At 70.0% G+C, this 56,934-nt stretch carries 48 protein-coding genes and 1 pseudogene (2 of these 49 running past the window's edge); 20 read left to right on the plus strand and 29 right to left on the minus strand.

Annotated elements, in window-relative coordinates; genetic code table 11:
* Positions 1–975, plus strand: partial view of a lipocalin-like domain-containing protein gene (locus GTZ93_RS22045; RefSeq protein WP_139920694.1) — the 3' portion only. Its footprint begins 225 nt before the window's first position; 975 of the gene's 1,200 nt are visible here — the last part of the coding sequence; the start codon falls outside the window, past its left edge; it ends in the stop codon at positions 973–975.
* Between the two features lies 1 nt (position 976).
* Here GTZ93_RS22045 and GTZ93_RS22050 read toward each other — a convergent pair whose 3' ends face one another.
* Positions 977–1,390, minus strand: coding sequence for a DUF6194 family protein (locus GTZ93_RS22050; protein ID WP_139920696.1), 414 nt, complete (start codon positions 1,388–1,390; stop codon positions 977–979).
* A gap of 156 nt (positions 1,391–1,546) precedes the next feature.
* Between GTZ93_RS22050 and GTZ93_RS22055 the strand changes: the two are divergent.
* A pseudogene (locus GTZ93_RS22055) lies at positions 1,547–1,924 on the plus strand (DUF3574 domain-containing protein).
* Here GTZ93_RS22055 and GTZ93_RS22060 read toward each other — a convergent pair.
* Positions 1,921–2,814: an NmrA/HSCARG family protein gene (locus tag GTZ93_RS22060; protein ID WP_139920699.1), complete on the minus strand. Its 894-nt coding sequence runs from the start codon at positions 2,812–2,814 to the stop codon at positions 1,921–1,923. The pseudogene GTZ93_RS22055 and the gene GTZ93_RS22060 overlap by 4 nt on opposite strands.
* A gap of 77 nt (positions 2,815–2,891) precedes the next feature.
* Between GTZ93_RS22060 and GTZ93_RS22065 the strand changes: the two genes are divergently transcribed.
* From GTZ93_RS22065 to GTZ93_RS22095, 7 genes are all read left to right on the plus strand, one after another.
* The gene (locus GTZ93_RS22065) at positions 2,892–3,503 is read left to right on the plus strand and encodes a TetR/AcrR family transcriptional regulator (protein WP_139920701.1); all 612 of its coding nucleotides are present in this window, start codon (positions 2,892–2,894) and stop codon (positions 3,501–3,503) included.
* Positions 3,504–3,525: 22 nt separating this feature from the next.
* Positions 3,526–4,509, plus strand: coding sequence for an SDR family NAD(P)-dependent oxidoreductase (locus GTZ93_RS22070; protein WP_139920703.1), 984 nt, complete (start codon positions 3,526–3,528; stop codon positions 4,507–4,509).
* Between the two features lie 516 nt (positions 4,510–5,025).
* Positions 5,026–5,262 carry a hypothetical protein gene (locus GTZ93_RS22075; protein ID WP_139923807.1) on the plus strand — a complete coding sequence of 79 codons (237 nt, stop codon included), beginning with the start codon at positions 5,026–5,028 and terminating at the stop codon, positions 5,260–5,262.
* Between the two features lie 213 nt (positions 5,263–5,475).
* Positions 5,476–6,960, plus strand: a complete 1,485-nt coding sequence (gene glpK, locus GTZ93_RS22080; protein WP_139923808.1) for a glycerol kinase GlpK — start codon at positions 5,476–5,478, stop codon at positions 6,958–6,960.
* Between the two features lie 75 nt (positions 6,961–7,035).
* Positions 7,036–7,347, plus strand: coding sequence for a 4a-hydroxytetrahydrobiopterin dehydratase (locus GTZ93_RS22085; RefSeq protein ID WP_120575636.1), 312 nt, complete (start codon positions 7,036–7,038; stop codon positions 7,345–7,347).
* An 8-nt stretch (positions 7,348–7,355) separates the two neighbouring features.
* Positions 7,356–8,600, plus strand: coding sequence for a hypothetical protein (locus tag GTZ93_RS22090; protein WP_257979557.1), 1,245 nt, complete (start codon positions 7,356–7,358; stop codon positions 8,598–8,600).
* A gap of 447 nt (positions 8,601–9,047) precedes the next feature.
* Positions 9,048–10,358, plus strand: a complete 1,311-nt coding sequence (locus GTZ93_RS22095; RefSeq protein WP_161662968.1) for a hypothetical protein — start codon at positions 9,048–9,050, stop codon at positions 10,356–10,358.
* 4 nt (positions 10,359–10,362) lie between these two features.
* Here the strand turns inward: GTZ93_RS22095 and GTZ93_RS22100 are convergent, their stop codons facing one another.
* The gene (locus GTZ93_RS22100) at positions 10,363–11,841 is read right to left on the minus strand and encodes an ammonia-forming cytochrome c nitrite reductase subunit c552 (RefSeq protein ID WP_139922134.1); all 1,479 of its coding nucleotides are present in this window, start codon (positions 11,839–11,841) and stop codon (positions 10,363–10,365) included.
* A complete protein-coding gene (gene nrfH / locus GTZ93_RS22105) occupies positions 11,838–12,356 on the minus strand; it encodes a cytochrome c nitrite reductase small subunit (protein ID WP_233596754.1) in 519 nt (172 codons plus the stop codon). The genes GTZ93_RS22100 and nrfH overlap by 4 nt, the downstream gene beginning before the upstream one ends.
* A 142-nt stretch (positions 12,357–12,498) precedes the next feature.
* On the opposite strand from nrfH, the gene GTZ93_RS22110 reads away from it, so the two are divergent.
* The 3 genes from GTZ93_RS22110 to GTZ93_RS22120 are packed head-to-tail and all read left to right on the plus strand — an operon-like array spanning position 12,499 to position 15,340.
* Positions 12,499–12,819, plus strand: coding sequence for a hypothetical protein (locus GTZ93_RS22110; protein WP_161662969.1), 321 nt, complete (start codon positions 12,499–12,501; stop codon positions 12,817–12,819).
* Between the two features lie 2 nt (positions 12,820–12,821).
* A complete protein-coding gene (locus GTZ93_RS22115) occupies positions 12,822–14,333 on the plus strand; it encodes an FAD-binding protein (protein ID WP_161662970.1) in 1,512 nt (503 codons plus the stop codon).
* Positions 14,330–15,340, plus strand: a complete 1,011-nt coding sequence (locus GTZ93_RS22120) for a hypothetical protein (protein ID WP_139922132.1) — start codon at positions 14,330–14,332, stop codon at positions 15,338–15,340. Before GTZ93_RS22115 ends, GTZ93_RS22120 begins: the two co-directional genes overlap by 4 nt.
* Positions 15,341–15,399: 59 nt before the next feature.
* Here GTZ93_RS22120 and GTZ93_RS22125 read toward each other — a convergent pair whose 3' ends face one another.
* The 8 genes from GTZ93_RS22125 to GTZ93_RS22160 all read right to left on the minus strand — a co-directional run bounded on the left by GTZ93_RS22125 (position 15,400) and on the right by GTZ93_RS22160 (position 24,323).
* Entirely contained in the window at positions 15,400–16,800 is a 1,401-nt protein-coding gene (locus GTZ93_RS22125) for a family 2B encapsulin nanocompartment shell protein (protein ID WP_139922131.1), read from the minus strand.
* A gap of 33 nt (positions 16,801–16,833) precedes the next feature.
* The gene (locus GTZ93_RS22130; protein WP_139922130.1) at positions 16,834–18,231 is read right to left on the minus strand and encodes a family 2B encapsulin nanocompartment shell protein; all 1,398 of its coding nucleotides are present in this window, start codon (positions 18,229–18,231) and stop codon (positions 16,834–16,836) included.
* A gap of 53 nt (positions 18,232–18,284) precedes the next feature.
* Complete coding sequence (locus tag GTZ93_RS22135) at positions 18,285–20,543, minus strand: family 2 encapsulin nanocompartment cargo protein terpene cyclase (RefSeq protein ID WP_161662971.1); 2,259 nt, start codon at positions 20,541–20,543, stop codon at positions 18,285–18,287.
* A 188-nt stretch (positions 20,544–20,731) separates the two neighbouring features.
* Positions 20,732–21,130 (minus strand): cell envelope biogenesis protein TolA, encoded by a 399-nt coding sequence (locus GTZ93_RS22140; protein WP_139921409.1) that lies wholly within the window; start codon positions 21,128–21,130, stop codon positions 20,732–20,734.
* A 140-nt stretch (positions 21,131–21,270) separates the two neighbouring features.
* Positions 21,271–22,359, minus strand: a complete 1,089-nt coding sequence (gene dapE / locus GTZ93_RS22145; RefSeq protein WP_139921407.1) for a succinyl-diaminopimelate desuccinylase — start codon at positions 22,357–22,359, stop codon at positions 21,271–21,273.
* Between the two features lie 45 nt (positions 22,360–22,404).
* Positions 22,405–23,037: a cupin domain-containing protein gene (locus tag GTZ93_RS22150; RefSeq protein WP_139921405.1), complete on the minus strand. Its 633-nt coding sequence runs from the start codon at positions 23,035–23,037 to the stop codon at positions 22,405–22,407.
* 83 nt (positions 23,038–23,120) lie between these two features.
* On the minus strand, positions 23,121–23,948 hold the full coding sequence (locus tag GTZ93_RS22155) for a 2,3,4,5-tetrahydropyridine-2,6-dicarboxylate N-succinyltransferase (protein ID WP_120575649.1): 828 nt from the start codon (positions 23,946–23,948) through the stop codon (positions 23,121–23,123).
* A gap of 63 nt (positions 23,949–24,011) precedes the next feature.
* Positions 24,012–24,323 carry a hypothetical protein gene (locus GTZ93_RS22160; RefSeq protein ID WP_121754087.1) on the minus strand — a complete coding sequence of 104 codons (312 nt, stop codon included), beginning with the start codon at positions 24,321–24,323 and terminating at the stop codon, positions 24,012–24,014.
* Between the two features lie 197 nt (positions 24,324–24,520).
* Here GTZ93_RS22160 and GTZ93_RS22165 point away from each other — a divergent pair, with 197 nt between their 5' ends.
* The 3 genes from GTZ93_RS22165 to GTZ93_RS22175 all read left to right on the plus strand — a co-directional run bounded on the left by GTZ93_RS22165 (position 24,521) and on the right by GTZ93_RS22175 (position 28,046).
* Positions 24,521–25,990, plus strand: a complete 1,470-nt coding sequence (locus GTZ93_RS22165) for a pyridoxal phosphate-dependent decarboxylase family protein (protein WP_139921403.1) — start codon at positions 24,521–24,523, stop codon at positions 25,988–25,990.
* A 56-nt stretch (positions 25,991–26,046) separates the two neighbouring features.
* The gene (locus GTZ93_RS22170) at positions 26,047–26,766 is read left to right on the plus strand and encodes a glycosyltransferase family 2 protein (protein WP_120575652.1); all 720 of its coding nucleotides are present in this window, start codon (positions 26,047–26,049) and stop codon (positions 26,764–26,766) included.
* A 245-nt stretch (positions 26,767–27,011) separates the two neighbouring features.
* Positions 27,012–28,046 carry a rod shape-determining protein gene (locus tag GTZ93_RS22175; RefSeq protein WP_014400170.1) on the plus strand — a complete coding sequence of 345 codons (1,035 nt, stop codon included), beginning with the start codon at positions 27,012–27,014 and terminating at the stop codon, positions 28,044–28,046.
* A 68-nt stretch (positions 28,047–28,114) separates the two neighbouring features.
* Here GTZ93_RS22175 and GTZ93_RS22180 read toward each other — a convergent pair whose 3' ends face one another.
* Positions 28,115–30,466, minus strand: coding sequence for a hypothetical protein (locus GTZ93_RS22180; RefSeq protein ID WP_139921401.1), 2,352 nt, complete (start codon positions 30,464–30,466; stop codon positions 28,115–28,117).
* Between the two features lie 656 nt (positions 30,467–31,122).
* Here GTZ93_RS22180 and GTZ93_RS22185 point away from each other — a divergent pair.
* Together GTZ93_RS22185 and GTZ93_RS22190 are read left to right on the plus strand one after the other, a co-directional pair.
* A complete protein-coding gene (locus GTZ93_RS22185) occupies positions 31,123–31,332 on the plus strand; it encodes a hypothetical protein (protein WP_120575654.1) in 210 nt (69 codons plus the stop codon).
* Between the two features lie 48 nt (positions 31,333–31,380).
* Positions 31,381–31,575 (plus strand): hypothetical protein, encoded by a 195-nt coding sequence (locus GTZ93_RS22190; protein WP_139921400.1) that lies wholly within the window; start codon positions 31,381–31,383, stop codon positions 31,573–31,575.
* A gap of 39 nt (positions 31,576–31,614) precedes the next feature.
* Here GTZ93_RS22190 and GTZ93_RS42340 read toward each other — a convergent pair whose 3' ends face one another.
* The 10 genes from GTZ93_RS42340 to GTZ93_RS22240 all read right to left on the minus strand — a co-directional run bounded on the left by GTZ93_RS42340 (position 31,615) and on the right by GTZ93_RS22240 (position 44,464).
* Positions 31,615–32,433 (minus strand): c-type cytochrome, encoded by an 819-nt coding sequence (locus tag GTZ93_RS42340; protein ID WP_186820058.1) that lies wholly within the window; start codon positions 32,431–32,433, stop codon positions 31,615–31,617.
* Positions 32,434–32,456: 23 nt separating this feature from the next.
* On the minus strand, positions 32,457–33,575 hold the full coding sequence (locus GTZ93_RS22200) for a metallophosphoesterase family protein (protein ID WP_120575656.1): 1,119 nt from the start codon (positions 33,573–33,575) through the stop codon (positions 32,457–32,459).
* A gap of 12 nt (positions 33,576–33,587) precedes the next feature.
* Entirely contained in the window at positions 33,588–34,898 is a 1,311-nt protein-coding gene (locus GTZ93_RS22205; RefSeq protein WP_139922261.1) for a cytochrome-c peroxidase, read from the minus strand.
* A 92-nt stretch (positions 34,899–34,990) separates the two neighbouring features.
* Positions 34,991–36,895 carry a cation:proton antiporter gene (locus tag GTZ93_RS22210; protein ID WP_161662972.1) on the minus strand — a complete coding sequence of 635 codons (1,905 nt, stop codon included), beginning with the start codon at positions 36,893–36,895 and terminating at the stop codon, positions 34,991–34,993.
* A 124-nt stretch (positions 36,896–37,019) separates the two neighbouring features.
* Entirely contained in the window at positions 37,020–39,023 is a 2,004-nt protein-coding gene (locus GTZ93_RS22215; protein WP_139922257.1) for a PAS domain-containing hybrid sensor histidine kinase/response regulator, read from the minus strand.
* Positions 39,024–39,032: 9 nt separating this feature from the next.
* A complete protein-coding gene (locus GTZ93_RS22220) occupies positions 39,033–39,827 on the minus strand; it encodes an alpha/beta fold hydrolase (protein ID WP_139922256.1) in 795 nt (264 codons plus the stop codon).
* Between the two features lie 164 nt (positions 39,828–39,991).
* A complete protein-coding gene (locus tag GTZ93_RS22225) occupies positions 39,992–41,368 on the minus strand; it encodes a bifunctional lysylphosphatidylglycerol flippase/synthetase MprF (protein ID WP_257979460.1) in 1,377 nt (458 codons plus the stop codon).
* Positions 41,369–41,629: 261 nt separating this feature from the next.
* On the minus strand, positions 41,630–42,403 hold the full coding sequence (locus GTZ93_RS22230) for a biosynthetic peptidoglycan transglycosylase (protein ID WP_186820059.1): 774 nt from the start codon (positions 42,401–42,403) through the stop codon (positions 41,630–41,632).
* A gap of 130 nt (positions 42,404–42,533) precedes the next feature.
* Complete coding sequence (locus GTZ93_RS22235) at positions 42,534–43,244, minus strand: C40 family peptidase (RefSeq protein WP_139924166.1); 711 nt, start codon at positions 43,242–43,244, stop codon at positions 42,534–42,536.
* Positions 43,245–43,375: 131 nt separating this feature from the next.
* Entirely contained in the window at positions 43,376–44,464 is a 1,089-nt protein-coding gene (locus tag GTZ93_RS22240; protein ID WP_161662974.1) for a hypothetical protein, read from the minus strand.
* Between the two features lie 137 nt (positions 44,465–44,601).
* Between GTZ93_RS22240 and GTZ93_RS22245 the strand changes: the two genes are divergently transcribed.
* The 3 genes from GTZ93_RS22245 to GTZ93_RS22255 all read left to right on the plus strand — a co-directional run bounded on the left by GTZ93_RS22245 (position 44,602) and on the right by GTZ93_RS22255 (position 49,817).
* Positions 44,602–45,165, plus strand: a complete 564-nt coding sequence (locus GTZ93_RS22245; protein WP_139916773.1) for a hypothetical protein — start codon at positions 44,602–44,604, stop codon at positions 45,163–45,165.
* 12 nt (positions 45,166–45,177) lie between these two features.
* Complete coding sequence (locus tag GTZ93_RS22250) at positions 45,178–47,733, plus strand: M1 family metallopeptidase (protein WP_139916774.1); 2,556 nt, start codon at positions 45,178–45,180, stop codon at positions 47,731–47,733.
* A 731-nt stretch (positions 47,734–48,464) separates the two neighbouring features.
* Complete coding sequence (locus GTZ93_RS22255; protein WP_139916779.1) at positions 48,465–49,817, plus strand: DUF6986 family protein; 1,353 nt, start codon at positions 48,465–48,467, stop codon at positions 49,815–49,817.
* On the opposite strand, the gene GTZ93_RS22260 is transcribed toward GTZ93_RS22255, so the two are convergent.
* The 6 genes from GTZ93_RS22260 to GTZ93_RS22285 all read right to left on the minus strand — a co-directional run.
* Positions 49,809–50,798 (minus strand): hypothetical protein, encoded by a 990-nt coding sequence (locus tag GTZ93_RS22260; protein ID WP_161662975.1) that lies wholly within the window; start codon positions 50,796–50,798, stop codon positions 49,809–49,811. The two genes, GTZ93_RS22255 and GTZ93_RS22260, sit on opposite strands and share 9 nt — an antisense overlap.
* A 163-nt stretch (positions 50,799–50,961) precedes the next feature.
* Entirely contained in the window at positions 50,962–52,350 is a 1,389-nt protein-coding gene (locus GTZ93_RS22265; RefSeq protein ID WP_139916781.1) for a tail fiber domain-containing protein, read from the minus strand.
* 99 nt (positions 52,351–52,449) lie between these two features.
* Entirely contained in the window at positions 52,450–53,523 is a 1,074-nt protein-coding gene (locus GTZ93_RS22270) for a DUF2804 domain-containing protein (RefSeq protein WP_120578491.1), read from the minus strand.
* Positions 53,524–53,617: 94 nt separating this feature from the next.
* Positions 53,618–54,790 carry an ABC transporter permease gene (locus GTZ93_RS22275; protein WP_120598125.1) on the minus strand — a complete coding sequence of 391 codons (1,173 nt, stop codon included), beginning with the start codon at positions 54,788–54,790 and terminating at the stop codon, positions 53,618–53,620.
* Positions 54,787–55,521: an ABC transporter ATP-binding protein gene (locus GTZ93_RS22280; RefSeq protein WP_120578489.1), complete on the minus strand. Its 735-nt coding sequence runs from the start codon at positions 55,519–55,521 to the stop codon at positions 54,787–54,789. The genes GTZ93_RS22275 and GTZ93_RS22280 overlap by 4 nt, the downstream gene beginning before the upstream one ends.
* A gap of 13 nt (positions 55,522–55,534) precedes the next feature.
* Positions 55,535–56,934: the 3' portion of an alpha/beta hydrolase gene (locus tag GTZ93_RS22285; protein WP_257979070.1), read on the minus strand. Its footprint extends 133 nt past the window's final position; 1,400 of the gene's 1,533 nt are visible here — the last part of the coding sequence; its start codon lies beyond the right edge, outside the window — the gene reads right to left on this strand; its stop codon occupies positions 55,535–55,537.

Consider the following 56,934-nt stretch of genomic DNA (forward strand, 5'->3'; position numbering starts at 1 on the left):
ACCGAGTGGTGGTACTGGACAGGAAATCTAGAGACGCAGGACGGGCGCGCCTTCGGCTACCAGTTCACGCTGTTCCGCAGCGCGCTGTCGCCAGAGCAGCCGCGGCGCGAGTCCAGCTGGGGCACGCGGCAGGTGTTCATGGGGCACTTCACGTTGACGGACGTGAGCGCCGGGAAGTTCCACGTCACCGAGCGCTTCAGCCGCGCGGCGCAGGGACTGGCGGGCGCGGACGGTGCGCCCTTCCATGTCTGGCTTCAGGACTGGGACGTGCGCAGCGAAGGCGCGAGCGGCACGTGGCCCATGCACCTGCGCGCGCAGGGCGACGGGGTGACGCTGGAGCTGATGCTGGACGAGGGCAAGCCGCCGGTGCTCCAGGGTGACAAGGGCTTGAGCCAGAAGGGCGCGGAGCGGGGCAACGCGTCCTACTACTACTCGATGCCGCGCATGCCTTCGCGGGGCACGGTGTCGGTGGATGGGCAGACGGTGCAGGTGAAGGGCGAGAGCTGGATGGACCGCGAGTGGAGCACCAGCGCGCTGAGCGGCGACCAGGTGGGCTGGGACTGGTTCGCGCTCCAACTCTCCGACGGCAGCGAGCTGATGCTCTACCAGCTGCGCAAGAAGGACGGTTCGAAGGACGCCTTCAGCGCGGGCACGTATGTCCCCGCGACAGGTGAAGCCGTGCATCTGAGCGCCGATGACATGCAATTGGAGCCCCGGGGCACCTGGAAGAGCCCGCGCGGCGGCGAGTACCCGGCGGGCTGGCGCGTCCAGGTTCCCAAGGTGTCGCTGGAGCTGACCGTGACGCCGAAGCTGCCGGATCAGGAGCTGCCGGTGCTGGTGCGCTACTGGGAGGGCGCGGTGACCGTGGACGGCACGCGCGAGGGCCAGCCCGTGCAGGGGCGCGGCTACCTGGAGATGACGGGCTACGCGGACGTGCCCCGGAGCGACGAGACCGTGCGCAGCCGCACGCCGTGACTCAGCCCCGGGCGGCCCGATTCACCTGGATGGAGTGGGCTTCCTTCAGGTACGGGCGCAGCAGCCGGAGTGTTTCGTGGCTGGGGTTGAGCACGCTCAGCCAGAACATCCGCGAATAGGCCGGGTGCGGCAGGAGCACGTCCAGGTCCGTGTAGTCCACGTTCGGGTCGAGCTGCGGGAACAGCTTCTGGAAGCTCTCCTTGCTCAAGCCCAGGTTCAGCCGGAACACCTCATCGCGGTCCAGCTCCGAGTGATGGTCGAACTCGGTGTCCCGCGTGACGATGGTCGCGAAGGGGTGCTTCCGCTCGTCCCCCGCGAAGAAGAAGAGGTCCGGCGTGGAGGTGTCCATGTGCACGTCCTTGAACGCATCCTGGATGTACTCCGCCAGCGCTTCCAGGCTGATGGCTCCTGTCATGGCGCACTCCTCCGAGTCGTACCGGAGTCGCTCTATCACGCATGGAAACAGCCGGTCATGCTCCCCTCCCACTTTCCCGGAGTGACCCGCGATGCATCTTCCAGGGATGACCGCCGTCTCCTCACGGCTGTTGTTGGGCTGAGCCTCGTGTTCGGGATGGGTGCCGCAGCGTGTGGCGGGCACGACGATGACGGCCTGAACTGCAAGGTGGGCGATCCGCGGTACCAAACGGACCTGTACTTCGGCCGGAACCGGGTGGGCAACGAGCCCGTCAGTGAGGCCGAGTTCCAGGCCTTCGTGGATACGGTCGTCACGCCCCGCTTCCAGGATGGGCTCACCGTGTACGACGCCAACGGGCAGTACCGGTTGGAGTCCGGCGAACTGATTCACGCGTAGACCAAGGTCATCGTGCTGCTGCACGATGGCAGCGCGGCACTCTCGGCGGACATCGAGACCATCCGGGAGGAGTACAAGAGCCAGTTCGACCAGGAGTCGGTGCTGCGCATCGACTCCCTGCCCTGCGTCGCGTTCTAGGCCGCGAAGCGCTCCCGGATCGCCGCGGCGCCCCCGCGCTCCAGCCACGCATCGAACGTGAGCAGTCCCGGCGCCAGCCGCCGCAGCGCCGGGATGTCCGCGCTCTCGAACACAAAACCATCCTCGAACAGCTTCACGAGCTTGCGCAGCATCGGGCTCGCCGCAAGCATCTCTGGCGGAAACCGTGAGTAGGAGATGGACGTCCCGGTGGCCCGGCCGATCTTCTCCGCGAGTGCACTGCCGGTGAGCGAGTCTCCCGCCATCTCCAGCGTGGTCCCCACGTACGTGCGTGGATCCGCGAACACGCGTGCGGTCAGTACGCCGATGTCCTCCCCCGCGATGAACTGCATGGGCTGCTCCGGCTGGATGAAGAACTGGAGCGCCCCCCGTGTCAGGCCGAAGTCCGGCACCAGCAGCAGCTCCATGAAGGTCCCCGGCCGCACGATGGTCGCGCGAAGGCCACTGGCCCGGACGTGCTCCTCGATGCGCCACTTGGTCTCGAAGTGGTCCACACCCGTGCCGGGACGCAGCCCCAGCACCGACGTGTAGACGAAGTGCTCTACGCCCGCCGCCTTCGCCGCGTCCGCGATGGATGTGCCGAAGCGGACCTCGTCGTCGTCCGTGACGCCGTAGCTCGCCTGTGCCGAGCTGGGCTGGATGCTGAAGACGCCGTACGCCCCCGCGACCGCACGGTCGAGCGACGCGCGGTCCCCCATGTCCCCACGCACCAACTCCACGCCCGCCGCTTCAAGCTCGCGGGCCTTCGCGCTCGCCGGATCCCGCACGAACGCGCGGACCCGCCAGCCGTCCTTAAGCAAGGCCCGCGCCGTCGCGCCTCCCTGCTGCCCTGTCGCTCCCAGCACCAATACGGTTTCGCGCTTCGTCGCCATCAGGTCCTGCCTTTCCCTTGCTAAGCGGAGGATTGCTCCGGTTAAATGCGGAGCTATCCTCCGTTTTTCAAGTGGCAATGACAAAGCAGCCGAAGAACCCGCAGGAGGACGTGACGGGCGGAGCCTTGCGCGCGGATGCGCGGCGCAATCGGGAGCGGCTGCTCGTGGCGGCGCATGCCGTGTTCTCCGAGCGCGGCGCGGACGCGTCGCTCAACGACGTGGCGAAGCGGGCGGGGGTGGGCATCGGCACGCTCTACCGTCACTTCGAGTCGCGGGAGGCGCTGCTCGCCGCGACGTGCGACGAACAACTGCTGACGCTCGCGAAGAAGAGCCTCGAACGCTCGGAGGCACTGCCCCCTCTCGAAGCCCTGCGCCTCTTCCTGGCGGAGCTCGTGCACTGCGCGGGGATGTACAAGGGGCTCGCGGCGTCGCTGGGGATCGTCCTCAAGAACCACACCCAGGGCTGTGACGCGACGACGGCCGAGGGCGAGCGCCTGCTGAAGGCCGCCCAGCACGCGGGCGAGGTGCGAAGCGACATCCTCCTGGATGACGTGGTGTGCATGGCGATGGCCATCTCCCTCGCCGCCGCGGAGGACGCCTCGGATTCCAAGCGCATCCACCGCCTCACCGGGATGTTCTTCGACGGGCTGCGCTCCCGCCCCGGGCCCCGCGGAGCACGGCACCGGTAACTCCGGCTAGATTGCCGACCCCATGAACGTCCTCGTCACCGGGGCCACTGGCCTCATCGGCAACGCCATTGCCCATCGGCTCGTGAAGCAGGGCGCCTCCGTCCGCGCGCTCGTGCGGGACCCGGCCCGCGCCGCGAAGCTGCTCCCATCCTCCGTGCAGCTCGTCCCGGGTGACGTCACGTCACCGGGCACCCTGCCCGCCGCGTTGCATGACGTGGAGCTCGTCTTCCACGCCGCGGGCATGCCGGAGCAGTGGCATCGGGACGACTCCATCTTCGACCGCGTGAACCGCCAGGGCAGCGTGAACGTCCTGTCCGCCGCTCATGCCGCGAAGGTGCGACGCGTGGTCTACACGTCCACCATGGATGTCTTCGCCGCGCCCCGGGGCGGCGAGCTGACCGAAGCCCACATCGATCCGCACCCCAAGCCCACCGTCTACGAGCGCTCCAAGCAGGACGCCGAGCGCGCCGTGGAGGCCATCCGCCAGCAGGGGCTGGACGTCGTCTTCGTCAACCCGGCCGCCGTCTACGGCCCCAGCCCGGTGCACGTGGGGCTCAACTCCTTCTTCATCCAGTTGCTCAACAAGAAGGCCCCGCTGCTCCCGCCGGGCGGCATGTCCGTGGTCCACGTGGACGGCTGCACCGACGTGCACCTCGCCGCCGCCGAGCGCGGCGTCAACGGTGAGCGCTACCTCGTCGCCGACCAGTACGCGAGCAACGCGGACCTCGCGCTCGCCATCCACCAGGCCGCCGGGGCCGGCAAGCCGCCCGCCGTCGCGCCCGTCTTCCTGATGGAGGCCCTGGCCCGCGTGTCCGCGCCGCTCGCGCGCGTGTTTCCCTTCACGCCGCTCGTCGCGCCTGGACAGCTGTCCTTCATGCGCTGGGAGGCTCGCGTGAACGCGGCCAAGGCGCAGCGGGAGCTGGCCTTCCGCCCCACCCCGCTCGCGGATGGCGTGGCCCGCACCGTGACCTTCCTGCGCGACCAGGGACTCATCCCTCGCGCCTGAAAGAACATGGGGGGCCGTCCCACAGGGATGACGGACCCCCACGCAGTGGGTGACTGCCTACCGCCGGACTACTCCTTCGCCGGCTCCGACATCCCGAGGGTCTTCCTCGGTCCGAGCACCTCGCATGTCCTGCGCATCCAGCGCGTTGACTGTGATTGAGGCCGGGGCGCCGGAGGTGCGCCCTCTTGGACCGCAATCTGGAAACGCCTCCCAGGGCAGGGAACCGGGTGGGCCACGCCTTACCCGGCCGAGGCTTCCGTTCGTGGACCAGGCAGGCAGTGCTCCCTTCGTCCAATGACATGCATCCGGATCCACCGCGTTCCCGTACCCGCCCCGGCCGTCCCCCAGCCCGCCCGCCTGCCCTCCGGCCCGGGACACGGGCTTTCACGGGCCCTGTTCGACACGGGGTGTCGTCACACGGTGTGAGACCCACCTTTCAACGCACGCACGTCCTTCACGGGTCCGACCCCCGTCGAGGCCGCTCGGGCCGCGTATCCCTCACCACGGAGTGACACCATGGCATTGCTATCCAAGCTGCTGGGCGCGCTGGGCGCGTCACAACGGAGCGTCTTCAGGGGCAGTGGCTGGAACCGCGGACGCAGCGCCTATGGCCGCCGTCCCATCGGCTATGGATACCGGGGACGCAGGTCCTCCGGCGCGGGCGGCTCGCTGGGCCGGATGATTCTCGCGGGTCTGGGCGCCTACGGCCTGCGCCGCTTCTTCAACAACCGCTCGCGGGCCACGGGTTACTGAGAGCGGGCCGCCGCGCGCGGTAGCGCCGGGAAGTACCGTGGACTTCCCCCGGCAAGGCGCACCGTCACGGCACCCCCACGCAGGCACGGGAGCGTTCCACGGACATCTCCCGGTGCCTGACATCCCGCACGCTCCGTCGGTGCGGGCGCCTTCTCTTGGAGTAGGGTCCCTTTCCGTGTCCGGCCATTGGCCGACGAAAGAGGCTCCGCACGCATGGCGAAGGCGAAATACGTCCTGGCGCTGGACCAGGGCACCACGGGGACCCACGTCTCCATCCTCGATACCCGGTTGCAGGTGGTGGGCCGCTCCTACAAGGAACTGCCCCAGCACTTCCCCAAGCCGTCGTGGGTGGAGCACGACCTGATCGACATCTGGAACACCAGCGAGTGGTGCATCGCCCGCGCGCTCAAGGACGCCGGCCTCACCGGCCGCGACATCGCCGTGGTGGGCATCACCAACCAGCGGGAGACCACGGGCCTGTGGGACCGCGAGACCTCCGAGCCCCTGGCCCGCGCCATCGTCTGGCAGGACCGCCGCACCGCGGACATCTGTCAGAAGCTCAAGGCCCAGGGTGTCGAGCCCCGCGTGCGGGAAGTCACCGGCTTGGTACTGGACCCCTACTTCTCCGGCACCAAGCTCACCTGGCTCTTCCAGCACCTCAAGGGCGCCAAGAAGCGCGCCGAGCGCGGCGACGTGTGCTTCGGCACCATCGACTCGTGGCTCGTCCACAAGCTCACCGGCGGCGTCGCCCACGTCACGGACGTGTCCAACGCCAGCCGCACGCTGCTCATGGACCTGCGCACGCTCAACTGGGATGACGAGCTGTGCTCGCTCTTGGGCGTGCCGCGCGCGTGCCTGCCGGAAATCCGAGGCAACGCGGAGGTGTACGGCACCACTCGCGGCATGCGCAGCCTGCCGGACGGCGTGCTCGTCGCGGGCATGGCGGGAGACCAGCAGGCGGCCCTCTTCGGGCAGGCGTGCTTCGACCCCGGCGAATCCAAGTGCACCTACGGCACCGGCGCCTTCCTGCTCATGAACACCGGCACCCAGCCGGTGCGCTCCACCGCGGGGCTGCTCACCACCGTGGCGTGGAAGATGGGCAACACCACGAACTACGCGCTGGAGGGCAGCTCCTTCATCGCGGGCGCCGCCGTGCAGTGGCTGCGCGACGGCCTCAAGGTCATCAAGAAGGCCCCGGACGTGGAGGCGCTGGCCGCCAGCGTGAAGGACTCCGGCGACGTCGTCTTCGTCCCGGCGCTCGCGGGCCTGGGCGCGCCGCACTGGCGCCCGGAGGCGCGCGGCCTGTTCGCCGGCATCGACCGCTCCACCACCGTGGCGCACCTGGCGCGCGCGACGCTGGAGGGCGTGGCCCTCCAAATCCACGACCTGGCGGAGGCCATGCGCCGCGACAGCGGGCGGGACATCCCCGTCTTCAAGGCGGACGGCGGCGCCGCTGCCAACAACCTGCTCATGCAGTACCAGGCGGACCTCTTGGGCGTCCCGGTGGTCCGCCCGCGCAACCTGGAGACCACGGCCCTGGGCGCGGCCTTCCTGGGCGGCCTGGGCGCGGGCGTGTGGACCAGCCCGGACGCCATCCGCCGCGCGTGGAAGGCGGACCGGACCTTCAAGCCGAAGATGAAGCCGGAGGTGCGCGCGCGCCACCTGGAAAAGTGGAAGCAGGCGGTTTCGCGCGCGTGAAATGAGACAAAGGAGCCCGGCGCATTGAACGCGCCGGGGCTTCCATCGGGCGGGGGAGCGGGTAGAACGGCCGCCATGGCCTACGACCGCACGTTGCTCACCCCGGATGCGCTCCAGACCTTCCTCGCCCAGCACCCCGCCTGGAAGCACGAGGGCGGGATGATCCGCCGCACCTACGAAGCGCCCTCGTTCCTGGAGGGCATCGCCTTCGTGGAGCGCGTGGCGAAGGCCGCGGAGGCCGCGGACCACCACCCGGACATCGACATCCGGTGGTGCAAGGTGACGCTGGCGCTGGTGACGCACGACGCGGGCGGCCTCACGTCCCGCGACTCCGCCCTGGCGGCGGAGGCGGACCGCCTCTTCAGCGAAGGGGCCGCTGTCCGGTGATTCACGGCGTGCGTAGCACCCTGGCGGCCCTGGCGTGCGCGGTGTCCCTCGCCGCGCTCCCAGCCCTGGCCCAGGACGACGCTCCCACGGAGCCCCGTCCGGAACGTCTGTATTTCAACTCCGGCGCGCTGCTGGGGTCGGCGCGCGTGGTGGGCCTGGGCGGCGCCTACGTGGGCATCGCCGAGGGCGCCGCGGGCGTGTCCAGCAACCTGGCCGCCCTGGCCCAGCGCAGCGCGTCGCTGGAGCGCGATTGGGACCTGGGCGTCACCCTGTCCTGGCTGGACCTGCCCTTCACCGGCACCAAGCGCCGGGACGTGGACAACGACGGCCTGGCCGACGAAACCGTGGACAGCCGCCAGCTGCTGGGCGCGCTGCTGCTGCAATACAAGCGCTTCGGCATCGGCTTCCTCTGGCGCAACAGCCGCACGGGCTACTGCCTCACCCTGGGCTGCCGGGGCGAGGGCGAGAAGCTGCGCGTCTCCCTCACCCAATCCACGCTCGCGGGCTCCATCGCCTTTGGCCAGGACGACTTCATCCTGTCCCTGGGCATCTTCTCCGCGCAGGCCAGCTTCAGCGAGATGGGCGACCAGTCCTGGCGCTACGGCGACACCGGCGTGGCGGTGGACATGCTCTTCCGTCCGCACGGGCGGCCCTACCGCATTGGCGTGGCGGTGCGCCCGGAGGTAGTGGCGGGCTGGCGCCGCGACGACGGCCAGAGCCCCTTCATCGCGGGCCGTCAGGTCTACGCGGCCGTGGTGTCGCCCGCGGTGCTGTCCCTGGGCGCCAGCTGGCGGCTGGGCGAGGGCGCGCACCGCTACAACCGGCTGTCCCCCGCCGCCCGGCGTCAGCTCCAGGTGGACGGGGACGCGCTGCCGGTGCCGGAGGAGGAGCCTCGCGACGCGCTGGCCGGCCGGTGGCTCATCACCGCGCAGGTGGACCTCATCTCCAGCGTGAGCAACGCGGTGGCGTCGCGCTCGCTCGCCATCACCACGGAGCCGCAGCCCGTGGGCGAAACCCCCACCTTCCAGCCGCGCCTGGGCGCTGAATGGGACACCTTCCCGGGCCTGTTGCGTCTGCGCGCGGGCACATGGCTGGAGCCGTCCCCCTTCCGGGACCGGAACCCCCGGCCGCACCTCACCGGCGGCTTCGAGCTGTTCGTGCTGCGCTACTGGGAGGACTGGTCCATCACCGCGTCGTTCGACCTGGCGAGCCGCTACTCCAACTGGGGCATCTCCATCGGCTTCTGGCGGTAGTGTCTGGCTTTGCGCCTGCGTGGGTAACGCGAGGACCTTCGTGGGTGCTCGCGTCGCCCATCCACGGCGTCGCGAACCCCACCCACGCGATACATCCGCCGTCCGGCAGCGGGCGGCCGAGCAACCTTCCGTGCCGTATTTGCCGGTGTGGGATGGCATGCGAACCCTGCCGTACACGGAGGGGATTCCATGTATCTGGGGCGGGGGTGGCGCCGGACTGTCGTTGGAGCGACGGTGCTGGGTTTCGCGTTTGGCGGAGGGTGGGGGTGCGGAGGCGGGGCTGAAAAGCCTGATCCGGACAACTGCCAGGATTCGAAGTTGGGGTGCCCACCCGAGGAGCAGCCTTCGATACCGGGCGAGCTTCCACCTCCGGGGAGCGGCACGCAGACGCCGCCGGGCAATCAGACCCCACAGACACCACCGCCTCCGGTCCAGGGGCCGGAGACCGTGCCGCCCGCATCCGGGGCCACGCTGTGGTTCGCGAAGGAGGGCGCCGCGCAGGACGACCTGGCGCTGGACCTGGCGGTGGACGCCACGGGCGACTTCTTCACCGCCGCCGTGCACGGCTACGACGACATGGACGCGCGCACGCCCACGGATGATGCCGTGGAGCTGGTCCTCACGCGGCGCTCCGGCGCGGGGCAGACGCTGTGGACGCACGCGTACGACGTGCGCGTGGACTCCACGCCCGAAACACTGCGCGCCGACGTGCACGTCCGTGTGGCGGCGGACGGCACTGGCGGCATGCTCCTGGCCGGCAACATCCAGGGCACGGTGGACCTGGGCACGGGCAAGCTCAGCGACGGAGCCATCGTCGCCAGGCTGTCCGCGGACGGCGCGACGCTCTGGGCGCACCGGGTGCCCGGCGAGCTGACGGTGAAGGACGTGGCGGCGGACGCGCAGGGCCGGCTGTACGTGGCCTATACCGCGCCCGGCTCGGTGGACCTGGGCAACGAGGTGAAGGGGGCCTCGGCCGGCGTGGCGGTGTTCACGGTGGACGGCACCGCGGAGCGCGCCTTCGCCGTGGGCAGCGCGGAGTCCGAGGGCGCGGGCGCCGAGCCCCTGTCCCTGTCCCCCGGCGCGGACGGCAGCGTGGCGGTGGCGGGGCGCTACACGGGCACCGTTCGCTTCGGCACCAACGCCACGCAGGGCTCCGGCTCAGGCAGCCCGTTCGTGGCGCTGTACGGGCAAGACGGCGCGCTCGGCTGGGCGAAGGTGCGGCCTGGCGTGAAGGGGAGCGTCCGAGACGTGAGCCGCGACGCCGCTGGTGACGTGGTGGCGGGCGGCGACTTCCAGGGCAGCTTCTCCTGGGCGGGCGCGGCGCTGAAGGGCGCGGCCAGCCCCAGCCCCTTCGTGGTGGTGACGGGCGCGGACGGCACCGAGCGCTGGGCGCGCGACCTGGGCGTGGATGCGTCCGTGCAGGGCGTGGCCATCCACTCCACCGGCGAGGTGCTGGTGGTGGGCTACACGTACTCGTGGCTGGAGAACGGCGCCACGGGCCCGGACGGCCTGGGGTCCGCGCAGCTCTTCACCCAGCGCTTCGACCCCACGGGACAACCGCTGGCCTCGCGCCTCTTCCTGGGCACCGCGCCGGAAGCGCGCGGCGAGCTGTACGGCGTGGAGGCGGTGCCAGCGGTGACGTTGATGCCGGACGGCGACGCGGTGCTGTTCGGCTACACAGACCGCGTCACCGACTTCGGCGTGGACAAGTTCAAGCCCACGCGCGGCGACGTCTTCCTGGTGCGCGTGAAGTACTGACCGCCTACCGCGAGCCCTGCGGAGCGCTCCCAGTTCCAGTGGCTGGGGGCGCTCCCGCGGGCCGCTGATCCGGGGCGGTGGAGGCGCCTCCGCCAGGCCGCAGCGCGTTCTGGCCCAGGCGTGAGAAGTTGATGGAGTTGCTCAGGATGCGCACCGCCTCCTGGTCCGCGTGGAAGCCCATGGAGTTCTCCGCCTCCACGAAGTCCAGGTAGAACTGGGCGCGCTTCTGCAGGTCGCGCGCCTTGGCCAGTGACTCGTCGGGCACTCCCGCTTTCCGTGCGCTCTCAAGGTCGTGGATGAGGTCCACCAGCGCGTCCATGGCGATGTTGCGCGTCTGGAAGGTGCGCGTCTGGATGGTCTCCGCCCGGTTGAGCAACTCCGCCTCGCTCCACTTGTGGCACGTCTGACAGGCGCGGTTGATGTTGAGCAGCGGGCTGCGCACGTGGTGGTCGCTGATCTTCATCGCCCCCTCGCGCTGGTAGGGCATGTGGCAGTCCGCGCACGCCACGCCGCTCTTCGCGTGGATGCCCTGGTTGTACATCTCGAACTCAGGGTGCTGCGCCTTGAGGACCTTCGCGCCGGTGAGGGCGTGGGTCCAGTCGACGTGCCCGTCCTCGTCGTAGTAGGCCATGATCTGGTCGATGTTGATGCCCTTGGCCCAGGGGTACGTGAGGCGCTTCTCCTTGCCCTTGAAGTAGTACTCGACGTGGCACTGCCCGCACACGTACGTGCGCATCTCCTGGCGGGTGGCGTCCTCATTCACCTTGAAGCCGGGCACGCCCTGGCTGGCCTTGAGCGCGGCGATGCCCTCGATGAAGCCGGGGCGCGTGACGCGCAGCTGCATGGTGGAGGGGTCGTGGCAGTCGATGCAGGACACCGGGTGCTCCACGAGCTTGCGAGCCTCGGCGAAGGGCATCTGGTTCATCTTTTCAAAGCCCTTGATGAGGTCCCCGTCCCCCAGCTTCTTGTAGGGCACGTACACGCTGCCGTGGCAGTGGATGCAGGTGCCCGGCTGCTGCGTCACCTGCTGCCGCTGGGTGAAGACCTGGTCCTCCAGCATGTGCGCGTGGCCGCGCTCCTCGCGGAAGTCGGTGGCGAAGGCGTAGCCGCTCCACATGGTGACCAGGCGGGGGTCCTCCTCCAGCCGGCTCTGCGCCACCACCGAGCGAGGATCCGCCTGGGTGGGCGTGCGCGCCACCGCCTCGCTCCCGCCGTAGCGGGTGCGCTTCTGGTCCACCGTGCGCTTGTAGCCGTCGTACTGCAGCGGGAAGTTCTTCCCCCACACGGCGGGGTCCGTGATGGTGTCGTCGAGCTCCACCACCCGGTAGAAGGGGTTCCTCGCCTCCTGCTTGCGCTCCATGATGTTGACCAGCAGGGCGGTGACGCCCGCCGAGGCCAGCGCCGCCGCCACCGCGACCGCCACCACGAGTTTGGTGCCGCTGAACCGCCGGCGCTTCTCCGGAGCCTTCTCGGGCTCGGTCATCGTGCATTCTCCTTACGGATGAGCTCGGGGTTCCCCGACCCTTCGGGGTGGCCCACGGAGTTGTGGCAGGTGAGGCACTGGAGCTGCTCGCCGGGGGCCACCTGCCCGTGGCCCGTGGGGGGCGTCTCGATGGCCTCCACGATGGAGGCATGGCACTTGCGGCACGCGTTCTCCGTCACCACGCGGTTGCCCGGACGCAGGCGGATGGGGTCCGGGAAGGTGCCGGTGGTGAAGTAGAAGGAGTGCCAGAAGCCGTTGCTCGCCTTCGTGTAGTACTTGGGCAGAAAGCCCGCGGGCGTGTGGCAGTCGTTGCAGGTGGCCACCGCGTGATGGCTGCTCTTGCGCCAGCCGTCGTACTGCTCGTTCATGATGTGGCAGTTGGCACAGGCGGCAGGGTCGTCCCGCAGGTAGGACGAACCCTTCGCGTACGCGAAGGTGAAGCCGCCGAGACCGACCGCCACACCCATGGCAATCCCGAGGATCACGGCCAGTACGGTGCGGGATGCGAAGAGCACGTGGGCCACCCTACATAAATCGCCCATCGGTGGGGGAAACACTTCAACAGCGTGACGGTGGCGCGTGCGCGTGAAGTGTCCGACAGACGTCCACGACCGCTGACCGCATGGTCCCACCCCTCCGGCAGGCCCATGCTCGAGCATGTCCAAGCGTGCGGCGGCGTTGCTGTGTCTGGGGCTGAGCTCGGCCTGCGCGCACTACCGTGTCCAGGCGCCCGGAGCTGCCGGGGCCAGCGCCACCGAACCGCAAGGCGAGGTCCTCTGGTCCCTGGGCTGGGGGCTCGTCCAGGAGCGGCCCCGGGTGGACAACTGCCAGGGCCAGGCGCTCGCGGAGGTCACCCAGAGCACCAACGTGGGCTTCGCGCTCATCGGCGTGCTGACGCTCGGCCTCGCGATGCCGCAGCGGGTGGAGTGGCGCTGCGCCAAGGCCCAGCCCACGCCCGGCGACCTCGGGGTGCGGTAGCCATGCCTCCCGTCATCCACGAGAGCAGCCAGAAGCGCTGGCAGAACTGGCACCAGAGCTACACCCAGAAGCTGGAGCTGCTGGTGGACGTCTGGAACGCGGATGCCTCCCAGTCCACGGTGCCGGGCTACCTCGACACCACCGTGGGCCTGCAGGGCCTCATCCAGCGCGCGCTCACCGAGCGCCTGGAGATCCGCGGCCTGGGGGGCGGCTGGTCCTTCTCCAAGGCGCCCGCCACCAGCGGCATCCTCGTCAACACCCGGCCGCTGAACTACCTCTTCCCCGCGCCCCGCACCCATCCCGACCATCCGGGCCGGAGGGAGGACCTCCTCTTCGCGCAGAGCGGTGTCTCCGTCGCGGAGCTGAACCACTTCCTGAAGAAGGTCGGCAAGTCCCTGACCACCTCGGGCGCCAGCAATGGGCAGACCATCGCCGGGGCCATCGGAACGGGCACGCATGGATCCAGCCTGGAGACCGGCGCCATGCAGGACTTCGTGGTGGGCCTGCACATCGTCGGCTCACCGGACCGCCACGTCTGGTTGGAGCGAGCCAGCGCGCCGGTCATCCACGACGAGATTCCGCAGAAGCTTGGCGCGGAGCTCATCCGGGACGACGCCCTCTTCAACGCCGCCCTGGTGGGCCTGGGCGGCTTCGGACTCGTGCACGGCGTCCTGATGGAGGTGGTGGACCTCTACTACCTCCAGGCGTACCGCCAGCGGATGCCGCTCACCGAGGGACTCTGGCGCGCGTTCGACCAGCTCGACTTCTCCGGCATCACGCTGCCGGGGCCGCAGGGGCTCAAACCCTATCATTTCACGGCGGTCATCAATCCCAATGACATGGACCGGGGCGTCTTCGTCACGGTGATGTACAAGCATGCGCGGTGTCCGGAAGGCTCGAACCCGCCCAGCCCCGGCAGCAAGCTGACACAGGGGGACAGCGCGCTCGAAATCGTCGGCGTGCTGACGGACATGGTCTCGGAGCTGACCATCCCCCTGCTGTCGCGGTTGATGGATCGCTTCTACACGGAATACGAAAACGTCTGCGGGACGCACGGCGAGCTGTTCACCGACACGACCACCCGGGGGAAGGCCTGGGGCAGCGCGGTGGGTGTTCCGCTCGGCCGGGTGCGCGAGACGGTGGAGCTGGCCCTCGCCATCAATCGCACCCACGCGTTCCCCGGGCTGTTCGGGGTGCGCTACGCCCTGCCCTCCAAAGCCACGCTGGCGTTCACCCAGCACGCGCCCATGACGTGCATCCTCGACATCGACGGGGCGTCGTCCACCCGCACGAAGTCCTACAACCGTCGCGTCTGGCAGCAGCTCGCCGAGTCCTCCATCCCCCACACGTACCACTGGGGCAAGCTCCACGAACTGGATGGCCCGGCGGTGCGCGGCCTGTACGGCGAGGCGCGCGTCAACGCCTGGCTCGAAGCGCGCCGGGCCCTGCTTCCCACGCCAGAGCTGCGCGCGGCCTTCGCCAATGACTATCTCCGCGGACTGGAACTTGAGTGAATAGGCTCGCCAGCCTGTCGATGGTGGGCGCCCTGCTCGCCCCGGGCGCGGCGAGCGCGCGAGACAGCGATAACATCAACCTCTACCGCTACGTGCTCGACGTGGACGTGCCGGAGTCCCCGGCCCTGGTCGCGATGGAGGAGGCGCCCCTGCGCGTGCTGCTCGGCGCGGCGCCCAAGCCGGTGATGGCCACGGCCCTGGCGTCGGCCTCGCCGGAAGCGTTCCGCCCGGGGCTCAGCCTGGACGTCGCGCCCTACTTCCTCTTCGGCGGTGGCATCCGGAGTCTGGCCGGTTACCGCTCGAACTCGGTGGCGGGCCGGCTGATGCGGGTGCTGACGAAGACAACGGTGTCCGCGGCCATGATTCCAGACCTGAACGGGGCGGGCGCATGGCGCGTGGGCCTTGGGCTCAGGACGACGGTCCATGATCCACACGACCCCGTGCTCAACTCCACCCTGCCCGAACAGGTCGCGGAGGAACTGGAGCGCCACGGCGTGCCGCGGCCCGCGGACTCGGACGAGGACGTGTCCGAACGGGGCGTGGACCTGTCCGCCATCTTCGACCAGGCCGAAAGACAGATGCGTTCCCGGAGCGGAGACATCCAGATCTCCGCGGGCTGGGGCGTCTCCGCCCGCACGGAAGGCGGCGTGCTCACGGGCGACGGGCTCCGGGACACGAGGCACACGTTCTGGCTGACCGGCCAGGCCTCGCTCGGCCGGCGCTTCGACGCGCTCGCGACGATGCAGGCGCTGGACCTGTTCCGGGACGGAAGGGCGCTACGAACCGGGCTGGGCGTGCAGAGGAAGACCTCCGTGGCCGACTTCCGCGCGGAGCTGGCCTTCGACGGCACCGACAATCGCTTCCACCCGGGCGCCGCCATCGACGTGAAGCTGCCCGGCTGCACCAGCGCCCTCGCCTCGCTCACCACGGCGCCCGGCGCGGCCACGGACGAAACCGTGCTCCGGTGCCAGCTCCAGCTGCGTTGGTACTTCGCCCGGTGCCGCTAAAGACAACGGGCCCGGCGCTGACGCACCGGGCCCGTTCATGTTTCACAGCGGAGAATGCTTCAGCCGCCGAGCGCCACGTTCTCCAGCACGCCCAGCGCGTCCGGGACGAGCACGGCGGCGGAGTAGTAGGTGCTCACCAGGTAGTTCGTCATGGCCTGGTCGTTGACGGCCATGCGCTTCACGGTGAGGCTCGGCTCCACCTCGTCGGGGATGCCCGCGTTGTGCAGGCCCACCACGCCCTGGTCGTCCTGACCGATGCGCATGGCGAGGATGGAGGTGGTGTTCTCCCGGCTGATGGGCAGCTTGTCGCACGGGAGGATGGGCACCCCGCGCCACGCCTGGAACTTCGCCCCGCCCACGTCCACGACCGTCGGGTACAGGCCGCGCTTGTTGCACTCCCGGCCGAACGCCGCGATGGCACGCGGGTGGGCCAGGAAGTAGCGCGTCTTGCGGCGGCGCGACACCAGCTCATCCATGTCGTCCGGCGTCGGCGGACCCGAGCGGGTGTTGATGCGCTGCTTGAGGTCGGCGTTGTGCAGCAGGCCGAACTCCGGGTTGTTGATGAGCTCCCACTCCTTGCGCTCCTTCAGCGCCTCGATGGTCAACCGCAGCTGCTCCGCGGTCTGGTTCATCGGGTCGTTGAAGATGTCCGACACGCGGGTGTGCACGCGCAGGATGGTCTGCGCCACGCTCAGCTCGTACTCGCGCGGCTTCAGCTCGTAGTCCACGAAGGTGCCGGGCAGCACGGGCTCGCCGTGGTGACCGGCGGCCAGCGCGATGGCGGACTGGCCCGCCTTGTCCTGGGGCTTCTTGAGGTTCGCCTGGTAGCGCGCCACGTGCGCCTTGAGCGCCGGGGACTGGTTGATGAGGGACTCGAACACATCCTGCGGCAGCGCCATCACCGTGCAGGCCGTGACGGCCTTGACGGTGAAGGGCCACACGTCGTTCGACTCCACCACCGCCTGGTCACCGAAGTGGTCGCCGTCCGCCAACGTGTCCAGCACGACGGGGTCGCCGTACTTGCCGGCCTTCAGCTTCTGCGCCTTGCCGTGGGCGATGAGCATCACGTGCTCGGCGGACTTGCCCGCCTCCACGATGTTCTCCCCGGCCTTGTAATGCTTCTGGGTGAAGCGGCCGGCCAGGGTGCGGATGAGCAGGTCATCCACGTCCTGGAAGCCCCGCATCAGCGGCAGCTTGAGCAGCTCCTGGGGGATGATCTCCACCTTGGCGCCGATGTTGCTGAAGTTCAGCCGGTCATCGCCCACGGTGTACGTCAGCCGCCGGTTCACGCGGTACGTGCCGCCGGACACCTGCACCCAGGGCAGGATGTTCAGCAGGTAGCGGGGCGAGATGCCCTGCATCACCGGCTGCGTCTTGGTCGTCGTCGCGAGCTGGCGCGCACCCGCCGTGCTGAGGCTGGTGCCCTCGTGCGCCGCTACGTCCTTCTGTGAAGTCGTCATGGAAGAACCTTCCCGTGATGGACGGACGAGGAACTACGAGCGGCCCAGCTCCACGCTCTCCAGGATGCCCAGCGCGTCCGGCGTCAGCACCGCCGCGGAGAAGTACGCCGTCACCAGGTAGTTCATGATGGCCTTCTCGTTGATGCCCATGAACCGGACGTTCAGGCTGGGCTCGATCTCATCCGGGATGCCCGCTTGGTGCAGGCCGACGACGCCCTGGTTCTTCTCACCCGCGCGCATCAGCATGATGGACGTGGTGCGCGACTCGCTGATGGGCAGCTTGTTGCAGGACACGATGGGGATGCCGCGCCACGCGGGCACCATGGTCCCGTTCATGTCGGTGCTGGTGGGGTAGATGCCGCGCTTGTTGCACTCCTGCCCGAACGCGGCGATGGCGCGCGGGTGGGCCAGGAAGAACGACGGCTCCTTCCACACCGTGGCCAGCAGCTCGTCCATGTCGTCCGGCGTCGGCGCGCCGGAGCGGGTGTGGATGCGCTGCTTCAGGTCCGCGTTGTGCAGCAGGCCGAACTCACGGTTGTTGATGAGCTCGTGCTCCTTGCGCTCCTTCAGCGCCTCCACGGTCAGACGCAGCTGCTGCTGGGTCTGGTTCATGGGGTCGTTGAAGAGGTCCGCGACGCGCGTGTGGATCTGCAGCACGGTCTGCGCGATGGCCAGCTCGTACTCGCGCGGGTGCGTCTCGTAGTCCACGAAGGTGCCGGGGAGCACGGGCTCGCCGTGGTGGCCGGCGGCCAGCTCGATGGCCTTCTGGCCGGACGTGTCCTGCTTCTTCTTGGAGCGCGCCTTGAAGTTGTCGATGTGCTTCTGCAGCGACGGAACCTGCGCCACGACCGCCTCGAAGGCGGACTGCTGCAGGACCAGCGCGATGACCGGCGTCACGGCCTTGGCCGTGAACTGCCAGTAGTCCTGCGACTCCAGCAGCGCCTGGTAGCTGTAGTGGTCGCCGTCCGCCAGCGTCTCCAGCACCAGCGGCTCGCCGTACTTGCCGGTGCCAATGCGGTTCACCTTGCCGTGGGCGATGAGGACGATGGAGTCCGCTTCCTTGCCGGCCTCGGTGATGACCTCACCGGCCTTGTACTCCTTCTGCTCGAAGCGGTTGGCCAGCGCGGCGAGCGCGTCCACGTCCTCGTAGCCGCGCAGCAGGGGCAGCTCGCCCAGCTCCTGCGGAATCACCTGCACCTTGGCGCCGGTGCTGGTGAAGGTGACGCGGCCGTCACCCACCGCGTAGGTCATGCGGCGGTTGACGCGGTACGTACCGCCGGACACCTGCACCCACGGCAGCAGCTTGAGCAGCGTCCGCGAGGAGATGCCCTGCATCTGCGGCTCGGACTTGGTCGTCGTCGCCAGCTGACGCGCCGCCTGCGTCCCGAGGCTCTGGTTGTTGTCGTCGAACTTCTTGATGTCGTTGGACATGGATCACCCTTTTCCAGGTTGAAGAATCAAAAGGCTTCGGACTGCGGTTGAGCTCAAGGCTTGCCGGTGCGGAACAGCTCGGCGATGCGCATCGCGGACTTGCCCAGACCGGAGACGTTCCCGGTCTTGAACTTGGGCGCTGCGTCGTGGGTCAGCTCGGTCTCCGTGTAGCGGGTCACCTCCGCGTGCCACCGGGGGATGCCCGCCATCCACTGCTGGAGCTGCTCCACGTACTTGTTCAGCTTCTCCTGCGCCTTCGCATCCAGGTTGAAGGTGCGGATGACCACCGGCAGCTCCTTGGCCACCAGGTGCTCGAACTGCTTCATGCGCGCGGTCATCAGCTGATTGACCGTGAGGACAGCGGTGTCCTTGTCCACGCCCAGGAACTTCTGGACCACGAGCACGCAGTTGTTGAGCTCGCCCTCGAACTCGATCTCCTTTTGATAGGAGAAGAGGTCGTTGACGAAGCAGGCGTAGTCCGCGGCGGAGTTCTCCAGCCCGCGCAGCGTGCGGGTGTTGAAGACGTCCTCCGGCACCGCGTCGCCCTTGGAGAGGCGCGACAGGCTCATGGTGAGGTCCGAGCCGAACGTCTTGCGGCGCATCTCCACGTAGTCCACGGGGTCCGGCACGCGGTTGACGATCTGGTTGTTCAGCTCCCACACCCAGCTGTCCGTCATGTCCTGGATGGCCTTGCGGAACAGCGTGCGGCCGCGCGCCGACAGCGGGCCGGCGGTGCGCTTCCACAGGTCCACCAGGCCCAGCTCCACCGGGTTGGTGGGCACCGCGGCGTTGGCGGCCTCCACGTCATCCGGCATGAACTGGCCCAACCGCGCGGTGAACATCTTCGCGCCCGCCATGTCCCGCGTGTTCGCGTAGAGCATGGGGAAGTAGTCGTCCGCGTAGGTGCCCCAGACGAGCCAGCACGCCGTCAGGTCCAGCTGCTCCGGGGTCGCGTCCGGGTGGATGTACGCGCCGCAGAGGGCCACGTCCGCCGCGTCGAACTTGTGGTCGTCCCAGACGTAGAACCCCACGACGGGGACCACCTCCAGCATGCCCACCCGCCGCGCCCACTCCTTGGAGTGCTTGCGCGCGCGGTCCAGGTGCGGGCTCAAGTACGTGCTGTACGGCATGTAGAACTTCGGCAGCTTCGTGGGGCCCACGTGCTGGCGGGGCACGTGGCTCAGGGAGCGGGAGCGGGGCCCCAGTCCCAGCCCGCCGGGCGTCAGCGGAATCCGCAGCGCGGAGGTGCCCAGACCGGAGGGCACGGGGATGGACAGCGCCGGCCGCTCCTCCGAGTGCTGGTTCATGTAGCGGTTGGAGCGCATGTGCCACTCGTGGCCGCCGGACTGCCAGTCCTGGAGTCCGCGCAGGTACGTGAGCACCTGCGCTTGCTCCACCGGGTTGAGCCCGTACTCCGCGAACAGCCACGGCAGCTCCGTGGCGAACGTGGTCTCGAACTGCTGGAGCCGCGACGTCAGCAGGTCGTTGACCAGGTCCGCCGCGCGCTGCGTGTCACAATCGAGGAACTTCTCCACCACCAGCACGCCGTTGGAGAGCTCGCCCTCCTCCAGTTCGCGCTCGTAGGAGAACAGGTCGTTGCGCAGGTGCACCGCGTCCGAGAACGTGTCCTTGAACACGCGCATCGGCCGGCTTCGCACGACGCGGTCCGGAATCTCCGCGGAGACGGCGTGCTCCACCAGGTCGGACGACCAGGGCGCGCCGCCCACCTTGCGGCGCATCTCGATGTACTCGATGGGGTTGGAGATGCGCGCCTCGCTGATGTTCTCGATTTCCCACATCGATTCATCGAGCAGGTGCTTGGTGTTCTCGAAGAAGCGCTTGCGCCACTCCATGGACATGGACGGCACGGTGCGCTGCCACAGGTCCCAGAGGGCGCGCTCCACCGGGTTGACCGGCTCCGGCGGCGGGGACATGTCCAGCGGCATGAACAGCGGCAGACGGTCCAGGTAGGCCTGCCCACCCGCCACGTCGCGCGAGTACTTGAAGACCTCCAGGAAGTGGTCGTCGAAGTAGAAGACCCAGACGTACCAGTCCGTGATGAGGTCCAGCTCCGGGCTCGGCGCCTCCGGGTGCGTGTACGCACAGAGCAGCGCGTAGTCCATGCCGTCGAAGCGGCGCTCGGACCAGACCTCGCGGTCCGTGCCATCCCGCGGCGGTCCCAGGATGCCCATCTGGTACGACCACGCCTTGGTGTGCGCGCGGGCCGCTTCCAGGTTCGGGTTCAGCCGCGCCGGCCACGGCACGTAGAACTCCGGCAACTGGAATGGCTGCTTCTGCTTCCCCTTGGACATCTCCACCCCTCGTTGGACCCCAGGCGACTAGTACTGTCGTTCAGTGTCCAACTCCACGCCTATCAGACTCTGCCGGGAAACTGGATTAATCCGGCGAATAAGAGGGCGTGGGGATGGGAGATGACCCGCCCCCAGGTCACTGGCGGGAACCCGGTGATGGGGAGTGTTTCCGCCAGCGACGGGGGCTGTTAGCGGCGCGTGGAGCGGCGCGACGGGCTCTTGCGAGCCGTCGTCTTGCGCGCGGACTTGCCACGGGCGGACGTCTTGCGTGCGGTGCGTCCGGCGGCGGCGCGACGGGCCGGAGCCTTGCGGGCGCCGCGCTTCGCGGTGGCCTTCTTCGTCGTACCGCGCTTCGCCGTGCCGCGCTTCGCGGTGGCCTTCTTCGCGGTGCGCTTGCCCGCGGCCTTCTTCGCGGTGGTGCGCTTGGAGGTCGCCTTCTTCGCGGCCCCCGTGCGGCGGGACGACGCCTTGCGGGCGCCGGAGGAACGGCGGCGCGACGTCCTGGCGGGCGTCGCCTCACCGACCGGCAGGATCGTGTTGGACGACGGGGTCTCGTTCGGGTCCTGCATGTTCGACTCGGCGTGCATCAACAACCTCCAGGGATGACGACCCTGCAAGGGTAAGCGCAACCGCCGGAGTTGCATCCATGCCCCCTGCGCAGATGCACGCCAGCTGACGAATGCGCGAGGCCGAGAATCCGGCCTCGGAGCGCACGACGCGCGGACCGCTACGCCGCGCCCTTCAGGAACGCGGCCAGCTTCTCGTACGCCACGGCCAGCGGAGGGATGGGCGCGCTCTCGTGGAGCTGGTGCGCCTGCGCCGTCTCACCCGGTCCGAAGTTCACCGCGTCCACGCCCCACTCACCGAAGCGGGCCACGTCCGTCCACGCCTGCTTCGACGCGGCGGGCAGCCCCGTGAGCGACATCAACTGTTTGAACAGCGGGTTGCCCGCGGCCACCGGCCCGCTGGGGGACGCGTCCGTGAACTCCACCTCCGCGCGGCCCGCCACCAGCGCCAGCACGTCCTCCTTCGCTTGCGCCACGCTCTTGCCCGGCGCGAAGCGGTAGTTGAGGTTCAGCTCGAACGCCTCCGGCACCACGTTGCGCGCCCGGCCGCCCTTGGCCAGCGTGGCGCTCATGACTTCATAGAAGGGGAAGCCCGCGACGTTGACCTCCACGCGCTCGCGGCCCAAGAGCTCCGTGAGCAGCGGCCCCGCCTTGTGGATGGCGTTCTCCCCCTGCCACGGCCGGGCGGAGTGCGCGCTGCGCCCCGTGAAGCGGACGGTCACCTGCATGCTGCCGACGCAGCCCACCTGCACCACGCCGTCCGTTGGCTCCATGGCGATACCGAACTTCACGCGGGAGAGGTCCGGCCGCTTCGCGTACAGCGGGATGAGGCCGCTCTCCGCGTAGGCGCCCTCCTCGCGCTCGTACAGGAGGAAGGCCACGTTGACGGGCAGCGCGTCGCGCTGGAGGTCCTCCGCCAGCGCCATCATCACCGCGACGCCGCCCTTCATGTCGGACGCGCCCAACCCGTGCACGCGCTCCCCTTCGATGCGCGGCGCGCGGCCCACGTCCCCGGGGTGCATGGGCACCGTGTCCAGGTGGCCGATGAGCGCCACCGTGGGCCGGGGGTCCTCCAGCGAGCCCAACAACAGCGTGTGTCCGACGCGGAAGACCTCCTCGCGGCGGAAGTGCTTCAGCGCCCAACCTTCCACGTGGTCCGCGATGGGACCCTCGTAGCCAATGGGGCTTTCAATGCGACACAGCTCGAGCGTCGTCTGGGCGAGTCGGGTGGCGAGGTCGGTGGAGGACATGCGCGAAGCACCATACTCCCCGCCCGGGCCCGGGACATCGTCCCGTCAGGCGCCGTCCGCCAGGTCCTCGAAGGACGTCACACCATCCAACACCGAGACGCAGATGCACGCGGGGCCCTGCAGCGCGGTGAAGTCGTGCAGCGAGCCGTCCGCCTTCTCCAGCTCGTCCCCGGGCCACACCTCGTGGCCGGAGTCCTCGCGGAAGCCGCCCTCCAGCACCAGGTTCCACTCGCGGCCCAGGTGCGTGTGACGCGGGTAGCGGGCGCCGGGCTGGAGGCGCACGATGGCGGCCATCATCCCCTCGCGCGCCGGGCCCGTCTCCACCGGCATCAGCTCCACGCCCTCCACCGGGCCGGGCATCCAGTTGGACGGCTCCGACATGGACTCCAGCAGCTCCCGGGCCCGAGCCTCCGCCAGGTCCAGGAACGCGGCGAACTTCCCGGCCCAACGGGCGAAGCGGCCGGGCCCCTCCATCTGACCCATCAGGCGATGGAGCGACTCGACGGGGGGCGACACCGGCTCCACGAGCGCCCCCAACGCATCCACGGCGGGCGTCAGCCGGGCCAGCTCCGCCCGGCAGTGCGCACAGCCGTCCAGGTGCCGTGCCGCGGCGTCGCGCCGGGCCGGCTCCAGGGTCCCGAGCAGCCACTCGGGGAGGATGTCGTCGAGGTGTTCCATGCTCTCCTGAAAACGACGCGGACGTAACAAGTCGCGTAACAACACCTATACGCGCCCCCGCCCGCGCCGGATTTGTCGCAAGCTCACACCGCGACGGCGAAGTCCCGCAGGGCGGCGTTGAGGCTGGTCTTCTGGTCGGTGGACGCCTTGCGCTGCCCGATGATGAGCGCGCACGGGACCATGAACTTCCCGGCGGGGAACTGCTTCTCCCGCATGCCCGGAATCACCACGCTGCGCGCCGGTACGCGGCCCTTGTGGATGACCTCCTGGGTCCCGGTGACGTCGATGATCTGCGTGGACGCGGTCAGCACCACGTTGGCGCCGAGCACCGCCTCCTCCTCCACCACCACGCCCTCCACCACGATGGAGCGGCTGCCCAGGAAGGCGCCGTCCTCGATGATGACCGGCGACGCGGTGGGCGGCTCGAGCACGCCGCCCAGCCCCACGCCGCCCGACAGGTGGACGTTGCGGCCCACCTGCGCGCAGGAGCCCACCGTGGCCCAGGTGTCCACCATGGTGCCCGCGCCCACCCGCGCGCCGATGTTCACGTACCCGGGCATCACCACCGCGCCCCGCTCCACGAAGGCGCCGTAGCGCACGGTGCCCGGCGGCACCACGCGCACGCCCGCCGCCTCCAGGCCCTTCTTCAGGGGCACCTTGTCGTAGAACTCGAAGGGGCCCACCTCCATCACCTTCATCTCCGACACGGCGAAGAACAGGAGGATGGCCTCCTTCACCCAGGCGTTGACCCGCCAGCCTTCCGGGCCCTTCTCCGCGACGCGCAGCTCCCCGGTGTCCAGCCGCGCGAGCGTCTCTCGCACCGCCGCCACCGTGTCCGCGTCCTTCAGTTTCGCCCGGTCCGCGAACGCCGCGGACACCCGCTGGGAGAGCTCTTCGAGGGATGTCGCCATGACGCCGGGTTGAATCACACTTCAGGTGTCCGCGCCCTCCTCAATGTCCACCGCCGGACGGCCTCACGCGTGCGACGGCTCGAGCCCCAGCGCCAGGGGCAGGGTCTGTGTCGGGATTTCTCCGTGAAACATGGCGTCCGCGTGAGTCAGCGGGCCCGTGCCTTCCTTCAGGATGACGGCGCCCTGGAGCACCCTGCCCACGGCGGACAGGGGGGCCTCCTTCCAGTGGCGATGACGGACGAAGGGCGAGCGCCGGACGTAGAGGTGCTCCTGGCCGATGAGGGCCACGTACCCCAGGAGCTTCCCGTCCGCCGAGCGGACGCGCATGCCGCTGATGATGGAGCGCCGTTCGGACGGCGTGTCGTCGAAAGCCATCGGTCGTCTCCTCCTGTGCGCCGGAAAGGTGGGGATGGCCTGGCGGCGCCGCGAGCCGCCGTCCCTTCGCCGGGCCCCTGCCCGCCCGGTCCCTCCGGGAGCGGAAGGGTTCCGTCGGCCGGCCGGGAGCCCGTCCGGCCCTTCGTGCCCCGGTTTCCCGCGCCCGGAAGATGCGCTCCCGTTAGCGTGCACCCGCCATGACGACCCCCGTCTTCCCGCCGCTGCGCGCCGCCTATGAACCGGAGTCCTTCCGGGCCACCGCCCACGCCCTGATGGATCAGCTCGCGGACTACCTGAAGGCCGCGCTCGCCGGGGGCGAGATGCCGGTGCTGCCCTGGGCGCCGCCCGCGGTGAACCAGGAGCGCTTCGCCACGGCCTTCCCGGAGGAGCCGGCGCCAGAGCTTTCACAGGCCTTCGCGTCACTGATGGCGCGCGTGCTGGAGGGCTCGCACCACCTGCACCACCCGCGCTACGTGGGACATCAGGTGACGGCGCCCGTGCCGCTGGCCGCGCTGTGCGATGCCGTGTCGTCGCTGCTCAACAACGGCATGGCCGTGTACGAGATGGGCCCCGTCGCCACCGCGATGGAGCACCACGTGCTCGCGTGGATGGCGTCGAAGCTGGGCCTGCCGTCCAGCGCCCGGGGCGTGCTCACCTCCGGCGGCAGCGCGGGCAACCTCACCGCCCTGCTCGCCGCCCGTCAGGCGAAGGCCGGCTACGACGCGTGGAACGGCGGTGCACACGCGGGCCCGCCCCTGACGGTGCTGGTCCCCCGCTCCGCCCACTACTGCCTGGCCCGCGCGGTCCGCATCATGGGCTGGGGCGAGGGCGGCCTCACCCCGGTGGACGTGGACGACCACTTCCGCGTGCGGCCGGACGCCCTGGAGGACGCGCTCGACCGGGCCACCCGCGCGGGGCGCAAGGCCATCGCCGTGGTGGCCAGCGCGGGCTCCACCGCCACCGGCGCGTTCGACCCGCTGGAGCCGGTGGCGGACTTCGCGCAGAAGCACGGCCTGTGGTTCCACGTGGACGGCGCGCACGGGGCCGCGGCGTCCCTGAGCCCGAAGTACCGCGCGCAGGTGAAGGGCATCGAGCGGGCGGACTCCGTGGTGTGGGACGCGCACAAGGGGCTGCTCATGCCCGCGCTGGTGACGGCCGTGCTCTTCCGCGACGGCGCGCGCTCCTTCGACGCCTTCTCCCAGGAGGCTCACTACCTCTTCCACGGCGACGGCGACGACGCACGCCCCTACAGCGACGTGGGCCTGCGCACGCTGGAGTGCACCAAGGAGATGATGCCCCTCAAGGTCTACGCGTGCCTGTCCGTGCTGGGCACGCGCGTCTTCGAGGAGGCCGTCACCGCCTCCTACGACCAGGCCCGGCGCTTCGCGGGGATGCTCACCGCCGCCCCGGACTTCGAGCTGGCCCTGGAGCCCGACTGCAACATCGTCTGCTTCCGCCACACCCCCGCGCACGTGCCGCCGGAGGGCTGGGACGCGCTCCAGGTCCGCCTGCGTGAAGCGCTGGTCTCCCGTGGAGATTTCTACCTGGTGCAGACGCGGCTGCCCCGGGGCGTGTACCTGCGCACCACGCTCATCCACCCGCTCACCGGGGACGCGGACCTGGAAGCCCTGCTGGACGCGCTCCGGAGCGCGGCGGCCCGGCCCTGAATTTTGTGTGCAAGGGAGTCGCCCTGGCGGGGGAAATGCGATAGGGCGGGGCCGCCATGCTCGTCTCGCTCGTCATCCCCGTCTACAACGAGATTCCCACCCTGGCGGAAATCCTCCGGCGCTGCATCGCCGTGGACTTCCCCAAGGAGCTCGTCCTGGTGGACGACTGTTCCAAGGACGGCAGCCGCGAATTCCTGCGCCAGCTGTCCGAACAGGGCCTGGAGGTCCTGGGGGGCTCGCCGAAGAACCGGAACGAAATCCGCGTGCTCTTCCAGGAGAACAACCAGGGCAAGGGGGCCGCGCTGCGCCGGGGCTTCGCCGAGGCCACGGGGGACATCGTCCTCGTGCAGGACGCGGACCTGGAATACGACCCCCGGGACATCCCTCGGGTCATCCAGCCCATCCTGGACGGCGACGCGGACGTCGTCTTCGGCAGCCGCTTCATCGGGTCGCCACGTCGGGTGCTGTACTACTGGCACACCGTCCTCAACAACCTGCTCACCACGCTCTCCAACATGACGAGCGGGCTGAACCTCACGGACATGGAGACCTGCTACAAGGCCTTCCGCGCGGAGGTCATCCGCTCCGTGCACGTGGAAGAGGACCGGTTCGGCTTCGAGCCCGAAATCACCGCCAAGGTGGCGCGCGGCAACTGGCGCGTCTTCGAGGTGCCCATCAGCTACCATGGGCGCACCTACGAGGAGGGCAAGAAGATTGGCTGGAAGGACGGCGTGCGCGCCCTCTACGCCATCGGGAAGTACTCGCTGAAGCGCTGAGAAGCCCGGACGTCCGCCCGGCTGCTGGCCTGGGGAGGACGCGGGTTGGGGTCCTTCAGGAAAAGCGCGGTCCGAATGCGGACAAGGGAACAGACGGGCGGGTGCGGTTGGTTGTCCAGCGAGCGGCGCCCTGAGAGGGGCTCCGGCTTTTCTTCCTCCGTATTGCGGCGCGTAGTAGTTTCGACAACGCACTCCGTCTGAAGGGCGGAGAGTTTCCCGGCCCTTCCGAAAGTTTCCGTCCCCGTATGTTCGACTGGCTCCACACCCTGTTTTCGCGCGACCTCGCCATCGACCTGGGTACGGCGAACACGCTCATCTACATCCGCGGCCAGGGCATCGTGTCCAACGAGCCCTCCGTCGTGGCGGTGCAGCAGGACTCGCGCGGCGGCAAGAAGGTGCTCGCCGTGGGCAAGGAGGCCAAGGAGATGCTCGGCAGGACGCCGGGCAACATCGTGGCCATCCGGCCCATGAAGGACGGCGTCATCGCCGACTTCGAAATCACCGCCGCGATGCTGCGCTACTTCATCCAGAGCGCGCACAACCGCAAGACGCTGGTGAACCCGCGCATCATCATCGGCATCCCGTCCGGCATCACGGAGGTGGAGCGCCGCGCGGTGCGTGAGGCGGCCGCCAACGCGGGCGCGCGCGAGGTCTACCTCATCGAGCAGCCCATGGCCGCGGCGATTGGCGCGGGCCTGCCGGTGACGGAGCCCAGCGGCAACATGATTGTGGACATCGGCGGTGGCACGTCCGACGTCGCGGTCATCAGCCTCGCGGGCATCGTGTTCGCCAAGTCCGTGCGCATCGGCGGCGACAAGCTGGACGAGGCGATCATCCAGTACGTCAAGCGCAAGTACAACCTGCTCATCGGTGAGCGCACGGCGGAGCTCATCAAGATGGGCATCGGCACGGCGTACCCGACCGACGAGGTCATGACCATGGAGATCAAGGGTCGCGACCTGGTGGCCGGCGTGCCGCGCACGCTGACGGTGTCCAGCGACGAGGTGCGCGACGCGCTCGCGGAGCCCGTCAACGGCATCGTCGAAGCGGTGAAGCTGACGCTGGAGCGCACGCCGCCGGAGCTGGCCGGTGACATCGCCGACAGGGGCATCGTGCTGGCCGGTGGCGGCGCGCTGCTCAAGAACCTGGACACGCTGCTGCGCGAGGAGACGGGCCTGCCGGTGTTCCTCGCGGAGGACCCGCTGTCCGCCGTGGTGATTGGCGCGGGCAAGGCGCTGGAGTCGTTGGACATCCTCCGCCAGGTCTGCCAGCCGGGCTGAGGTTCCCCTCCCCCGCTGCACCGTGACGGCGCCGGACCCGGTTTCAGGGGTCGGCGCCGTTCGCGTTTCTACGGCGTCGTCGTGGCGGCGGTCCGGGGAAGCGGCAGCCCCGTGGGTCTGACGATGCGCGCCTCGCAGTTGGGGCGGCGACCCTCCCGGTCGTCCTCCTGGCGGGCCTGCTCTTTCACAAGGTCACCCCTCAAGAGGATGCCCTGGGGCAGGGACTGCTCCACCTTCGTGTCCATGCAGGCGTCGAACGCGCGCCGCATCCAGGGGCCGGCGGCGCGAACCGAGAAGCCGCCCAGGGCGTCCATGCGGGCAAGACCATCCAACCGCTCCGTGAACACCGGGTAGCCCTCCTTCGCCTCGCGCCGGGCGTGGACCAGGGTGGCGGCGGCGCGCAGGCCCGGGGGCAGGCGGTGGAAGTCCGGTCCCGGGACGCCCGAGACGGACAGGACGTGGTTTCGCAGCGGTTCGCGCGCGAGCATCAGCGGCAGCGAGACACTGAAGAGCCGTTTCCCAAAGGCATCGCCGGTGCGCGTGAACTCCAGGGCGAGCAGCGCGAGGATCTCCGGATCCAGTCGGGGCAGCACGACCAGGGGGTCGCCGTCGGCCTCTTTCAGCGCGCGCTTCGGATCCACCAGCACGTCCCGGGTGAGGCGCAGCATGGAGCGGTCCTCGGGGGACGCCAGCGCGGCGAGCTCCGCGTCCTTCGGCGAGCGCTGTCCGGTGAGCAGGTCCAGCAGCAGCATCCGCGCCGGCTGCCGCGCGAGGTCGGCGGGAATCCAGTCGCGCATCACGTAGGACGTGTGCTCGGGCCCGGCGGCCTCCGCCGTGCGTCCGGCCAGCACCAGGAAGTCCCAGGTCCTGCGGCGCGGGTCCTGGCCGTAGCGGCGCACCAGCCCCGTGGCAGCGTCTCGCAGCCGCGCGCGCAAGAGGATGCGCACGTCCAGCTCCAGCGCCTCCAGTGTCTCCGGCGGGTGCTTCTCCACGAAGGGCTTCAACAGCTCCGCCGTCTGGACCTCGTACGGCGGACGTCCGACGTCGTTCCCCCGGTCCGCGTCCGACGGGTGCTCCAGTTCGAAGCGCCACCGCGCCTCCAACCACGCGCGGGTCACGTCGGGCGAGTCCGGGAAGCGCGCCGCCAGCTTCGAGTAGGCGTCGACGGCGTCCGAGGAGCCCAGGTCCGGCGGGCTCGCGCGCTGCAGGTAGAGGGCCGCCAGCGGTGAGTCCGGATGCTGCTGCGCGTGCTCCGCGTAGCGTGCGCGGGCCTGGGCCCCCTGGCCGATGTGGCGCATCAACGACAGCGCCAGCGCTTGCGCGGCCGGGTCCTCCTGCCAGGTGTGCATCAGCATCGCCGCGAAGTCGCGCGTGTTGCGCCAGCGCAGGTCGTCCGGCAGGTTCGCGGGCACCTGCGTGTCCACGAAGAGCCATGCGCGCGCGGCCATCTCCCGTGCGACGGTATTGCCCGGCTCCACCTCCGCGACGGCGGACGCCACGCGGCCCGCGGCCTGCCAGCGCCCCTCTTCCGCGTAGAGGCGCGCGGCGGACTCCCACTTCGCGGACTGCACGGAGAGTTGTTCGCCCGGCTGGAGCACCGAGGCGATCTCCGGAAGGGACCTGGCGTAGGGGCCCGCGGAGACGACCCCTTCCTCCGGGACCGCCTCCAGCATCGCCGCGCCCTTCACGTTGTAGAGGATGTGCTCGCCCTGGACCGGAAGTGTCACGTCCTCGATGACGGACTCCTGGCCGGGCCAGGTGGTCACCGCATGGAGCGGTCCATCTCCCATCTTCACGCGCCCCTGCTCCTGCGTCCCGGGCGCCACCACCCAGTGCTCGCCGCCGATGCGCACGTCCACGGGGCGCGACAGACCGTTGACGACCGTCACGGCGCGCATGCTGCGAGCCTCCAGCCACATCGCGCCCGCGCCCGCGAGCGCGCAGAGCCCCAATGCCATTGCGGCCAGGGACTCCGCGCGGCGGCGAGACCTGCCAGGCGAGGGCGGCACCTGTCCGATGACCTGGAGCGGCGCCTTGCCGTCCGCGCGCACGAGGTAGCCGTCCAGGGGCCACACCGGAACGCCCAGCACCGTCACCGTGCGTTCGGCGACGAAGGGAACGTTCGGTGCGGAGCCACGAGGAGGCGTGCCCCTCCACCGGACGCCGGTCCCCAGCACGGAGGACGAGGACGGAGGGCGGGATGCGATGACGAAAACGCCCCGGTCCTCAACCAGCGCCGCCAGCAGTTCCCGCGTGGGCCCGGGCAGCTCGTGCTCCAGCCGGCGTGAGAGCACCGCATGCACCGCCCACGCATCACCCCGCGCGAGCGCCTCCGACAGCGCGGCATCCGGCAGGAGCTCCGCCAGACGCGGCGCGCGCTCCAGCAAACCGCTGGGGTCCGTGACAGGGACAAGGGACATGGCCCGCATTCAACCGGGACCCGGCGGGGGGAAGGCAAGACCCCGAGCCAGGAATCCCGTCAGGCCCTGGCCCGAAGCCTCCCCGCGCAGCGAACGCCGTCGACCTCGTAAGGGTCTCCACCATTCATCGTCCCGCCAGGCCTTCAGGCCTGAAGGCTGCCCCCACCGATGAGAAGGTAAGAACCCCGCCGAGCCCCCGGCGGCGGCGCGCGGCCAAAACCTGTCCGACTGTCGGACAGCTTTGGACCACCGCATCCAGGGGCCCCGACACCCGAGCCGAGAAATCCTGTCCGACTGTCGGACAAGTTCGGGGCAACCGCGGCCAAGACCTCCATCCATCCGGCCAGCGGAAACCTGTCCGACTGTCGGACAGCTTTGGACCATCTTGGTTGGCGGGCCTCCGCTCAATCCGAGCGCGGAATCCTGTCCGACTGTCGGACAGCTTTGGGCCACCGAGGCTGGCTGAGAGCCTCCGCCATCCGAGCCGAGGAAACCTGTCCGACTGTCGGACAGGTTTCGGGGCAACCGCGTCCGGGGGCGCACCCCATCGGGCCAGTCGAAATCTGTTGGACCGGCCCGTGCGGTGCGCCACTGGCGGGGTGCGGCATGCCACTTGCCTTGAATCCCGTCAGGCCATTGTCCGAAGCTCCCACGCCATGGGCGCCTTCGACCTCGTGATCATCTCCGTCATCGTCGCGCTCGGCCTGGGGCGCTTCCTCGTGACGCGCGACCAGCGCCGCGCGCCGCCTCCGGAGGCCGAGCCGCGCAAACCGACGCCGCAGCGCATCGCCGGTCGAGTCCTGCTGGGGTACGCCTACGCGATGGCGCTGTTCATCCTGGTCCGCTTCTTCCTCAGCCGGATGTGACGGGGACTGGCTTGCGTCCTCTCCCGAGCGCGCTTGAAGCTTTCCCCCATGAACCCATGGCTCGTGTCGGGGGTGGTGTCCTTCGCGCTGGGGGCATACCTGCGCCGCCGGGATGAACGCGGCCCCACGAAGGGTGTCATCGACCGGCGGCACCTGACGCCGCTGCAAATCACCTACAGCCTGCTGTTCGCGTATCCGTTCTGCGCGGCCTACACCGCCCTGGACCTGTACCTGGGCCCCTGAGCGCACGAAGCGCCCGGGGCCCGAGGTCCCGCCCGGGCTTCAGTGCTTGCCGTACTCCAGCTTCACGCCCTTGCGCTGCGCATAGATGTACGCCTCCATCGCGCGCATCTTCGGGTCGCCATCCGCCAGCGGCTTGCCTCGCACCGGGTTCTCGATGCACCAGTTGATCATGTCGCGCAGCAACGCCACGCGGCCCAGCTGCACCTGGTACTTCGGGTAGGTCTCCGGGTGGGTGTTGGCCGCGTCCGGATGGCACATGTCGCACGACACGCCCACCGTGCCGCCCAGCGCGTCCGCGTCGTGGAACACGCGGTGGCCCTCCTTCACGGCCGCCTGCACGGAGTCCGCCCACACCTGCTCGTCGCGCTCGGAATACGCGCCGTAGGTGTGGCCCGTCTGGAGGTTGGCCTTCTGCTGCTGGGGCACGGCCTTGGCGCCCGTCTCCGCGCCCACGCCGCCCTGGCGCACGTCGTTGCCCGAGGGCTTCGAGCCGGGGTTGGGCTGGGGCGCGGGCGTGGGGGACTTCTTCGTGGTCGGGGGCGCGGCCTGCGCCAGCACCGGGCCGGGCACGTCGTCCCAGTTCGCGTCCGGGTTCTTCTTGCGCCAGTCATCCATCAACTGCGCGGTGGCGGTGATGGCCTGGGCGCGGGTGAGCCTCTGGCCGTCCTTCACGCCTTGCACTTCCATGGACGTCTCACCGTCGCACAGGCCCAGCACCAGGTTGCCGTCCTTGGACGCGGGCAGGACGTGCTTGGGGAGCGGTTCGGCCTTCGACTCCGGGGACGTGGCGAGCGCCACGCCGCCGGCGAAGGACAGGGCCGCGCACGGGACCACGAGCAACTTCATTCGCAGGTTCATGGGAGGGAGTTCCTCTTCCGGTCCTAGTAGGTGGGCAGCTTGGGCTTGGGGGGCGCGGACTGCTTGCCACCAGAGCCCAGGTAGCTGGCGCGCACCGTGATGGGGTCGCGCTGCCAGAGGTTGTAGACCTTGTCCACGAGCCCCGACTCCAACACGTCCATGCGGCCGTCACCGCAGCCGTCGAACTGGCTGAACGGATCCGCGCGGTTCATGGGCACCGTGAGCGAGGGCAGGCCTTCCGGCGCGTACGGCCACGGCCACGCGGTGGACAGCATCCCGTGGAAGGAGATGTTGCCAATGCGGTTGCTGAGCAGTTGGTGCGTGTGTCCGTGGATGACGGTGACCTTCTCGTACGGCTTGAGGATGGCCTGCACCTCGTCCGCGTCGTCGGTCCAGAAGTTCCAGGGCTTGTAGTACTTGTAGAGCGGCGAGTGGCTGAAGACGATGACGGGCGTCGTCTTCGCCACCTTGGCCAGGTCGTTCTGGAGCCACTGGCGCTGCTCGGCGCCGACCTCGAAGCGGGACTGGATGCCATTGTCCAGGCCGGCGACGATCTTCATGCGCTCCATGGGGGAGAGCTTCCGCTCCGTCCAGAAGTCCTTCTCCAGGATGGAGTTGAGCACCACGAAGTGCACGCCCTTGTGGTCGAAGGAGTAGTTGGGCGCGCCGAACAGGTCGCGCCACAGCTCGCCCATGTCCAGGAACCAGTCGTGCTCGCCCACCATCATCTTGATGGGGGCCTTCACGGACTTGAGGATTTGGGCGCCCAGCTTGAGCTCGCCGGCCTGGCCCAGCTGCGCCAGGTCTCCGCCGAAGAGGACGAAGTCCGGCTGGGGGTCCAGCGCGTTCACGTCGTCCACGGCCTTGAGGATGGCGCGCACGAAGCGGTCGTTGAGCTTGTTTTCATACAGGTGCGTGTCGGAGATGTACGCGAAGGAGAACTTCGGCTTCTCTCCCTGCGCCTCCGCCACGTTGACCAGCTGGAAGCTGTTGGGCGTGAGCTTGCCCATGCCCGCGACAATGCCAGCGGAGATGCCGGCGACGCGCATGAAGGCGCGGCGGTCCAGCTTCCTCAGGCCCTCGAAGAAGGCGTCGCGTTCGGCGTAGTGCTTCGTTTCGATGCTCTGGAACTTGTTTGCCATGGCGCGCCTCCGTTACCGCTGCTTGGTGTTCGTCACCGGGGTGACGTCGCCGTAGAAGCCCAGGTCCGCCGGGTTCTTCACGTTCAGGTCCGGGTTCGGAGCCAGGTCGCCCAGGTTGCCCTTCTTGCCCAGGGCGATGGCGTTGTCCCGCTCCGGCCGGGTGTTCTTCCGGGCGCGCTGCTTCGCCAGCTGCTCCTTGTTGAGCTTGTCGAACTTCGTGTCCGTGAGGGTGAAGAGGAACGCCACCAGGTCGTCGATTTCCGGCTCCGTGAGCCCCAGCCGCTGCATCCCCCCGTCGAGGTAGGGATTGGCCACGCCGCCCTTGTTGTAGTGGTCCATCACGTCCCACAGCGTGGTGAGCGACCCGTCATGCATGTACGGGCCGGTGATGCCCACGTTGCGCAGGATGGGCGTCTTGAACGAGCCCACGTCGTTCTCCTGCTTGGTGACGAGGAAGCGGCCCAGCTCGGAGAACTCCGAGTTGAGCGCCAGCTCGTCGATCTGCTTCTCGTCGCCGGTGCGGACCACCTGCACGCCCTTGCGCGCCAGGGTGACGAAGTCCTGTTTGTGCGCGGCGACGCCGATGTTGTGGAACTTCTGGTCGCTGAACAGCGGGGACACGGCGTTGCCCGCGTGGCAGGAGTTGCAACGCGCCTTGCCGTTGAAGAGCGCCCAGCCGTTCTTCTCCGACGCGGTGAGCGCCTTGCTGTCGCCCGTGATGAACTTGTCGAAGCGCGCGTCGCCGGAGAACTGCATCCGTTCGAACGCGGCGATGGCGACGGCCAGGTCGTCGAAGTTGGGCTCGCGGCCGAACACCTTCTGGAAGTCCGTGACGTACTCGGGGATGCCGCGCACCTTCTTCATGACGGTGTCAGGGTCCGGCATGCCCATCTCTCGCGGGTTGAGGATGGGCAGCTTCGCCTGGTCCTCCAGCGTGGCCGCGCGGCCGTCCCAGAACTGGGTGGCGTTGAAGAGGGCGTTGAGGACGGTGGGGCTGTTGCGCGCCACCTTCTGCTGCTTGACGCCTTCTGACAGCGGCTTGCCGTCGGTGAAGCCCAGCTCCGGCTCGTGGCACGTCATGCAGGCCACGGTGTTGTCCACCGACAGGCGCTTTTCCCGGAAGAGCTTCTCGCCCAGCGCCACCCGCTCCGGCGTGGGCTCCATGCCCTTGGGGACCGACAGCCGCCACAGCGTCGCGGAGACGCCCGGCGGCAGCTGCGGCGGTGTCGCGTTCGCGGATTGTGAAGGGGGAGGTGCTGCCAGTCCCGCGCCGGAGTTGAGCACCACGGCGAGCATCGTGACGACGCCCGAGGGCAGCCGCATGAACGCCTCCTACCCGTTCTCTGGAGCCGCCGCGGGACATCCGCCCGGGTCCGAGGCCGGTCCGGGCATTTCACGCAACCCGCGAGAACTGTTCAACGGTCCCTCGGTCCAGGGGGAGGGCGAGTGTCTGGGATTGGAACGTCAGACGTCACGGGCCGCCAGCCATGGGAGGAAAGCCACGCGTGGGCTTCATCTTTCCGTCCGTGCGCGACAAGGAAGTCCACGCGGTCACCGGCGACAGGGACGGCGGACTCGTCGAAGAGGACGGTGCCCGTGGGACGCTCCAGCACGAGCGGAACGAGCGCCTCCTCCAGGGTGCCGGTGGCGGGAGGCAGGATGGCCGCCACCTGTGGGGCCTCCAGGCGCCAGGACTCGCGGGACACGGAGTTCTGTTCACAGCGGGCCACCCAGGCATCCAGGTCGCGCTCCGCGCCGAAGAGGATGTGGCCGCCCGTGGCGCTCACGGTGTCCGTGGACACGCCGACGTGGCCCCGGTGCAGGGCCGTATAGCTGCGAGCGGTGCGCAGGAGGGCGCGCACGCGCTCGGCGAAGAGCAGGTTGACGCCCTCGTTGTGGGTGAGCCCCACGAAGCCCTGGCGGCCTTCGGGCTCCGAGCGCAGGAGCGTGCGTTCGTCCAGCCCGTTGCCGAAGAGGACACGGAAGCCCTCCTGCTGCGCGCGATTCAGCGTGGCGTCACTGGAGTCCACGAGCAGCACGGACTCCTCCCGCGCCTGGAGTGCGTGCGCCACCTGCCGCGCGAGCGCGTTGGCGCCCAGGAGGACATAGCCCCGGGGCACCACGCGGCGCACGCCCAGCAGCCCCGCCACGAGCCCGCCGGACAGGCCCTGCACCACCACGGTCACGCCGATGACCAGGAACACCAGCGCGCGCAGGACCTGGCCCTCCTGCACGCCCTGGGCGCCCAGGCGCGTGGCGAACAGCGACGCCACGGCGGCGGCGACGATGCCTCGCGGGCCCAGCCACGCGATGAAGGCCTTCTCGTTGCGGGACAGGCCGGAGCCGGCGGTGGACACGGCGACGGCGACGGGCCGCACCACCAGCATCAGCACGAGCACGGTGCAGAGGCCCCGCCAGCCCAGCGCCGTCACCTGGGACAGCCGCATGTCCGCGGCCAGCAGGATGAAGAGCATGCCCAGGAGCATCAGGGTCAGCTGCTCCTTGAAGGCGAGCACCTCGCGGCGGGCGGGCACCTTGCCGTTGCCCACGACGAGGCCCGCGGCGATGGCGGCCAGCACGCCGCTCTCCGGCGAGAGCGCGTTGCTCACCTGGAAGGCGCCCAGCACCAGGGCCAGCGCGAAGACGTTGGTCATGTCCTCCGGCACCCAGGAGGACTTGCGCAGGCCCACCGTGATGAGGAGGCCCGTGACGCCGCCCACCGCGAGCCCCACGCCCCAGCGCGAGCCCAGCGCGCTCACCAGGAGCCACGGCCCCTCTTCCGCGTGCAGCGCCATGTCCAGCGCGACCACGGCGATGATGGCGCCCACGGCGTCCACGAAGATGCCCTCGGCCTCCAGCACGGTGGCGACGCGGTGGGTGACGCGCACGCGGCGCAGCAGGGGGGTGATGACCGTGGGGCCGGTCACCATGACCAGGGTGCCGAAGAGGGCGGACACCTTCCAGTCCCAGCCCATGAGGGCGCGGGCGGCCAGCGTGCCGCCCACGGCGGTGACGCCAGCGCCGAGCGTGACGAGCCGCTGGATGGAGCGGGCCTCGCGGCGCAGCTTGCGCACGTCCAGGCTCATCGCGCCCTCGAAGAGGATGACGGACACGGAGAAGCCCACCACGGCCTGGAGCGCGGGGCCCAGGGACGCCGGGTGGATGAGCCCCACGCCTTCCGGCCCCAGGAGCACGCCCGCGGACAGCAGCACGACGATGCCGGGCACGCTCAGGTGCCGGGCCAACAGCTGCGCAAGGATGCCGGCCACCAGGGACAGGCCGAGCGTCAGGGAGGGATTGGCGAGGGACGGAGAGGCCATGGATGCGGCGGCGCACCGTAGCCGCTCGTCCATGGCGCGCGATGCCGTCTCCCAGGCGAGGGTTGGCCGGGAGACGGAGCCACGGAGCTTCCATGTGCCAGCCGGGCGCTCCTGCTCCGGCGGATCAGGCGCCGGCTTCGCTCGCGATGGCGACGAGCGCTCCGGCGAGGTTCTCCACCTCCCAGTCGATGGCGAACACCGCGGCCTGCATCCGCGTGGAGTCCGGGGCGTTGCCGGTGAGCAATGCCCGGGCACGGCGGAGGGCTGCCGCGAGCCCGTGCGCTTCGAGGAGGTGCAGGGTCCCCGTGATGCCCTCGCACGCGCGCTCGTACTCGTCGCGGGCGCCCTGCTTGAGCGCCGCCGTGAGCGCCGGCCGGGCCTGCTCCAGCGTCTGGATGGAGGAGCGGGCCAGCGCCGCGCTCGCCTGAGCATCTCCCGCCGCCCACTGCCGGAGCTTCGTGAAGCTGAAGTCAGGCGCCAGGACCAGGGAGTCCGCGGCGGACCCGGGGGCGCGGGGGGCCGCTTCCGGCGGCTGCGCGGGCGCCGCTGGAGCCTCGCGCGAAGTGCACCGCGCCATCTTGCTGAACAGGACGCCCTCGTCGAATGGCTTGCCGATGAAGTCCGTGAACCCCGAGGCCAGGACCTTGCTCTCCTGCCAGGCTCGCGTGGAGGCCGAGATGGCGATGATGGGAATCTGGCGGAGCCGTTCGTCCGGGAGCTGCCGGATGACCTTCAACGCGTCGTAGCCATCCAGCACCGGCATGTGCAGGTCCATGAGGACGAGCTCGTAGCCACCCTGGTGGAGGCGCTCCACCGCCTCGCGCCCGTTCTTGACGGCGTCGAACGAAATCCCCCAGTGCTCGAACCAACGGGCAAGCACGTAGGTGTTGACCTCGTTGTCCTCCACCACGAGCACCTTCAGGCCCCGCAGGGCCCGCGGAGACGACTCGCTGCTGGGAGCCGCGCCGGCGGCGGTCCCCCCCGCCCCGGACTTCAAGCGCAGGTCGAAGGAGAAGCATGTTCCCCTTCCCACCTCGCTCTCCACGACCATCTTGCTGCCGTGCAACGCCACCAGCTTCCGGCTGATGGAGAGGCCCAGCCCCGTCCCGCCGTACTTCATCCCGATGTCGTAGTTCGCCTGGGCGTATTCCTCGAAGATGGCGGACAGGCGGTCCGGTGGAATGCCGATCCCCGTATCGCTCACCTGGAAGGACAGGTCACACGCATCGCCGTCCCGGGCCCGGAGGGCCACGCTGACCTTGACCCCACCCTTCTCCGTGAACTTGAGGGCGTTGCTCACCAGGTTCGTGAGGATCTGCCCGAGCTTGACGGGGTCCCCCAGCAGACGTGCCGGGAGCCGCTCGTCGATCTCCATCTGGAGCAGCAGCCGCTTCTCCTCGGCCCGGGCGGCCTGGCCGTTCAGGATGTCGCCGAGCAGTTCGCGCAGGGAGAACTCGCGCTGCTCCAGCGAGAGCTTGCCTGCCTCGATCTTGCTCCAGTCCAGGATGTCGTTGACCAGCGCGAGCAGGTTTCCGGACGCGGAGCCGAGGATGCGCAGGTACTTCGACTGCTTGTCGGAGAGCGGCGTCATCCCCAGCAGCCGCGTGGCGGCGGTGATGGCGTTGAGGGGGTTGCGGATTTCATGGCTGAGGGTCGCGAGCAGCGCCGCCTTGGCCTGGGCCAGCTGTTCCGCCTTCCGGCGGGACAGCAGTAGCTCGCGCTCATAGCGCTTGCGATCCGTCATGTTGAAGAGCGTCGTCCGGACGGAGCGGGGCCTTCCGGACGCGTCTCTCTTCTGCACGGAGTTGATCAACGCAGGCAGCTGCCGGCCGTCAGCGCAGACGAGGTCCAGCGAGAGCTCATGGACGAAGCCCTGCATCTGGAGCAGGGGGGCGTAGTGGGTTTCGTGGAAGATGCGGCCCGCGACCGTGAGCAGCTCCCAGAACCGCTTGCCTCCGAGCAATGTCTCCCTGGAGTAGCCCGTCCAGGTCAGGAAGGTCTGGTTGACCTTGATGATGCGCCCGTCCGGGCTCGTGGAGAGGTAGCCACACGGAGCGTTCTCGTAGAGTTCCTCCGCCGAGTCCTCGGAAGGCTCCGTCCCCTGCTCCGTGTCAGCGCTCCCTTGCATCGTCCCCTTTCAGTAGCCCAGGAAGGGCTTCATCGCAGCGACCGTTTCTTCTGGGGCACTCAGGTTCGGGCAGTGTCCGGTCGCCTTGAGGTGGACCAGCTGGCCACGAGGCAGCTGCCGGCACACGTACTCGCCCACTGCTTCCGCCGCGATGACGTCGTTCGAGCACTGGAGCACGAGGGAAGGCGTCTTGACCTTCGGAAGGTCCGCCCTGTGGTCGGAAAGGAAGGTCACCTTCGCGAACTGCTTCGCGATGTCGGGATCCATGCGGCAGAAGCTGTTGGTGAGCTCCGTGCCAAGCTCGGGCCGGTCCGGGTTGCCCATGATGACGGGCGCCATCGTGCTGGACCAGCCCAGGTAGTTGTCGTCGAGCGACTCCAACAACTGCAGGATGTCCTCGCGCGAGAAGCCTCCGACATACTCGCCGTCGTTGATGTAGCAGGGCGAGGGACCGATGAGCACGAGCTTGTCGAAGCGCTCCGGCTCCTTGATGGCCGCCAGCACGCCCACCATCGCGCTCACCGAGTGACCGACGAAGACCGCTCGCTCGAGACGCAGCTCGTGGCAAATCTCCAGGACGTCATCGGCGTATCCCTGCAACGTCGCGTACCGGTTGCGGTCATAGGCTGCGATATCCGAGCCGCCAGCCCCTACGTGGTCGAAGAGCACGGTGCGGTAGCTCCGCTCGAACGCGGGCGCGACGAACCGCCACATGTTCTGGTCGCAGCCGAAGCCATGGGAGAACACCATGGCCTGCGCGCCCTGCCCCTTCACCTTCACGTTGTTCCTGGCGAGAACGCCCATGGGTTGCTCCGATGAAGAAGGAAGACTCCAGGACAGGCCTGGGTTCACGGGGGCGGACCGTCCACCCCAGGTAAGAGTGAAGGAGTCCCCATGCTCCGGATCAACTTCCTTCCTCAAGGAAGAGTCCACCCATGACAGCATCCATCACCAGGGCCAGGAGCGCCTCAAGGCTCGGGGACGCGCAGGTCGCGTGAGCGCAGCAGCATGGCGGACGCCGTGGCCGGAGCGAGCACCGACGCGACGATGATGCTCCAGTCCCACGGCCCTCGCGCGCGGGCGGCGTTGAAAGCCAACGCCTGCACCAATGTCAGACAGGCATCCGCGGTGGTGAGCCGCCCCAGCAGCGTCGCCAGCCCGTCGCGCCAGCGGCGCAGGAGCAGCAGCAGTCCCGCGATGAGCCCCACGTCGAACACCACCCAGCCGTGCTGCACCCACGGAGAGGGGAACCAGTGCGCGCTCATGGGCAGCGCGAGCAGCACCGTCCACGGCACCAGCAGCGCCGTCAGCGCACGCACGAAGAAGCGTGGCCGGCGCAGCAGCGTGACGAGCCCGAACCTCACCAGGCTTCCCCGCGCGAAGGCCCGGAGCGCGTCGTAGATGGCCCACGGCGCTGGCTCGTCCTTCGGGTGGGACAGGTAGAGCGTCACCCACGCGTCGGGGCGGAACTTCGCCTTGAAGGAGCGCAGGCCCTCGAAGTCGAACAGCGGGCGCCCGGCGCTGCGCGCGAACCGCAGCCACGGCCGCACCGGGCCCGCGAGCGGCGCCAGGCCCAATGTCACGTACTGACGCCCGTTCAACGCGGCGGCGCGCATCGCGGCGTCCACCAGCGTCTCCGCCGTGCCGTTGGGCGCGGTGGGCTCGCGCAGCAGGTCCTGGAGGAACCAGCCGTCGCGCGCGTACACGGGCGTCACCGACAGGAAGCCCACCACGCGGCCCTCCACCTCCGCCACGAAGGCGCGGCGCTCGCGAGCGAAGGCACCAGGGGCCAGCCCCACCAGGAAACCCATGGTCGCCATGCGGCGCGACGCGAGCCAGTGCTCGGCCAGCACCTCCACCGCCGCTCGCAGCGGGTGGCCTTCCGTCTCCATCACCTCCGCGGGCACCTCGCGCACGCGCACGCCGTGGGAGCGCGCGCGGCGGAGCTGTTCGCGCAGGCTGCGGCTGCCCTTCACCACTGATTCCCATTTCGTCGGGTCCCACACCGGCTGCTCGCCAATGGGCAACTCCTCGAACGGGACGAGCCGGGAGAAGCGCGACTCCGTGGCGAAGAAGCTCACGCGCTTGCCCGCGCTCCGGGCCGCCTGGTGGAAGGCCTCCACCACGTCGTGCACGCGCTCATGCGAGGCGATGGGACCGCCTCCCGCCACCCACGCGCCGCCCGTGTCCACGTAGGCGATGCACCCGTCCCCTTCCGGAGAGAACCAGTACTGGAAGCCCGGCTGCAGCACCTGGAAGGACGTCGCGTTCCAGCCGTGGTGCTTGAGCAGCGCCAGCACCCGCTCGCGCGGGTCGCCTGCGGGGTCCTGGTGGGGGTCGGCCATGGTGTTTGCGTTCAAACTACGTCCCATGGCCCACCCCCGCCAGCCAAAGCCGCCCGAGGAGACAAGGCCCTCCTGGAGGGACGGGCTGTGAGGAAGTGCACCGCCCCGGGTGGAAGTGCACGGGGAATGGATCCAATCCGGCCGCTCCCACGCACTACAGGAGGACGTCCTTGACGGGGAAATCAGGGCCGGAGCCGGGCCCCCATGGGGCGGCCCTCCCATGGAGGGGCCCGGCTGTAGTACCGCGGCGACGGTCCCTCCTCAGGAACCGTCATCCTCCGCGTCGTCCCCGCCGCTGTCCGCGGGAGCCCGGCCGAGCAACTGGTCCACCTCCGCGTGCGCGCTCTCCGCCTGCGCCGCGCTGATGCGCTTGTAGGTCTTCAGCGCGTCCACCACGTGGTGCGCGTGCTTCCACAACGCTCGGGAACCACTGGCCGGCGAGCGCTTGCGCGGGGACGGCAGCATCGCGGCCAGCACCGCTCCCTGCGCCACGGAGAGTTGGGACGCGGACACGCCGAAGTGCTCCCGCGCCCCCGCCTCAATCCCATACACGCCGTTCCCCCACTCCACCACGTTGAGGTACAGCGACAGGATGCGCTGCTTCGTCAGCGCCTCCTCCAACCGGTGCGCGAGCACCAGCTCCTTCAGCTTGCGCACCAGGCTGCGGTCCGAGGACAGCCAGAGGTTCTTGGCCAGCTGCTGCGTGAGCGTGGACGCCCCCCGCCCCAGCTCCCCCTTCTCCACCGCCCGCCCCACCGCGCGCGCCAGCTCCACCGTGTCCACGCCGTCGTGCAGGTAGAAGCTCGCGTCCTCGGAGATGAGCACCGCGTCCACCGCGGGCTTGGACACCGCCGACAACGGCACCCACTGCTGTCTCCGGCGCGGCTTGCGTCCGGCCTCGCGCGCCTCGGTCGCCCGCTGCTCGATGAGCGCGGTCGTCTTCGGGTTCTCCTTCGCCAGGGGACTCGCGTCCGGCAGCCCGGCGAACGTGGCCGCCGCGATGCCCAGGCCCAGCACCAACACAGCCACTGGCACCCAGCGCGTCCATCGCCTCCTTCGCGGCGGCTCGGGACGCACCTCCGGCGGTGCCGGCGGGATGTGCCCGGCAGGTTCGGGGCTCGGAGACTCGGATGGACCTTCGACGGTGGACATCTTCCGGCCGTGTCTAGCGCCGTGCCGTCCGGGCGTCACCCTTCACGGTGAGCTTCGCGGAGGCCAGGCGCGGCTGCTCGGGCGAACGCCAGCGCTCGTCCACCGACGCGAAGCCCGCCACCAGCTCCCCCGCCAGGTAGCCGCGCGTCTTCTTCCCCTGGCGGCGCAGCCAGTCGTTGATGACGTGGCCCTTCGCGTCCTTGCGCGCCTCAGGCTGCGCGAGGTTGAAGCGCGAGCGCTTCACCAGCCCGCCGGACTTGTGCACGAACGTCACCGTGCCGTCCGTCCCCACCCGCTCCACGATGCCGATGTGCGTGAGGCCGTCGTTGATGAGGCCGTCGCGGTTGCGGTCGAACGTGTTCTTGAAGAACACCAGCGCGCCCGGCTTCGGCGTCTCCGTCAGCATCCCCAGCGCGCGCGCCTTGCGGTGGATGGCCGTGACGCCGTTCTCCTCCGGCAGCACGTCGTCCGGCAGCAAATCCAACCGCCGCTGCTGGAACGCCAGACGCGTCATGCCCGAGCAGTCATCGCTCACCGTCGAGCTCATCTTCGCCAGCGTCGTCATCCCCACCCAGGACTTCGCCCGCCACAGCGCCCGGTCCGACAACTCGACCACCGGCCGGTCCTTCTTCGTCGCCGTGGCCTTGTTCGCTGCCTGAGCCGCCCCGCCCCACACCAGCGCGCTCACCAACGCGCCCACCCACACGCCTCGTCCCATGCGCACGCGACAGAGCAACCGCCGTGCCCGGTCTTCGCGGCATTCCGCATGTCCACCTCACGACGGAGCGCGCTCACCTGTCGGCATGCGCTGGGCAAGGAAGTTCCCACCCATGGCAACCGCGCACCCTGAATCACTCAGGGCGCAACGCTGTTCGAGCTGCGTCCGGTCGCGCCCGCGGGCAGCGGCGCGTCACCCGACGCGGGGTTGTTCCACCGGCGCGTGGGCGACGGCATCCGCTTCTGCTCCTCGCGGAACAACGTGCGCAGGTGCTCGTCATGGAGGACGGGCGCCGGACGGGGCCTGGGTTCAGTGACGATCCCTGCGGCAGGGGGCGGCGACGTGGGGAGACCTACGTTCCTGCAGACCGCGCCCACGCATCCGGGGCTGAGGACCTCGCCAGGCGTGCTCGGGACCACCCTCTTCGCGGGCTCCCGGATAGGAGCGGGCACCACTGGGAGGACACAGCCCTCCGACAACTCCCGCGGCGGAGGGCTCTTCTCCCGGGCCTCCAGCGCGACCATCAGCGGCAGCGCCAGCCCCAGCACCGCGAACTGCCCCAGGGCACCGGGCATCCGCGAACCGGTCGCGGTCAGCACCTGGGTGCGCAGGCTCGACAAGATGAACGCACCGCCAATGGCCGTGCACAGCGCGAGCGCTCCCCACGTCATGGCCTGCGCCGTGATGACAATAGAGGACAGGCGCCAGGTCGCGCCCACGTCCACCGCCGCCCTCAAGGCGTTGGTCTTCCAGTCCGCCGCCGGCCCGGCCATGCCGTAGCCCACCGCGCACGCCGCCACCCACACGGCGGCGCCATGCACCTCGCGGCGAAGGAGCCACCCCTGCGTGAGGCCCACCGCCACGCCCATCCCGATGGACGCCGTCCCGGGCGACAGCCCCAGCGCCACGGCCAGGGCCCGCGAGCCCACCAGGCCCACCGCCACCGCCATCGCCGTCAACCCCGCCCAGCCAGCCACCTGGAGCCCCGCCCGGCGCAGCGCGAACACCTGCGCGTTCCCGAGCATCGCCCCGGCGACCGCGAAGACGCCCAGCTCCGCGAGCCGGTGCACCACGCCCTGCTCGACCGAGGACAGCCGCCAGATGGCCGCCGAGCCCAGCACCGTCTCCAGCAGGCGGGCCCAGTCGTCCGCCTGCGCCCACGGGACGAGCAGCCCCAGCACGGTGACCACGGAGATGAGGAGGACGTGGACGAGACGAGAGCCCATGGCCCGGCAGTCTGCGCGAGTCCCCCGCTCCAATGCCATTCACGGAGGCACCTTCCTGCCCGCCGGCCAACGGAGGTGTCGCCCGGTGGAGGTGGATGTACGGCGCGACAGGACCTCACGGGTTAGACTGAACCCCGGTGCGTTTCGCCTACTACCAGCGCCTGTCGCCCGCCGAGCAGCGCATCTACCGGCGGAGCGACGCCGCCACGGAGGTGCCCCTGCGGACGCCCGCGACGCTGCGGCCCCGGGTGGAGTCGGTGCGCCAGGCGCTGCTCCAGGAGGACCGGGCGGCAATCCAAGCCGCGACGCAGTCCCTGGCCCGCGCGTTGACCGAGCGGCTGGAGGTGGCCGGGGTGGAGGTGGAGGTGCTGGAGACGCGGCCCTCGAATGACGAGGGCGAGCTGCACGGGCTCTACACGTGGGCGCCCGGGCAGCGGCCCCGCATCCAGGTGTGGATGCGCACCGCGAAGCGCGGCCGGGTCGTGGCCTTCCGCACGTACCTCCGCACCTTCCTGCACGAGCTCTGTCACCACCTGGACTTCCTCTGGCTGGAGCTCGGCGCCTCCTTCCACACGGAGGGCTTCTTCCAGCGCGAGTCGAGCCTCTTCGGGCAGCTGGTGCCCCCGTCAGCGGGGTTGGAACGCCGTGAAGCGGCGGACACTGGGAAATGGAGCACGAGCACAAGGCGCGGCCGGCGCTAGATTGCCGCCCCTATGGCGCATCCCACCGACGACAAGAACTTCCGCCTGCCCACCACCCTCCGCCCGCGCCGCTATCAAGCGACGGTGACCCTGGACCTGGAGGGGCGCACCTTCACGGGTGAGCAGCACGTGGAGCTGGAGCTGTCCCAGCCCACCTCGGAGATCATCCTCCACGCCAACGCGCTGGAGCTGGGCGAGGTCACCTTCCGCGCCGGCAACGACGTGCGCAAGCCCGCGTCCAAGCGCGTGGCCCCGGTGAGCGAGACGGTGGTGCTCACGTTCGATGCGCCCCTGCCCGCGGGCAGCGCCACGCTGGACGTGCTCTGGACGGGGCACTTCAGCGACGGTCTGCGCGGCCTGTACGCGGCGGGCAAGGTGGCCGCGACGCAGTTCGAGGCCGCGGACGCGCGCCGGCTGTTCCCCTGCTTCGACGAGCCGGCCTTCAAGGCGCGCTGGGCGCTCACGGTGCGCGTGCCAGAGGGCCACGCGGTGCTGGGCAACGGCCGCGTGGTGAAGGACGAGAAGGACGGGGCGCTGCGCAAGGTGACGTTCGAGGAGACGGAGCTGCTCAGCTCGTACCTCATCGCGCTGGTGGTGGGCCCGCTGGTGGGCACGCCGGAGGAGAAGGCGGAGGGCATCCCGGTGCGCACGTGGGCGCTGCCGGAGAAGGCGCACCTGGCGAAGTTCGGGCAGGACGCGGCACTTCAAGTCTTGCCCCGGCTGCAGGACTACTTCGGGCTGCCGTATGCCTTTGGCAAGGTGGACCAGGTGGGCATCCCGGACTTCGAGGCGGGCGCGATGGAGAACGCCGGCCTCATCACCTACCGGGAGGTGGCGCTGCTGTTGGACCCTGCCACCGCGCCGCTGTCCGTGCAGAAGCGCGTGGCGGAGGTGGTGACGCACGAACTGGCGCACCAGTGGTTCGGCAACTGGGTGACGATGGTGTGGTGGGACGACCTCTGGCTCAACGAGGCGTTCGCGACGTGGATGGCTTTCAAGATTGTCGACCAGTGGCGGCCGGACTGGCGCATGTGGCTGGACTTCGACGCGCACCGGGCGAGCGCGCTGGCGCTGGACGCGCTCAAGTCCACGCACCCCATCCACGGTGAGGTGCGCAACGCGGGCGAGGCCGGTGAGAGCTTCGACGCGATTACTTACGAGAAGGGCGGCGCGGTGCTGCGGATGATTGAAGGGTTCCTGGGAGAGGGGCCCTTCCGCGAAGGCATCCGGCTGTACATGCGCAAGCACGCGCGCGCGAACGCGGTGAAGGAAGACCTGTGGAACGCGCTGGGTGAGGCGGCGAAGCAGCCGGTGAACGAGCTGGCGACGAAGTGGATTGGCCAGAGCGGCTTCCCGCTGGTGTCGGTGAAGGTGGAGGGGCGGAAGGTGACGCTGTCGCAGCAGCGCCTCTATTCGGAGCCGGGGGTGAAGAGCTCGGAGACGTGGCCGGTGCCCATGGTGCTGCGCTTCGAGGACGCGAGCGGCGTGAAGGAGCAGCGGGTGCTCTTCCGTGACGCGGAGACGACGGTGACGCTGGAGGGCGGCTCGGGCGACGTGAAGTGGCTGTGCGCCAACGGCGGCTCCACGGGCTTCTACCGGGTGGCGTACGAGAAGCCGGCGCTGGACGCGCTGGCGGCGAACATGGGGACGCTGGCGCCGTCGGAGCGCATCTCGTTGCTGGCGGACATGTGGGCGCTGGTGCGCTCGGCGCAGGCGCCGGTGGCGGACCTGCTGGACCTGGCGGCGCGCTTCGGGGACGAGGAGGACGAGGCGGTGCTGGACGAGCTCGTCGGGCGGCTCGGGTACATCGAGAACCGGCTGACGGAGGGTGAGGACCAGGAGCGCTTCCGCCGGTGGGTGGAGCAGCTGTTGGGCGGCGGCCTGAAGAAGCTGGGCTGGCAGGCGGCGCCGGGCGAGCCGGACCGGGTGCGGCTGCGCCGCGCGGCGCTGGTGCGCGCGGTGGGCGGCCTGGCGCGCAGTCCGCAGGTGCTGGCGGAGGCACGTCCGCTGGTGGCGCGGATGCTCCAGGGAGACAAGATCGCGCTGGACGCGAACCTGCTGGACACGGCGGTGGGCATGGTGGCGCGCGCGGGCGACGCGGCGCTGTTCGATGATTTGTCGCAGCGGATGCCGAAGGAGCCGGACCCGGCGACGCAGCGGCGCTACCTGATGGCGCTCACGTCCTTCGAGGACGCGAAGCTGACGGAGCGCGCCCAGGGCCTGTTGTTCACGGAGACGGTGAAGACGCAGGACGTGGCGAGCTTCGCGACGGGCCTGTTGGGCAACCGCACCGGGCGCGACGCGTGGTGGGCGCAGCTGCAGAAGCACTGGAAGGACCTGGTGGGGCGCACGGGAGCGGCGCCCATGCTGCTGCGCCGGGTGGTGGAAGGCCTGGGCCTGCTGCGCACGCGCGAGCAGTTGGAGCAGATGAAGGCGCTGCTCCAGGCGAACCCGATTCCGGAGGCACAGCAGGCCACGGCGCAGACCCTGGAGCGGCTGACCCAGGACGTGGCCCTGCGCGAGCGCGTGACCCCGGAGGTGTCCGCGTGGCTGAAGCGCCGGCCGTGAAGTGAGCGCCAGCCGGGAGGGGTGATGTGGAGGTCACTTCTGTTCTGCATGACCTGGGGGCTCGGGTGCGCGGCATCCAGCCCCCGGGGCAGGCAGAACGGCAGTAGGGGCCGCATCCTCATGCGCACGCGCACACTCTTCATCGTGTCCGGATTGATGCTCGGTGGCTGTATGAAGGCCCATCGGCCCTCGCTGGCGGAGTCAGAGCCTTCACTCGTCTTTCCCTCGTTCTTCTCCAGCCCTGGGGAGGCCGTGGGAAGCCCTGGAAGAACGTATGCGTTGGACGGTTCCGTTCTGCGCGCGCTCTCCCTCGCGGTCGCGGACTTCCTTCCGCCCCCGACGCCGTCAACGCCGTGCTGGGACCGGCCCGAGTCACATCGCTACAGAATCCTCCGTGAGTCAGGGGTCCTCTTCATCCGGATCGAAGAGGACCCTGCCGCCTGCGGGCAGCAGGTTCCCGCCCTGCACTCCGGAGCGCGATACGCCTTCAGTGACGACGGCCGGCTCCTGCGGCGCCTCATCGATGGAGAGCCGGAGCAGGTTCCGAACGGGATGTCCTCCCCGGACGATGCGGGCGAGGATGCTGCCCCCGGTACGCCTCCACCTCCGGGCCTCCAGCCGGGAGGCCCTCCCCCTCGTTTCTCCCATGCCCCGGACGGCGGGACTCGCGCCATGATGTCAGCGCCTCCATTGGAGCCGAGCCTTCCTCCCGATGGCGGCCCCGGAAACCCATGAAGACCACGCTCACGCCCGAAGCCTCCGCCGCCTCCCGTGAAGCCCTGCGCCGCGCCAACGTGGCGTTCACCCACGCGTATCCGGGCGAGTCCTCCCGGCGCCAGCCCGTGCACACCGTGTACGGCGGCGCCCACCTCTTCCGCGCTGGCACCGCGCGGAAGATGGGGGACCTGGCGCTCGCGGCGCTGCACGACTACGCCGCCGATGGCTCCCAGCTCGCCCATGGCCTGGGCCTGCCCCAGCGCGGCGGCTTCGCCCAGCGCGTCCATGACCGCGTCGTGGACAAGCTCCAGCGTGAACCCGTGGAGGACTTCCGCATCGACTTCGAGGACGGCTATGGCCACCGTCCCGACTCGGAAGAAGACACCCACGCCGTCGCCGCCGCCACGGAGGTGGCCCGGGGCCTGGAGCAGGGCTCGCTCCCGCCGTTCATCGGCATCCGCGTGAAGTCCTTCACGGAAGAGCTCTACGCCCGCGCCTCGCGCACCCTGGACCTCTTCGTCACCACGCTGCTGGAGCAATCCGGTGGCAGGTTGCCTCAGTCCTTCGTTGTCACCCTGCCCAAGGTCACCGTGCCTGAACAGGTGACCGCCCTGGCGAAGCTGCTGTCGGAGCTGGAGTCCGCCCACCGCCTGTCCCCCGGCGCGCTCGCCCTGGAGCTGATGGTGGAGACGCCCCAGGCCCTCTTCGACGCGCGCGGCCGGCCGCACCTGCGCTCGCTCGTGGAGGCCGGCGAGGGCCGCTGCTCCCACGTGCACCTGGGCGTCTACGACTACACCGCCGCCCTGGATGTCAGCGCGCACATGCAGCACATGCTCCACCCCGCTTGCGATTACCTGCGCGACACCGTGCAGGTGCTCCTCGCGGGCAGCGGCGTGCGCCTGTCCGACGGCGCCACCAACGTCATGCCCGTGGGCCCCCACCGCAAGCAGGGTGACACCCCGCTCCTCCCCATGCAGCGGCGCGAGAACACCGACGCCGTGCACCGCGCGTGGCAGGTGGCGTACCGGCACACGCGCCACTCGCTGGAGCGCGGCTACTACCAGGGCTGGGACCTGCACCCCGCACAGCTCCCCGTGCGCTACGCCGCCGTCTACGCCTTCTTCCAGGAGGGCCTGGAGCCAGCGTCCCAGCGCCTCAAGGCCTTCGTGGACAAGGCCGCCCAGGCCACCCTGCTGGGCGACGTGTTCGACGACGCCGCCACCGGCCAGGGCCTGCTCAACTTCTTCCTGCGTGGGCTCGCCTGCGGCGCCCTCACGGAAGAGGAGGCCCGCTCCACCGGCCTCTCGCTGGAGGAGCTGCACAGCCGCTCCTTCCGCGCCATCGTGCAGGGCCGCGCGTCACGCTGACGCGGGCGGCTCCGTGGGGGGCACCGCGCTCCGGGGCCCCAGCCACTCGCGCGCGACGGCCACGTCCACCGCGAGGATGCCCAGCAGGAACAGCCAGGGCCCCGGCTTCGACGCCAGGCCCGTCAGCGCCCAGACGGTGATGAGCCCCGCGAGCACCGCCGGCACCACCGAAGGCAATGCCTCCCGCGCGCGCCGCACCGACCCCAGCACGCCCAGCGCCAGCAGCCCCAGCACCACGCCCGTCGCGCCCAGCCGGCCGCGCCCTGTCCCCGCGCCCTGCCCCGACGGGAGCACCAGCGTGTTGAACTTCCACGTGTCGTTGTCCTGGATGTCCCAGGCGAAGTTGTTGTCGATGGTGATGTTGCGTTCGCGCTGCAGGTGGGCCGTGGGCACCAGCGACCACGCCGAGCTCCACGGCAGGAGCAGCCCCACCGCGCACGCCGCCACGCCCGCGAACACCCACCGCTTCAGCCGCACGTCCGCCGGCCGCTTCGTGAGCGACGGCTCCGCCAGCGACGACGCCTTGAACGCCCGCCACTGCACGGAGCCCAGCACCACCGCCGCCAGCACCCACAACAGCGGCGCCACGCCCAACCCCAGTGACAGGAACGCCTGCGTCACGGTGAGCGCGGTGAACATGGGCAGGAACGCCGGATGCGCGGCCCACTTCACCACCGGCACCAGCGCGTCCGGTAGCTTCCGGCCCGCGGCCACCCACTCGCGCGCGCCCAGCATGCCGGCGCCCACCAGCATCAACACCGACCAGGGCAGCCCCAGCCCACCGCCGATGAAAGGCAGCACGGGCGCCACCACCGCCGCCGCCACCAGTCCGGAACCGAGCAGCGGCAGCGAGCCCCCGGGCAGCCGCTCGCGCAGCCTCGGGTCGTCCAGCACGTCCTGCACCGCGCGGCCCGCCGAGTCCGCCGCGCGCTGCGCCTGGTCCGCCACCTCGTCCATCACCGGCGACTTGGGCGCGTTCACGTCCCCGCCACAGTGGGGACACGTCCGCGACGACTGGCCTTCAGGGAGCGGCTGACCACAATGCGGGCAGGACATGGGGTGGAGTCCTCCTCAGGCGAAAAAGGCGCGGAAAGAGCCTACACCGCGCCCCGTACTGCATCCTGCATGAACGCGCACGGAGCCCTCAGGGCTTCGCACCCTTCGCATGCACGGCCGCTTCCAGGCGGGACAGGCTGCGCTGGAGCTCGGCCATCTGGGCCTTGAGCGTATCCACCTCCGCGCTCTTCGCGTGCAGCTCCTCCGTACGACGCGCCAGCGCCTGGATGGCCACCATGTTCACGCCGTCGATGTCCAGGAGGCCGATGCTCCGGTCATCCGTCCCCAGGCCGAACGCCGCGCGGAAGTCCTGCGCCACCGGGCCCAGGTGCCGCACGCCACCGGCCTCCGCGCTGTAGCGCCAGCTCTCCACCGGCATCGCCGCCACCTTCGCCAGCACGGCCTCCGCGTCCACGCGGCGGAAGTCCTCCTTCGTGGTCCGGTCCGACGTGCAGCTGAACACGCCCGAGCCCGCCGGCAGGTCACACCCGGTGGTGAGCGTGCTGTTCGTGCGCAGCCGCACGCCTCCCGACGCGCGCAACATGAACTGGTTGTTCGCGGTGTTCGTCGCCACGTTGGAGCTGGTGGATTGGTCCGCCCAGATGAAGGACCCGGTGAAGCCGCCGGAGCTCGCGCGCTGCCCCAGCGCCGTGGAGTAGTCCGCGTTGGCGCTGGTGCGGTAGCCCAACGCGACGGAGCCCTGCCCCGTGGCCTGGTTGGTGTAGCCCACCGCCACGGAGGCGAAGCCGCTCGCGACGTTGGAAGCGCCCGCGGAGAAGGACGCGGTCCCGCTCGCGGTGTTGGCGGAGCCCATGCACACCGCGACCGTGCCGGTGGCCGCGCACTGGTCGCCGAACGCGAAGGAGCCGTAGGCACTGGCCGTCGTGTTGCTACCGCTCGCGAAGGACACGAGCCCGATGTTGGCTTCGTCCCACTCCGTCGCCTCCGCATGCCCTGCGCGGAAGGCTGCCTTGTTCGGGTACCACATCATCCGGTCGCCCTTGCCCGACATGGGAAGCGCGCCAAAGCCCTGCGCGCCCTGGGCCAGCAGTCCGCCCGCGGAGTCCACCGCGAACACGCCCTGACGCTCCCAGGTGGGTTCCCCCGTCCCGGACACGGTGTTGCTCACGGACAAGAGCGGCACGGGCGTCTTCGCGGAAGCGGACGCGTCCAGCACCACGTCCGCGTTCGCCGTCAGCCGGCCCCGCACCTGCCCCGTGCCCGCCACCGCGAACGACGCGTCCTGCGGCGCCGTCCCGTTCCGGATGCCCTGCCCCGCGGCGGCCAGTCGCGGATCATTCCCTTCCACCGCCGTGCCCGGCCCGTCGCCGTAGACGACGCGCACCGCGTCGCCCTCCAGCGTCAGCCCCGTGCCAATCTCCCGCTGCTGCCCGGGCGCCGGGTCGGAGCTACACGCGCTGGTGACCAGACCCACGACACAACCCAACGCGACGCCAGCTCCTCGGACAGACGACATGCGGTGCTCTCCCGGTGAAGGCGGCTCACACTGGCAAAGCACCGGGTCCAAGACAACCCAGGACCTCCCCGGGAGCCCTGCCGTCCCGGAGAACCGCCCCTACCAGAGCATGTCCTGGTCCTCGGTGACGCCGGGGACGTTGGACAGCTTGAGCTCCTGGCCGCCTACGCGCAGGGTGCCTTCGAAGAAGCCCACGGGCTGGGCGAAGTGGCTCACCACGAGCCGCAGGTTGCGCTCCTCGCGGTGCACGTAGATGGGCTTGAAGCGCAGGTCCACCGCGCCGTCCGCCGTCGTCAGGCGCCACGGGTCGAGCAGTTCCTTCGCGTCGTACTCGAAGTGCGCGCGGCCCACCGGGTAGAGCCGGTCGCCCAGCCAGACGGCGTTCTCGTTGGCCTCGGTGGCGCCCTCGTTGAAGCCCTCCACCAGGTTGAGGCCCACGGGCGTGCCATCCGGCAGCCGCCCGGCCGCGAAGGCCCAGCGCCAGGCGGTGTGCCGCGCCAGGTAGCCCTGCGTGTAGTCCATGCCGCCCACGCCGCCGTCCAAACGGAAGCGCCGGCCCCCCGCCTCCAGGCTCCCGAAGGCCAGGAGGCCGCTGCGCTTCTGGGTGACGTTGACCAGCCCGTCGCCCTGCACCGGCGCGATGACGGTGAGGGCCGGCGGACCGCCCGCCACCAGCAGCTCGCCGTTCCACTGGAACGACTGGAGCGACTGCGTGCGCATGCGGCTGACGTCCACCTCCACCTGGTAGCGCTCGTCGGACTCGCCGCGCTTCACGGACATGCGCCCGCCCAGCGTGCGGAAGGCCGCCACGAGCCCCGCGCCCGGCTTGTCGCTCACCTCCGCGAGCGGCCCGGGCACGCCCAGGAAACTCACGTCACAGAGGGGCTTCTTCTCCTGGAGGTCCACCGCCACCGCGAAGGCGTTGGCCGTGTAGCCCAGGTCCACCACCGCGAAGAGGGCCGCCACCTCCTGCGTGGCGACGAAGGTGTAGTGCCAGCGCTTGCGCTTGAGCAGCCGCGTCGCGCGCCCCGGAGCCCACTTCCCCAACAGCCGGGGCAGGTCCACCTCCGGCAGCTCTCCCTGATACGTCCCGAACCGCGGTTCCCCTTCCGTGGAGGCCACCGAATTCGGGGCGAAGGGCAGCAAGGCTTCTCGTTCACGCTCAAGCGTCATCGCGAAACATTGGACGGCACTTCGCCGCCCCTGTCACGTGAACACAGCGCCCAAGCGGCGCCCCGAAGACACTCGGGGCCGGCGAGCCTGCTCGCTAGCTCCTGCCGAAGATGATGCGCTCCTGCGTCAACAGACGCGTGGTGAAGCGCAACGCCACCAGTGACACCGCCACACAGGACAGGAACGCGAGCAGGAAGGGCACCGGCCCCAGTGTCTCGCCACGCATCACCTCGCCCGCGAGCATCTCCTGCCCCAGCACCGGCACCGCGAACATCCACGTCTGCGTCTGGATGGGGGACAGGGCCAGCAGCATCCCAGGCAGCGTGGGCAGCACCATCAGGAGCGACAGGTACGTCTGCGCCTCCTTGAACGACCGTGCATAGGTGGACACCCACATCTGCACGGCGGACGCGGCCAGCACCAGCGGCAGCACCGCGGCCAGCATGCCCAGCGCGGCCGGCGCGTCGAAGCGGGCGCGCACGCCCAGGTCCTCCAGCGGCACGCGCTTCACCACCAGGAAGTAACCCACCAGACACAAGAGCACGCCCGTGCCCGCCATGGCGCAGGTGGCCAGCCACTTGCCCGCCACCACCGCGCCGCGAGGAGCGGGGTTGAGCAACAGGGGCTCCAGAGAGCCGCGCTCGCGCTCGCCCGCCATGGTGTCGCTGGCCAGCTGCATGCCGCCCGCGAACGCCGCCATCACCAGGAACAGCGGGATGGTGGTGAGCACCGTGGCCGCGGTCCGCTCGGGGGTGGACAAGTCCAACTCGTCCACGCGCACGGGCACCGCCAGCTCCGGCGAAACACCGCGCGCGAACAGGCGCTGGCTGCCGGTCTGCTGCGAATACACCGCCAGCATCCGCTGCGCGCGCTGCACGGCCTGACGGGCCTTGTTGCGAGAGCTGTCCACCACCAGCCGCACCGCGGCGGTGTGCCCGTCCGCGAAGTCCTTCGAGTAGTCGTCCGTCACCACCAGCACCAGGTCCAGCTTCCCGGCCTGCACCAGCGACTCGTAGTCCTGAGGGGCCTCCGACAGCTTCGCGCCGTAGCGCTCCAGGAAGGCCATCAGGCTGGGCGCGTGCTCGCGGCCCACCACCGGCATCTCCAGCGGCCGGTCCTGCCGGTACCAGGAGGCCATCACGTTGAACATCACCAGGAACACCAGCGGGCCCAACAGCGGCCACATCAGCGCGGTGCCCAGCGTGCGCTTGTCCCGCAGATGGTCCAGCACTTCCTTGCGCAGCACCGTCCCGATGAGGCCCTTCATTCGCGCAACCCCTGCTCGCTGCCAATCACGCTCACGAAGGCTTCCTCCAGGCTGTCCTTGCCGGTGCTCGCGCGCAGCGCGTCCGCCGTGCCGTCCGCCACCACGCGCCCGCGCGCCACCACCACGATGCGGTCACACAGCGCGGCCACCTCCTGCATCACGTGGCTGGAGAACACCACGCAGCAGCCCTGCGCCTTCAGCTTGCGCAAGAGCGTGCGCACGGAGCGCGTGGCCATCACGTCCAGGCCGTTGGTGGGCTCGTCCAGCAGCACGTTGCGAGGCCCGTGCACCAGCGCGCGCGCCAGCGCCACCTTCACGCGCTCGCCCTGGCTGAAGCCCTCCGTGCGCCGGTCCGCGATGTCCTTCATGTCCAGCAGCTCCACCAGCTCCTCCACGCGCGCGTCCAGCGCGGCGCCGGACAGGCCGTGCAGCTCGCCGAAGTACCGCGCGTGCTCGCGCGCGGTGAGGCGCGGATAGAGGCCTCGCGCGTCGGGCAGCACACCCAGCGCTCGCCGGGCCACCTCCGGCTGCTTCGCCACGTCCACGCCGTCCACGGTGGCGGTGCCGCCATCCGGGCGCACCAGCGTGTAGAGCATGCGCATCGTGGTCGTCTTGCCCGCGCCGTTGGGGCCCAGCAGGCCCGTGATGACGCCGTCCTCCGCGGTGAAGGTCACGTCATGCACGGCCGTCACGGAGCCGAAGCGCTTGTGCAGGTTCCTGGCTTCAATCATGGGCGCTTGAGTCCTACGGAACAGGGCCAGCGAAGGAGGTGAAGAAGGGCGGCCGCTTGAGGCCCGCGCCACAGTCGGGCGTCAGGCCCTCCACGCTGCCGCGCGTGAGCACCTCCGCCATCAGCGTGCGCGCGCAGTCCGCGCCCACCGTGTTGTGTCCCAGCCCCGGCACCACCACGTGCAGGCTGTGCGTGAGCGTCCGCTTCGCCTCCTCGCCCCAGGGCGGCGGCGTCACGGGGTCCAGCTCGCCAGACAACAGCAGCGTGGGGATGTCCGACTTCACGGGCTCGCGGAAGCTCGCGGGCACGTTCGCTTGCGGCCACTTCGCGCACCCGCGCTTCACGTCCAGCGCCATGCGCGAGCCGAACCAGGTGCCCTTCGCTTCACGCTCGGCGTCCTCCTCCGTGAAGAAGGGCGCGTCCTCCGCGCACACCACCGCCAGGAACATGCCGCGGCTGGTGGTGCGCGCCACCTCGTCGGTGAGCCCCAGCGACAGCGCGACGAAGGGCGTCCAGTCGTCCTTCGCGGCGCGGTCCAGCATCAGCGGCACCAGCGACGCGACGTCCGGGCTGTAGAGCAGCGAGAACAGCTCCGACAGGAAGACGCGCCGGGTGAGCGTGAAGTCCTCCGGCACGCCCGTGCGCGGATGCGACAGGTTCACCTTCGCGGGGGCGGCCTCCAGCTTCGCGAGCAGCGCTTCCGTGCGGGCGCGCAGGTCCGGATACGCCTTCGCGCAGACGTCGTCCTTCGCGCACGCGTCCATGAGCAGGTCCAGGGCGCGCTGGCCATCGCGCGCGGCGTACAGCGGCAGGTACTGCCCCATGGGGGCCACGCCATCCAGGATGGCGGTGCGCACGCGGTCCGGGTGCTGGCGCATGTACACCAGCGCCGCGCGCGTCCCGTAGGAGATGCCCCACAGGTTCACCTGCCGGTAGCCCAGCGCCGCGCGCACGTCGTCCAGGTCATCCATGGCGATGGACGTGGTGTAGAGCCGCTCGTCCGCGTCCCAGCCCTTGCGGCACTGGGGAATCACGTCCGCGTCCTCGCGGTCCTCGAAGCGCTCCGCCAGCGATTTGCGCGAGGGATTCAACGCCTCGCAGTCCAGCGGGTGCGAGTCCCCCGTGCCGCGCTGGTCCACGAACACGATGTCGCGCTGACGCCGGATGCGATCCAGCGCGGGAAGGATGCGCGTGCGCGAGGCCGCCTGTCCGGGGCCACCCGCCAGGAAGAACAACGGGTCCTCCTTCGGCTGCGACGCGAGCGCGGGCACCACCACCACGCGCAGGGAGATTTTGCGCCCCTTCGCCGCGGCCCGGTCCTCGAAGACCTCCAGCGTGCCGCAGAGCGTCTGCGCGGCCACTCCGTCCAGCCGGCACGGCTTCAGGTCCATCCGCCGCGCGGGGGCGGGCTCGG

The organism is Corallococcus exiguus, from assembly GCF_009909105.1.
GTDB lineage: Bacteria > Myxococcota > Myxococcia > Myxococcales > Myxococcaceae > Corallococcus > Corallococcus exiguus.

Excerpts from the sequence above, each read along its gene's own strand:
- GTZ93_RS22050 (WP_139920696.1), bottom strand. The coding sequence starts at position 1,390 with ATGACAGGAGCCATCAGCCTGGAAGCGCTGGCGGAGTACATCCAGGAT.
- GTZ93_RS22060 (WP_139920699.1), bottom strand. The coding sequence starts at position 2,814 with ATGGCGACGAAGCGCGAAACCGTATTGGTGCTGGGAGCGACAGGGCAG.
- GTZ93_RS22065 (WP_139920701.1), top strand. The coding sequence starts at position 2,892 with ATGACAAAGCAGCCGAAGAACCCGCAGGAGGACGTGACGGGCGGAGCC.
- GTZ93_RS22070 (WP_139920703.1), top strand. The coding sequence starts at position 3,526 with ATGAACGTCCTCGTCACCGGGGCCACTGGCCTCATCGGCAACGCCATT.
- GTZ93_RS22075 (WP_139923807.1), top strand. The coding sequence starts at position 5,026 with ATGGCATTGCTATCCAAGCTGCTGGGCGCGCTGGGCGCGTCACAACGG.
- glpK (WP_139923808.1), top strand. The coding sequence starts at position 5,476 with ATGGCGAAGGCGAAATACGTCCTGGCGCTGGACCAGGGCACCACGGGG.
- GTZ93_RS22085 (WP_120575636.1), top strand. The coding sequence starts at position 7,036 with ATGGCCTACGACCGCACGTTGCTCACCCCGGATGCGCTCCAGACCTTC.
- GTZ93_RS22100 (WP_139922134.1), bottom strand. The coding sequence starts at position 11,841 with ATGACCGAGCCCGAGAAGGCTCCGGAGAAGCGCCGGCGGTTCAGCGGC.
- GTZ93_RS22110 (WP_161662969.1), top strand. The coding sequence starts at position 12,499 with ATGTCCAAGCGTGCGGCGGCGTTGCTGTGTCTGGGGCTGAGCTCGGCC.
- GTZ93_RS22115 (WP_161662970.1), top strand. The coding sequence starts at position 12,822 with ATGCCTCCCGTCATCCACGAGAGCAGCCAGAAGCGCTGGCAGAACTGG.
- GTZ93_RS22125 (WP_139922131.1), bottom strand. The coding sequence starts at position 16,800 with ATGACGACTTCACAGAAGGACGTAGCGGCGCACGAGGGCACCAGCCTC.
- GTZ93_RS22130 (WP_139922130.1), bottom strand. The coding sequence starts at position 18,231 with ATGTCCAACGACATCAAGAAGTTCGACGACAACAACCAGAGCCTCGGG.
- GTZ93_RS22135 (WP_161662971.1), bottom strand. The coding sequence starts at position 20,543 with ATGTCCAAGGGGAAGCAGAAGCAGCCATTCCAGTTGCCGGAGTTCTAC.
- GTZ93_RS22140 (WP_139921409.1), bottom strand. The coding sequence starts at position 21,130 with ATGCACGCCGAGTCGAACATGCAGGACCCGAACGAGACCCCGTCGTCC.
- dapE (WP_139921407.1), bottom strand. The coding sequence starts at position 22,359 with ATGTCCTCCACCGACCTCGCCACCCGACTCGCCCAGACGACGCTCGAG.
- GTZ93_RS22150 (WP_139921405.1), bottom strand. The coding sequence starts at position 23,037 with ATGGAACACCTCGACGACATCCTCCCCGAGTGGCTGCTCGGGACCCTG.
- GTZ93_RS22155 (WP_120575649.1), bottom strand. The coding sequence starts at position 23,948 with ATGGCGACATCCCTCGAAGAGCTCTCCCAGCGGGTGTCCGCGGCGTTC.
- GTZ93_RS22160 (WP_121754087.1), bottom strand. The coding sequence starts at position 24,323 with ATGGCTTTCGACGACACGCCGTCCGAACGGCGCTCCATCATCAGCGGC.
- GTZ93_RS22165 (WP_139921403.1), top strand. The coding sequence starts at position 24,521 with ATGACGACCCCCGTCTTCCCGCCGCTGCGCGCCGCCTATGAACCGGAG.
- GTZ93_RS22170 (WP_120575652.1), top strand. The coding sequence starts at position 26,047 with ATGCTCGTCTCGCTCGTCATCCCCGTCTACAACGAGATTCCCACCCTG.
- GTZ93_RS22175 (WP_014400170.1), top strand. The coding sequence starts at position 27,012 with ATGTTCGACTGGCTCCACACCCTGTTTTCGCGCGACCTCGCCATCGAC.
- GTZ93_RS22180 (WP_139921401.1), bottom strand. The coding sequence starts at position 30,466 with ATGTCCCTTGTCCCTGTCACGGACCCCAGCGGTTTGCTGGAGCGCGCG.
- GTZ93_RS22185 (WP_120575654.1), top strand. The coding sequence starts at position 31,123 with ATGGGCGCCTTCGACCTCGTGATCATCTCCGTCATCGTCGCGCTCGGC.
- GTZ93_RS22190 (WP_139921400.1), top strand. The coding sequence starts at position 31,381 with ATGAACCCATGGCTCGTGTCGGGGGTGGTGTCCTTCGCGCTGGGGGCA.
- GTZ93_RS42340 (WP_186820058.1), bottom strand. The coding sequence starts at position 32,433 with ATGAACCTGCGAATGAAGTTGCTCGTGGTCCCGTGCGCGGCCCTGTCC.
- GTZ93_RS22200 (WP_120575656.1), bottom strand. The coding sequence starts at position 33,575 with ATGGCAAACAAGTTCCAGAGCATCGAAACGAAGCACTACGCCGAACGC.
- GTZ93_RS22205 (WP_139922261.1), bottom strand. The coding sequence starts at position 34,898 with ATGCGGCTGCCCTCGGGCGTCGTCACGATGCTCGCCGTGGTGCTCAAC.
- GTZ93_RS22210 (WP_161662972.1), bottom strand. The coding sequence starts at position 36,895 with ATGGCCTCTCCGTCCCTCGCCAATCCCTCCCTGACGCTCGGCCTGTCC.
- GTZ93_RS22215 (WP_139922257.1), bottom strand. The coding sequence starts at position 39,023 with ATGCAAGGGAGCGCTGACACGGAGCAGGGGACGGAGCCTTCCGAGGAC.
- GTZ93_RS22220 (WP_139922256.1), bottom strand. The coding sequence starts at position 39,827 with ATGGGCGTTCTCGCCAGGAACAACGTGAAGGTGAAGGGGCAGGGCGCG.
- GTZ93_RS22225 (WP_257979460.1), bottom strand. The coding sequence starts at position 41,368 with ATGGCCGACCCCCACCAGGACCCCGCAGGCGACCCGCGCGAGCGGGTG.
- GTZ93_RS22240 (WP_161662974.1), bottom strand. The coding sequence starts at position 44,464 with ATGGGCTCTCGTCTCGTCCACGTCCTCCTCATCTCCGTGGTCACCGTG.
- GTZ93_RS22250 (WP_139916774.1), top strand. The coding sequence starts at position 45,178 with ATGGCGCATCCCACCGACGACAAGAACTTCCGCCTGCCCACCACCCTC.
- GTZ93_RS22255 (WP_139916779.1), top strand. The coding sequence starts at position 48,465 with ATGAAGACCACGCTCACGCCCGAAGCCTCCGCCGCCTCCCGTGAAGCC.
- GTZ93_RS22265 (WP_139916781.1), bottom strand. The coding sequence starts at position 52,350 with ATGTCGTCTGTCCGAGGAGCTGGCGTCGCGTTGGGTTGTGTCGTGGGT.
- GTZ93_RS22270 (WP_120578491.1), bottom strand. The coding sequence starts at position 53,523 with ATGACGCTTGAGCGTGAACGAGAAGCCTTGCTGCCCTTCGCCCCGAAT.
- GTZ93_RS22275 (WP_120598125.1), bottom strand. The coding sequence starts at position 54,790 with ATGAAGGGCCTCATCGGGACGGTGCTGCGCAAGGAAGTGCTGGACCAT.
- GTZ93_RS22280 (WP_120578489.1), bottom strand. The coding sequence starts at position 55,521 with ATGATTGAAGCCAGGAACCTGCACAAGCGCTTCGGCTCCGTGACGGCC.